52 protein-coding genes, 2 tRNA genes and 2 pseudogenes (1 of these 56 running past the window's edge) are annotated in these 57,539 nt (G+C 66.7%); 31 read left to right on the forward strand and 25 right to left on the reverse strand.

Annotated features, from left to right (window positions below):
* The first annotated feature begins 34 nt into the window (after positions 1-34).
* From rpmF to JO059_RS18535, 5 genes are all read left to right on the forward strand, one after another.
* A complete protein-coding gene (rpmF, locus tag JO059_RS18515; protein WP_067115484.1) occupies positions 35-208 on the forward strand; it encodes a 50S ribosomal protein L32 in 174 nt (57 codons plus the stop codon).
* A 204-nt stretch (positions 209-412) separates the two neighbouring features.
* Positions 413-1,099, forward strand: a complete 687-nt coding sequence (gene mprA, locus JO059_RS18520; RefSeq protein ID WP_293321337.1) for a two-component system response regulator MprA — start codon at positions 413-415, stop codon at positions 1,097-1,099.
* A 16-nt stretch (positions 1,100-1,115) separates the two neighbouring features.
* Complete coding sequence (locus JO059_RS18525) at positions 1,116-2,672, forward strand: HAMP domain-containing sensor histidine kinase (protein ID WP_293321339.1); 1,557 nt, start codon at positions 1,116-1,118, stop codon at positions 2,670-2,672.
* 74 nt (positions 2,673-2,746) lie between these two features.
* Positions 2,747-4,303 carry a trypsin-like peptidase domain-containing protein gene (locus JO059_RS18530; protein WP_293321341.1) on the forward strand — a complete coding sequence of 519 codons (1,557 nt, stop codon included), beginning with the start codon at positions 2,747-2,749 and terminating at the stop codon, positions 4,301-4,303.
* Positions 4,303-4,860 carry a MogA/MoaB family molybdenum cofactor biosynthesis protein gene (locus JO059_RS18535; RefSeq protein ID WP_293321343.1) on the forward strand — a complete coding sequence of 186 codons (558 nt, stop codon included), beginning with the start codon at positions 4,303-4,305 and terminating at the stop codon, positions 4,858-4,860. Before JO059_RS18530 ends, JO059_RS18535 begins: the two co-directional genes overlap by 1 nt.
* 24 nt (positions 4,861-4,884) lie before the next feature.
* Here the strand turns inward: JO059_RS18535 and mscL are convergent, their stop codons facing one another.
* From mscL to JO059_RS18555, 4 genes are all read right to left on the reverse strand, one after another.
* Entirely contained in the window at positions 4,885-5,346 is a 462-nt protein-coding gene (mscL, locus tag JO059_RS18540) for a large-conductance mechanosensitive channel protein MscL (protein ID WP_293321345.1), read from the reverse strand.
* A gap of 67 nt (positions 5,347-5,413) precedes the next feature.
* A complete protein-coding gene (locus JO059_RS18545; protein ID WP_293321347.1) occupies positions 5,414-6,106 on the reverse strand; it encodes an SAF domain-containing protein in 693 nt (230 codons plus the stop codon).
* Positions 6,107-6,204: 98 nt separating this feature from the next.
* Positions 6,205-6,549 carry an FmdB family zinc ribbon protein gene (locus tag JO059_RS18550; RefSeq protein WP_293321349.1) on the reverse strand — a complete coding sequence of 115 codons (345 nt, stop codon included), beginning with the start codon at positions 6,547-6,549 and terminating at the stop codon, positions 6,205-6,207.
* A gap of 73 nt (positions 6,550-6,622) precedes the next feature.
* The gene (locus JO059_RS18555) at positions 6,623-7,246 is read right to left on the reverse strand and encodes a 5-formyltetrahydrofolate cyclo-ligase (RefSeq protein WP_293321351.1); all 624 of its coding nucleotides are present in this window, start codon (positions 7,244-7,246) and stop codon (positions 6,623-6,625) included.
* Positions 7,247-7,320: 74 nt separating this feature from the next.
* On the opposite strand from JO059_RS18555, the gene JO059_RS18560 reads away from it, so the two are divergent.
* The 5 genes from JO059_RS18560 (at position 7,321) to JO059_RS18580 (ending at position 11,611) form a co-directional block, all read left to right on the forward strand.
* Positions 7,321-8,235 carry a UTP--glucose-1-phosphate uridylyltransferase gene (locus JO059_RS18560; protein ID WP_293321353.1) on the forward strand — a complete coding sequence of 305 codons (915 nt, stop codon included), beginning with the start codon at positions 7,321-7,323 and terminating at the stop codon, positions 8,233-8,235.
* A 93-nt stretch (positions 8,236-8,328) separates the two neighbouring features.
* On the forward strand, positions 8,329-9,621 hold the full coding sequence (gene glp, locus JO059_RS18565; RefSeq protein ID WP_293321355.1) for a gephyrin-like molybdotransferase Glp: 1,293 nt from the start codon (positions 8,329-8,331) through the stop codon (positions 9,619-9,621).
* 21 nt (positions 9,622-9,642) lie between these two features.
* Entirely contained in the window at positions 9,643-10,296 is a 654-nt protein-coding gene (locus JO059_RS18570; RefSeq protein ID WP_293321357.1) for a GNAT family protein, read from the forward strand.
* 151 nt (positions 10,297-10,447) lie between these two features.
* Positions 10,448-11,485, forward strand: a complete 1,038-nt coding sequence (glpR, locus tag JO059_RS18575; RefSeq protein ID WP_293321359.1) for a gephyrin-like molybdotransferase receptor GlpR — start codon at positions 10,448-10,450, stop codon at positions 11,483-11,485.
* A gap of 50 nt (positions 11,486-11,535) precedes the next feature.
* Positions 11,536-11,611 (forward strand) — tRNA-Ala (locus tag JO059_RS18580).
* Between the two features lie 630 nt (positions 11,612-12,241).
* Here the strand turns inward: JO059_RS18580 and JO059_RS18585 are convergent.
* Entirely contained in the window at positions 12,242-13,126 is an 885-nt protein-coding gene (locus tag JO059_RS18585; RefSeq protein ID WP_293321361.1) for a DUF732 domain-containing protein, read from the reverse strand.
* Positions 13,127-13,204: 78 nt separating this feature from the next.
* Between JO059_RS18585 and JO059_RS18590 the strand changes: the two are divergent.
* Positions 13,205-13,860, forward strand: a pseudogene (locus JO059_RS18590) (CoA transferase).
* 360 nt (positions 13,861-14,220) lie between these two features.
* On the opposite strand, the gene JO059_RS18595 reads toward JO059_RS18590, so the two are convergent.
* Positions 14,221-15,126: a hypothetical protein gene (locus JO059_RS18595; protein ID WP_293321363.1), complete on the reverse strand. Its 906-nt coding sequence runs from the start codon at positions 15,124-15,126 to the stop codon at positions 14,221-14,223.
* Positions 15,127-15,945: 819 nt separating this feature from the next.
* Between JO059_RS18595 and JO059_RS18600 the strand changes: the two genes are divergently transcribed.
* Positions 15,946-17,886, forward strand: a complete 1,941-nt coding sequence (locus JO059_RS18600; protein ID WP_293321365.1) for a potassium transporter Kup — start codon at positions 15,946-15,948, stop codon at positions 17,884-17,886.
* Positions 17,887-18,745: 859 nt separating this feature from the next.
* On the opposite strand, the gene JO059_RS18605 is transcribed toward JO059_RS18600, so the two are convergent.
* Complete coding sequence (locus JO059_RS18605) at positions 18,746-20,764, reverse strand: PecA family PE domain-processing aspartic protease (RefSeq protein ID WP_293321367.1); 2,019 nt, start codon at positions 20,762-20,764, stop codon at positions 18,746-18,748.
* Between the two features lie 106 nt (positions 20,765-20,870).
* Between JO059_RS18605 and JO059_RS18610 the strand changes: the two genes are divergently transcribed.
* On the forward strand, positions 20,871-21,110 hold the full coding sequence (locus JO059_RS18610) for a hypothetical protein (RefSeq protein WP_293321369.1): 240 nt from the start codon (positions 20,871-20,873) through the stop codon (positions 21,108-21,110).
* Between the two features lie 86 nt (positions 21,111-21,196).
* Here the strand turns inward: JO059_RS18610 and JO059_RS18615 are convergent, their stop codons facing one another.
* A complete protein-coding gene (locus tag JO059_RS18615; protein WP_293321371.1) occupies positions 21,197-21,577 on the reverse strand; it encodes a PE family protein in 381 nt (126 codons plus the stop codon).
* Between the two features lie 450 nt (positions 21,578-22,027).
* On the opposite strand from JO059_RS18615, the gene JO059_RS18620 reads away from it, so the two are divergent.
* The 3 genes and pseudogenes from JO059_RS18620 (at position 22,028) to JO059_RS18630 (ending at position 24,346) form a co-directional block, all read left to right on the forward strand.
* A complete protein-coding gene (locus tag JO059_RS18620; protein WP_293321373.1) occupies positions 22,028-22,399 on the forward strand; it encodes an STAS domain-containing protein in 372 nt (123 codons plus the stop codon).
* A gap of 122 nt (positions 22,400-22,521) precedes the next feature.
* Positions 22,522-22,993: pseudogene (locus JO059_RS18625) on the forward strand (GGDEF domain-containing protein).
* A gap of 234 nt (positions 22,994-23,227) precedes the next feature.
* Complete coding sequence (locus tag JO059_RS18630; RefSeq protein ID WP_293321455.1) at positions 23,228-24,346, forward strand: M20/M25/M40 family metallo-hydrolase; 1,119 nt, start codon at positions 23,228-23,230, stop codon at positions 24,344-24,346.
* Positions 24,347-24,416: 70 nt separating this feature from the next.
* Here JO059_RS18630 and JO059_RS18635 read toward each other — a convergent pair whose 3' ends face one another.
* A complete protein-coding gene (locus tag JO059_RS18635) occupies positions 24,417-25,157 on the reverse strand; it encodes a methyltransferase domain-containing protein (RefSeq protein ID WP_293321375.1) in 741 nt (246 codons plus the stop codon).
* A 200-nt stretch (positions 25,158-25,357) separates the two neighbouring features.
* Between JO059_RS18635 and JO059_RS18640 the strand changes: the two genes are divergently transcribed.
* Genes JO059_RS18640 through JO059_RS18650 form a run of 3 tightly spaced genes read left to right on the forward strand, consistent with a single transcriptional unit; the run spans position 25,358 to position 27,724 of the window.
* Positions 25,358-26,344: a GNAT family N-acetyltransferase gene (locus tag JO059_RS18640; RefSeq protein WP_293321377.1), complete on the forward strand. Its 987-nt coding sequence runs from the start codon at positions 25,358-25,360 to the stop codon at positions 26,342-26,344.
* 5 nt (positions 26,345-26,349) lie between these two features.
* A complete protein-coding gene (locus tag JO059_RS18645) occupies positions 26,350-27,039 on the forward strand; it encodes a DUF5642 family protein (RefSeq protein ID WP_366516240.1) in 690 nt (229 codons plus the stop codon).
* Between the two features lie 28 nt (positions 27,040-27,067).
* Positions 27,068-27,724 carry a DUF5642 family protein gene (locus JO059_RS18650; RefSeq protein WP_293321381.1) on the forward strand — a complete coding sequence of 219 codons (657 nt, stop codon included), beginning with the start codon at positions 27,068-27,070 and terminating at the stop codon, positions 27,722-27,724.
* A 110-nt stretch (positions 27,725-27,834) separates the two neighbouring features.
* On the opposite strand, the gene JO059_RS18655 is transcribed toward JO059_RS18650, so the two are convergent.
* A complete protein-coding gene (locus tag JO059_RS18655; protein WP_293321383.1) occupies positions 27,835-28,431 on the reverse strand; it encodes an alpha-ketoglutarate-dependent dioxygenase AlkB in 597 nt (198 codons plus the stop codon).
* Between the two features lie 89 nt (positions 28,432-28,520).
* On the opposite strand from JO059_RS18655, the gene arcA reads away from it, so the two are divergent.
* Positions 28,521-29,723 carry an arginine deiminase gene (gene arcA, locus JO059_RS18660; protein ID WP_293321457.1) on the forward strand — a complete coding sequence of 401 codons (1,203 nt, stop codon included), beginning with the start codon at positions 28,521-28,523 and terminating at the stop codon, positions 29,721-29,723.
* Between the two features lie 81 nt (positions 29,724-29,804).
* Here the strand turns inward: arcA and JO059_RS18665 are convergent, their stop codons facing one another.
* Entirely contained in the window at positions 29,805-31,373 is a 1,569-nt protein-coding gene (locus JO059_RS18665; protein ID WP_293321385.1) for a dolichyl-phosphate-mannose--protein mannosyltransferase, read from the reverse strand.
* Positions 31,374-31,397: 24 nt separating this feature from the next.
* Here JO059_RS18665 and rsmI point away from each other — a divergent pair, with 24 nt between their 5' ends.
* A complete protein-coding gene (rsmI, locus tag JO059_RS18670) occupies positions 31,398-32,237 on the forward strand; it encodes a 16S rRNA (cytidine(1402)-2'-O)-methyltransferase (protein ID WP_293321387.1) in 840 nt (279 codons plus the stop codon).
* Between the two features lie 14 nt (positions 32,238-32,251).
* Here the strand turns inward: rsmI and JO059_RS18675 are convergent, their stop codons facing one another.
* From JO059_RS18675 to JO059_RS18690, 4 genes are all read right to left on the reverse strand, one after another.
* Positions 32,252-33,505 carry a hypothetical protein gene (locus JO059_RS18675; RefSeq protein ID WP_293321389.1) on the reverse strand — a complete coding sequence of 418 codons (1,254 nt, stop codon included), beginning with the start codon at positions 33,503-33,505 and terminating at the stop codon, positions 32,252-32,254.
* Positions 33,506-33,679: 174 nt separating this feature from the next.
* A complete protein-coding gene (locus tag JO059_RS18680) occupies positions 33,680-34,933 on the reverse strand; it encodes an aminodeoxychorismate synthase component I (protein WP_293321391.1) in 1,254 nt (417 codons plus the stop codon).
* Between the two features lie 57 nt (positions 34,934-34,990).
* Positions 34,991-35,890 carry an RNA polymerase sigma-70 factor gene (locus JO059_RS18685; protein ID WP_293321393.1) on the reverse strand — a complete coding sequence of 300 codons (900 nt, stop codon included), beginning with the start codon at positions 35,888-35,890 and terminating at the stop codon, positions 34,991-34,993.
* 35 nt (positions 35,891-35,925) lie between these two features.
* Entirely contained in the window at positions 35,926-37,113 is a 1,188-nt protein-coding gene (locus JO059_RS18690; protein ID WP_293321395.1) for an FAD-dependent oxidoreductase, read from the reverse strand.
* Positions 37,114-37,390: 277 nt separating this feature from the next.
* On the opposite strand from JO059_RS18690, the gene JO059_RS18695 reads away from it, so the two are divergent.
* From JO059_RS18695 to JO059_RS18710, 4 genes are all read left to right on the forward strand, one after another.
* Positions 37,391-39,247, forward strand: a complete 1,857-nt coding sequence (locus JO059_RS18695) for a bifunctional diguanylate cyclase/phosphodiesterase (RefSeq protein ID WP_293321397.1) — start codon at positions 37,391-37,393, stop codon at positions 39,245-39,247.
* Positions 39,248-39,258: 11 nt separating this feature from the next.
* On the forward strand, positions 39,259-40,926 hold the full coding sequence (locus tag JO059_RS18700; protein ID WP_293321399.1) for a hypothetical protein: 1,668 nt from the start codon (positions 39,259-39,261) through the stop codon (positions 40,924-40,926).
* Positions 40,927-41,185: 259 nt separating this feature from the next.
* Complete coding sequence (locus JO059_RS18705; protein WP_293321401.1) at positions 41,186-41,863, forward strand: TetR/AcrR family transcriptional regulator; 678 nt, start codon at positions 41,186-41,188, stop codon at positions 41,861-41,863.
* Positions 41,864-42,004: 141 nt separating this feature from the next.
* Positions 42,005-42,742 carry a TetR/AcrR family transcriptional regulator gene (locus tag JO059_RS18710; RefSeq protein WP_293321403.1) on the forward strand — a complete coding sequence of 246 codons (738 nt, stop codon included), beginning with the start codon at positions 42,005-42,007 and terminating at the stop codon, positions 42,740-42,742.
* A gap of 14 nt (positions 42,743-42,756) precedes the next feature.
* Here JO059_RS18710 and JO059_RS18715 read toward each other — a convergent pair whose 3' ends face one another.
* Entirely contained in the window at positions 42,757-43,119 is a 363-nt protein-coding gene (locus JO059_RS18715) for a PAS domain-containing protein (protein ID WP_293321405.1), read from the reverse strand.
* 101 nt (positions 43,120-43,220) lie between these two features.
* Positions 43,221-44,783 (reverse strand): methionine--tRNA ligase, encoded by a 1,563-nt coding sequence (gene metG / locus JO059_RS18720; RefSeq protein WP_293321407.1) that lies wholly within the window; start codon positions 44,781-44,783, stop codon positions 43,221-43,223.
* Between the two features lie 31 nt (positions 44,784-44,814).
* On the opposite strand from metG, the gene JO059_RS18725 reads away from it, so the two are divergent.
* The 5 genes from JO059_RS18725 (at position 44,815) to JO059_RS18745 (ending at position 50,815) form a co-directional block, all read left to right on the forward strand.
* The gene (locus tag JO059_RS18725) at positions 44,815-45,675 is read left to right on the forward strand and encodes a TatD family hydrolase (protein WP_293321459.1); all 861 of its coding nucleotides are present in this window, start codon (positions 44,815-44,817) and stop codon (positions 45,673-45,675) included.
* 161 nt (positions 45,676-45,836) lie between these two features.
* Complete coding sequence (locus JO059_RS18730) at positions 45,837-46,964, forward strand: resuscitation-promoting factor (RefSeq protein ID WP_293321409.1); 1,128 nt, start codon at positions 45,837-45,839, stop codon at positions 46,962-46,964.
* On the forward strand, positions 46,937-47,875 hold the full coding sequence (rsmA, locus tag JO059_RS18735) for a 16S rRNA (adenine(1518)-N(6)/adenine(1519)-N(6))-dimethyltransferase RsmA (protein WP_293321411.1): 939 nt from the start codon (positions 46,937-46,939) through the stop codon (positions 47,873-47,875). Before JO059_RS18730 ends, rsmA begins: the two co-directional genes overlap by 28 nt.
* 52 nt (positions 47,876-47,927) lie before the next feature.
* Positions 47,928-48,887 (forward strand): 4-(cytidine 5'-diphospho)-2-C-methyl-D-erythritol kinase, encoded by a 960-nt coding sequence (locus tag JO059_RS18740; RefSeq protein ID WP_293321461.1) that lies wholly within the window; start codon positions 47,928-47,930, stop codon positions 48,885-48,887.
* A 293-nt stretch (positions 48,888-49,180) separates the two neighbouring features.
* Positions 49,181-50,815, forward strand: a complete 1,635-nt coding sequence (locus JO059_RS18745; RefSeq protein ID WP_293321413.1) for a fatty acyl-AMP ligase — start codon at positions 49,181-49,183, stop codon at positions 50,813-50,815.
* Between the two features lie 82 nt (positions 50,816-50,897).
* Here JO059_RS18745 and pth read toward each other — a convergent pair whose 3' ends face one another.
* The 8 genes from pth to JO059_RS18785 all read right to left on the reverse strand — a co-directional run bounded on the left by pth (position 50,898) and on the right by JO059_RS18785 (position 57,004).
* A complete protein-coding gene (gene pth, locus JO059_RS18750; RefSeq protein WP_293321415.1) occupies positions 50,898-51,473 on the reverse strand; it encodes an aminoacyl-tRNA hydrolase in 576 nt (191 codons plus the stop codon).
* Between the two features lie 12 nt (positions 51,474-51,485).
* Positions 51,486-52,148, reverse strand: coding sequence for a 50S ribosomal protein L25/general stress protein Ctc (locus tag JO059_RS18755; protein ID WP_293321417.1), 663 nt, complete (start codon positions 52,146-52,148; stop codon positions 51,486-51,488).
* A 172-nt stretch (positions 52,149-52,320) separates the two neighbouring features.
* Complete coding sequence (locus tag JO059_RS18760) at positions 52,321-53,190, reverse strand: oxidoreductase (RefSeq protein ID WP_293321419.1); 870 nt, start codon at positions 53,188-53,190, stop codon at positions 52,321-52,323.
* A 108-nt stretch (positions 53,191-53,298) separates the two neighbouring features.
* The gene (locus JO059_RS18765; RefSeq protein ID WP_293321421.1) at positions 53,299-53,952 is read right to left on the reverse strand and encodes an LpqN/LpqT family lipoprotein; all 654 of its coding nucleotides are present in this window, start codon (positions 53,950-53,952) and stop codon (positions 53,299-53,301) included.
* On the reverse strand, positions 53,949-54,194 hold the full coding sequence (locus JO059_RS18770) for an ArsC/Spx/MgsR family protein (RefSeq protein ID WP_293321423.1): 246 nt from the start codon (positions 54,192-54,194) through the stop codon (positions 53,949-53,951). The genes JO059_RS18765 and JO059_RS18770 overlap by 4 nt, the downstream gene beginning before the upstream one ends.
* Positions 54,195-55,175, reverse strand: a complete 981-nt coding sequence (locus JO059_RS18775; RefSeq protein ID WP_293321425.1) for a ribose-phosphate diphosphokinase — start codon at positions 55,173-55,175, stop codon at positions 54,195-54,197. It abuts the gene before it with no gap.
* Between the two features lie 108 nt (positions 55,176-55,283).
* On the reverse strand, positions 55,284-56,783 hold the full coding sequence (gene glmU / locus JO059_RS18780; RefSeq protein ID WP_293321427.1) for a bifunctional UDP-N-acetylglucosamine diphosphorylase/glucosamine-1-phosphate N-acetyltransferase GlmU: 1,500 nt from the start codon (positions 56,781-56,783) through the stop codon (positions 55,284-55,286).
* A gap of 149 nt (positions 56,784-56,932) precedes the next feature.
* Positions 56,933-57,004 (reverse strand) — tRNA-Gln (locus JO059_RS18785).
* A gap of 147 nt (positions 57,005-57,151) precedes the next feature.
* Here JO059_RS18785 and JO059_RS18790 point away from each other — a divergent pair.
* Positions 57,152-57,539 carry the 5' portion of a TetR/AcrR family transcriptional regulator gene (locus JO059_RS18790; RefSeq protein ID WP_293321463.1) on the forward strand. Its footprint extends 206 nt past the window's final position, so the window shows 388 of its 594 coding nt (coding positions 1-388); its start codon is at positions 57,152-57,154; its stop codon lies beyond the right edge, outside the window.

The raw sequence follows: 57,539 nt of genomic DNA on the forward strand, positions 1-57,539 counted from the left end.
CGTATCACCCCGAACCGAGGAGTTAGGCCCGACCATGGCCGTACCCAAGCGCAGGATGTCGCGCGCGAACACCAGAAGCCGACGCGCACAGTGGAAGGCCACCCGGACCGAGCTGGTCGGTGTGACCGTGGCGGGCCAGAAGCATAAGGTGCCGCGCAGGCTGCTTAAGGCGGCCCGCCTGGGCCTGATCGATCTGGACCGGCGCTAGCTCGGCTCGGCGGACGTTCGGCACGTCGCCGACGCGGTCAATGTCGATGGCGTCTTGGGGCGTCTTGGGGCTCCAGCCGGGAACCAGGGTGACGCATGTGACCGCCCGTCGACCGGCAGGTTCCCGGCGCACCGATGGAGATCTCGGCAAATACCCGGCGCGCCTCTCAGGCCGCTCTCAGGCGCTGGGACGAAACTAGTGGCCGTGCGGATACTTGTCGTCGACGACGATCGCGCGGTGCGCGAGTCGCTGCGCAGGTCGCTTTCATTCAACGGATACTCGGTCGAACTGGCTCACGACGGCGTCGAGGCGCTCGAAATGATCGCCAGCGATCGGCCGGACGCGCTCGTGCTTGATGTGATGATGCCGCGGCTGGACGGTCTCGAGGTGTGCCGACAGCTGCGCAGCACGGGCGATGACCTGCCGATTCTGGTGCTCACGGCCCGCGACTCCGTATCCGAGCGCGTGGCGGGTCTTGACGCCGGCGCCGACGACTACCTGCCTAAGCCGTTCGCCCTCGAAGAACTGTTGGCCCGAATGCGGGCGCTGCTGCGCCGCACCAAGCCGGACGATGACGCCGAGTCGGTGGCCATGAGGTTCTCGGATCTCTCCCTGGACCCCGTGACCCGGGAGGTCACTCGCGGGCAACGCTCGATCAGCTTGACGCGCACCGAGTTTGCGTTGCTGGAAATGTTGATCGCCAATCCGCGCCGGGTGCTCACGCGCAGCCGCATCCTCGAGGAGGTGTGGGGGTTCGACTTCCCCACCTCCGGCAATGCGCTCGAGGTTTACGTGGGCTATCTGCGCCGCAAGACCGAAGCCGATGGCGAGCCGCGGCTGATCCACACCGTGCGCGGAGTGGGTTACGTCCTTCGGGAGACGCCGCCGTGATGAGTTTCGTCCATCGATGATCCGGCTCCATCGGCGCCGGGCCGCGCCGCTGCGCGCCCCCAGCTCGTTGTCCCTCCGCTGGCGGGTCATGCTGCTGGCGATGTCCATGGTGGCGATGGTCGTCGTGCTAATGGCGTTCGCGGTCTACGCGGTCATCTCGGCCGCGTTGTACAGCGATATCGACAACCAACTGCAGAGCCGGGCGCAACTGCTGATCGCCAGTGGATCGTTGGCGGCCGACCCGGGCAAGGCGATCGAGGGCACCGCCTATTCGGACGTCAACGCGATGCTGGTGAACCCGGGCCACTCGATCTACACCGCCAACCAGCCGGGCCAGACGCTGCCCGTCGGCTCCACCGAGAAGGCCGTCATTCGCGGCGAGCTGTTCATGTCCCGCCGCACGGCATCAGACCAGCGAATCCTCGCCATCCACCTGCCCAACGGCAGCTCACTGTTGATATCGAAGAGCCTGAAGCCGACGGAAGCGGTGATGACGAGACTGCGCTGGGTGCTGCTCTTCGTCGGGGGCGTCGGCGTCGCGGTCGCCGCGTTCGCCGGTGGAATGGTCACGCGGGCGGGCTTGCGCCCCGTGGCCCGCCTCACCGAAGCCGCCGAGCGGGTGGCGCGCACCGACGACCTGCGGCCCATCCCGGTATTCGGCAGTGACGAACTGGCCCGGCTCACCGAGGCGTTCAACCTGATGCTGCGGGCGCTGGCCGAGTCCCGCGAGCGGCAGGCGCGCCTGGTCACCGACGCCGGACACGAATTGCGCACCCCGCTGACGTCGCTGCGCACCAACGTCGAACTGCTGATGGCCTCGATGGAGCCGGGGGCGCCGCGGCTGCCGGAGCAGGAGATGGTCGGGCTGCGCGCGGACGTGCTCGCGCAGATCGAGGAATTGTCCACGCTGGTGGGCGACTTGGTGGATCTGACCCGCGACGACGCTGGGCAGGTGGTGCACGAGGCCGTCGACGTGTCGGAGATCATCGATCGCAGCCTCGAGCGAGTCAGGCGGCGGCGCAACGACATTCACTTCGATGTCGACATTGTGCCCTGGCAGGTCTACGGCGACGGTGCCGGGCTGTCGCGCGCGGTGCTCAACCTCATGGACAATGCGGCCAAGTGGAGCCCGCCGGGCGGGCATGTCGGTATCACGATGAGGAAACTCGACCCTTCGCACGCCGAGCTGGTGGTCTCCGATCACGGCCCGGGCATTCCCCCCCACGAGCGCCGGCTGGTGTTCGAGCGGTTCTACCGGTCGACGACGGCCCGCGCGTTGCCCGGTTCGGGCCTTGGGCTGGCGATCGTCAAAAAAGTGGTGCTCAACCACGGGGGACTGCTTCGCGTCGAGGACACCGTGCCGGGAGGGCAGCCCCCGGGCACGTCGATTTATGTGCTGCTGCCCGGACGGCCGATGCCCGTCTCGACGTACCAGAAGCCCGCGGCCGACAGTAAGATCGAGGCCGAGACCGACCCTGCGGTGCCCGTCGGCGGCCAGAACCAAGCGGGGCCGAACTCTCGGGGTTCGGCGAACGTTATCTCAGTGGACTCTCAGTCCGCGCGGGCAAGGTAGTCCTGCAGTTACTGTTGGAACCGATCCGAGTCGAGCCGACTTGGGCCGAAATAGAGGAAGAGCGACGTAGCGACATGACGAACGACCCGAGGTATTCCCCACCGCCGCAGCAGCCGGGATACCACACCGGGCCTCATCAGCCTGTGGCTCCCGCCTATAACCACGGGCACCAGCACCAGCCCTACAACCAGCAGTCTGATTGGCGCTATCAGCCGTCCCAGCCGACCCCCCCGACGCAAGCGCCGCAGGCGACCCAGTACCGCCGGCCCTACGAGCCGTTCGGCGGAACCGGCCCCGTTCGGATGCCCGGGGGCACCGGGCCCGGTCCGATCCCCGGGGGCACCACCGGGATGGGCCCGATACCCGGGATGCTGCCGCCAATGGGGCCGCCACTCGCTCCGATACCCCAAAGGCGTTCCCGCGCAGGCGTTTTGGCCGCTGGAGCACTGGCGATTGCGGTGGTGTCGGCCGGCATCGGCGGCGCCGCGGCGACGGCGGTCGAGCTCGGCACACACTCGGCGGGCAACGGCGGCCGCGGCATCATCCCCGGGGCGGCTCCCAGCGTCCCGGCGGCGAACATGCCGCCGGGCAGCGTCGAACAGGTCGCCGCCAAGGTGGTGCCTAGCGTCGTCATGTTGGAGACCGATCTCGGCCGTCAGTCCGAAGAAGGCTCCGGCATCGTGCTGTCGACCGACGGACTGATCTTGACCAACAATCACGTCGTCGCGGCCGCGGCCAAGCCGGGCGCCGGTCCCGCCGGGCCCGGCTCCGCCCCCGGTGGTCCCGGTGGGCCGGGCGGTCCCGGTGCGCCGGGTGGTCCCGGTGCGCCGGGTGGTCCGGGTGGTCCCGGTGGCCCTGGCGGTCCAGCACCAAAGACCACGGTGACCTTCTCCGACGGCCGCACGGCACCATTCACGGTCGTCGGCGCCGACCCGACCAGCGATATCGCGGTGATTCGAGTGCAGGGCATTTCCGGCCTGACCCCGATCACGATGGGCTCCTCGACCGACCTGCGGGTGGGCCAGCCGGTCGTTGCGGTCGGGTCACCCCTCGGTCTGTCGGGAACGGTGACCACCGGCATCATCAGCGCATTGAACCGGCCGGTGTCCACCACCGGCGAGTCCGGTAACCAAAACACCGTGCTGGACGCGATTCAGACCGACGCCGCAATCAACCCGGGCAACTCGGGAGGCGCCCTGGTCAACATGAGTGGCCAGCTGGTGGGCGTCAACTCGGCGATCGCGACCTTGGGGGCCGATTCGCCGGACGCCCAGAGCGGGTCGATCGGTCTCGGCTTCGCGATTCCGGTCGACCAGGCCAAGCGGATCGCCGACGAATTGATCAGCACCGGCAAGGCGACGCACGCCTCGCTCGGCGTGCAGGTGACCAGTGACAAGGGCACCCCCGGCGCCAAGGTTGTCGAGGTCGTGCCGAACGGCGCGGCCGCGACGGCCGGGGTGCCCAAGAACGTCGTCGTCACCAGGGTCGACGATCGCCCGATCAGCAGCGCCGACGCGTTGGTGGCCGCCGTGCGATCGAAAGCGCCCGGGGACAAGGTTTCACTGACCTACCAGGATCCCGGCGGCGGGAGCCGCACTGTGCAGGTCACCCTCGGCAAGGCGGATCAGTGATGAGAGTTGACGAGCCCTCGGCGGCCGGGTTGTCCGAACTCGGATATACCGTTGCCCCCATGGAAACGGGTGCGGAATTGGTCCTCGGGCGTGCCCTGGTGGTGGTGGTCGATGATCGCACCGCGCACGGCGACGAGGACCACAGCGGGCCGCTGGTCACCGAGCTGCTGACCGAGGCCGGTTTCGTGGTCGACGGCGTGGTCGCCGTCGCGGCCGACGAGGTCGAGATCCGCAATGCGCTGAACACCGCCGTGATCGGCGGAGTGGACCTCGTTGTCTCGGTGGGCGGGACGGGGGTCACTCCGCGCGACGTCACCCCGGAAGCCACCCGCGACATCCTGGATCGGGAAATTTTGGGTATCGCGGAAGCCATCCGCGCCTCGGGTCTGTCCGCGGGAATCATCGATGCCGGATTGTCACGCGGGTTGGCCGGAGTCTCCGGCAGCACGTTGGTGGTCAACCTCGCCGGTTCCCGTTACGCCGTGCGCGACGGAATGGCGACCCTGAATCCGCTCGCGGCCCAGATCATCGGCCAGTTGTCGAGCCTGGAGATCTAGCCGCCCCACCACCCCGGCGACGGGTCACTGGGATTCGGCGTCCGCACGGGGTCCGTGCTCCGGCGGGGGTGTCTTGCTCGGCGCTCCGCCGTGGCGGCCCGACGAGAGGCCGTCGGTCTGGGCCAGCAGATCACGGATTTCGGTGAGGAGGACGATCTGGGCGTCTTCGGCCTGCTCGACCTCGCCGCGCTTGCGCAGCGTGGTGTAAGGAACGACGACCAGGAAGTACACCACCGCCGCGATGATCAAGAAGTTGATCGCGGCCGACAGGACATTGTTCAAGTCGATTGTCTGACCGCCGCCGATGCTGATCCGCAAGATGCCGAGGTTGGAATTCCCGTGGACGCCGATCCGGTTGATCAACGGCTTGATGACGCTGTCCGTGAACTGCGTGACCAGTGCGGTGAAGGCGGTACCGATGACCACCGCGGTGGACAGGTCGATGATGTTGCCCCGCGACAGAAACTCCTTGAACCCCTTGAACATCGGGTATGTCCTTTCTGGGACTGGACAGAGTTTGCTACCGGTCACGTGCCCAGCAGTGGTCAGGTACTCAGTGCAGGGTGAGCGTTACGGTCTGGCCCAACGCCGAGCCTGCCACGGTGTTCGCCACGCGAGCCGGCAGCGCAACCAAGACTACGCGGTCGCCATCGTCGGCCTGGAGCTTCTGTTTGGCCGACACGAGCACCACGACGGCGTCGGTTGCCACGACCCGGCTACCCGCCTGGCCGCCGGATCCCGATGCTGCCTGCGGGTCGGGGCTCGGCGCGGCCAGCACGTCGACGACGTCGCCGACCCGGACCAGGTCGATCAGTGCGCTGTCCGCCAGATGCAGCGGCACGATGCGGGCGCCGGGTCCGGCCTTCGGTCCGATGGCGGCCTCGGCCAGCCGGCTCCCGAGGAGTCGGACATCGGTGAGCACTTCCCCACGCCTCGTCGGACTGGCCAGCGTCGAACCGATGACGGCCCCCAGGTCGTTTTGCGAGCCGTCGGGAACCGTTGCGGCCAAGCGGTTTTCGATCCCAACATCTTCGAGGGTCAGGGCGGTGCCGGGACGCAGGTCGCGCACGGCCACCACAACCTCCGCGCGCTCACCCTCGGGGTTCGAACGCAGCGTGGCAATGCCGGCCAGCGCGACGAGCCCGCCCGCGGCTAATCGCCGAGCCAGCACGGTGCGGGTCCAGTCCGGTCGCAGCGATGTCGAGATCCGGCGCAGCAACGCCGCGTTCAGCGATGGTTCCCCCACGCCGCAACCGTAAGCTCCATTCGGTCGCGGCGGTCCCGGCCGGAAGTCGGGCTGTGGATAACGGGATAACGGCTACATCAAACGGCTAGGTCTAACGGCTACGTCGAGGCGGGTGCTGCAGAGGGCGTGGCGCTCTCGGTGGACTTGGCGGCCGACCCGTTCTTGTGCGTTGACCCGTTCTTCTCGCCCGAGCCGGAGCTGGACCCGGCGTCGCTTGTCGAGGACCCGTTGGCCGGCGTCTCCGGCTTTGCCGACTTCTTGCCGTCGTCGCGGCTGTCCGTGCGGTAGAAGCCGCTGCCTTTGAACACGATTCCCACGGAGTTGAAGAGCTTGCGCAGCCGACCGGAGCACTTCTCGCATGTGGTCAGCGCGTCGTCGCTGAAGCCCTGCACGACGTCGAAACGGTTGTCGCATGCGGTGCAGGCGTAGCTGTAAGTAGGCACAAAAACCTCCGGATGATTTCAGCCTTATTAGCACTCTACTTTGTCAAGTGCTAAAACCGCCACGTGAGATGTCTCATTCCCAGGGGATTTCACCCGCAACCAGGGTCAGCACTCCCCGACGCGGCGTGATGACGTGCGTCATGGGCACGTCGTGCGTCTCCGCCGGTAACTCGTCGACGAACTCCTCATCGCGCACCATCGCGAGCAAAAGCGCTCCCGGGTGCCGGCCGGTCAGCGAGCGATCGTAGAAACCTCGCCCGCGGCCGAGCCGTACACCCCAACGGTCCACCGCCAGCGCGGGGACGATCACCAGACCGGCCTCGGCGAGGGCCGACTCCGGGAGCACAGGGGCCGGCGGCTCCAGCAGTCCCCACGGGCCCGGAGTCAGGGTTCCGGGCCGGTATTCGCCCCAGCGCAGCGGCAGTGGCATGCCCTGGCTTCCCGGGCCGGCGGTCCGCGCAACCGGCAGCAGCACCCGTCGCGAGCGGCGCAGCAACACATCCAGCATCTCGATGGACCCCGCCTCGGTGCCCACGGGCGCGTAGGCGCAGACTGTGTCTACGCTGCTCAGGCGGCTCATCAACGACTCCAGGTGCTTGCTGAGCATCAGCGCCTCGTCAGCGCGCACGGCGTCGGCAACCCCGCCCCGAGCCGCGGCCAGCTGCGCCCGCAACGCGGTTTTACTCGCGTGCACCATGCGTCAACCATGACAGCACGGGTATTCGGCCTGCCATGCGGAGTCGGCTGATCCTGAGCGCTATGGTGTGAACGATGTCGCGCCCAGATCACGTCCCGATCCCCTATACGGCGATCGTCCCTGCGGCCGGTCTGGGGACGCGTTTTTTGCCGGCGACCAAGACAGTTCCCAAGGAGCTGCTGCCCGTGGTCGACACGCCGGGGATCGAGCTCGTCGCTGAGGAAGCGGCGGCGGCCGGCGCCGAGCGCTTGGTCATCGTCACCTCGGCAGGCAAGGACGGAGTCGTCGCGCATTTCGTCGAGGACCTGGTGCTCGAGGGGACGCTCGAGGCGCGTGGCAAGAAAGCGATGCTCGACAAGGTCCGTCGCGCGCCGCAGCTCATCAAGGTCGAGTCCGTCGTTCAGGAGGAGCCACTCGGACTGGGGCATGCGATCGGTTGCGTGGAGCCCACGCTGGCCGCCGACGAGGACGCCGTCATGGTGTTGCTGCCCGACGACCTGGTGCTGCCGACCGGGGTGCTGGAGACGATGGCGAAGGCACGTGCCGACTACGGCGGCACGGTGTTGTGCGCGATCGAGGTGGCTCCCGACGAGATCAGCGCCTACGGTGTCTTCGATGTGCAGCCGGGGCCCGACGGCGACAATCCCGACGTGCTCAAGGTCAACGGCATGGTCGAGAAGCCCAAGGCCGAAGACGCGCCCTCGATGTATGCCGCGGCGGGCCGCTATGTGCTGGACCGGGCAATCTTCGACGCGCTGCGCCGCATTGATCGCGGGGCCGGCGGCGAGGTGCAGCTCACCGATGCGATCGCGCTGCTGATCAAGGAGGGCCACCCGGTGCATGTGGTCGTGCATCGCGGATCTCGACACGACTTGGGAAATCCCGGCGGGTACCTGAAAGCTGCGGTTGACTTTGCGTTGGATCGTGACGACTACGGCCCGGATTTGCGGCGATGGTTGGTGGCGCGACTGGGCCTGACCGCGCAGTAGCCGGGCGATGACGCCGGGCCCGGCGAACGAAGCGGATCGGGCCTTTGGGCGGGCCGGGTGCCCGAGACGGCTGGATGGCAGAGAGGCGCGGATGTGCGTTCTGTGGAGGAGCAGCAGGCCCGGATAACGGCCGCCGCGGTGGCCCCCCGACCGATACGTGTTGCCATTGCCGAGGCGCAGGGATTGCTGTGCGCCGAGGAAGTGGTGACCGAGCGGCCGATGCCCGCTTTTGACCAGGCAGCCATCGACGGCTACGCGGTGCGCAGCGTCGATGTGCTGGGCGTCGGCGAGATCGGCATCGAGGGGCTCGGGGCAGTATCCGACGAGTCTGCCGGCGACGAGTACGGCCGGGAGGGGATCGTCCTGCCGGTGATGGGAACCATCGAAGCCGGTGCGCGCACACCCAGCCGATTGCAACCGCGGCAGGCCGCCCGGGTGCAAACCGGGGCCCCACTGCCCACGCTGGCCGACGCGGTCCTGCCGTTGCGGTGGACCGACGGCGGCGCCTCGCGTGTGCGGATTCTGCGCGGAGCGCCGTCGGGGGCCTATGTCCGACGCGCCGGCGACGATGTCCAGCCCGGTGATGTTGCCGTGCGCGCCGGAGCGATCGTCGGCGCGGCACAGGTCGGACTGCTGGCCGCCGTCGGGCGGGAACGAGTGTTGGTCCATCCGCGTCCGCGGTTGGCGGTCATGGCCGTCGGCGGCGAGCTGGTCGACATCTCGCGAACCCCGGGCAATGGGCAGGTGTACGACGTGAACTCCTACGCGCTGGCGGCGGCGGCCCGGGATGCCGGGGCGGAGGTGAACCGCATCGGCATCGTCAGCAACGACCCGAAACAGCTCCGCGAAGTTGTTGAAGGGCAGATCAATCGGGCCGAGATCGTCGTGATCGCCGGGGGCGTCGGGGGCGCGGCCGCCGAGGCGGTGCGCTCGGCGCTTGCCGAGCTCGGCGAGATGGAAGTCGTCCGGGTCGCGATGCATCCGGGCTCGGTCCAGGGCTTTGGGCAGTTGGGCCGCGAAGGAGTTCCGACTTTCCTGCTGCCGGCCAATCCGGTCAGCGCCCTGGTGGTCTTCGAAGTGATGGTCCGGCCGCTCATCCGCCTCTCGCTGGGCAAGCGTCAGCCGATGCGCCGGATGGTGCAGGCACGCGCCCTGTCGCCCATCACCTCGGTCGCCGGCCGCAAGGGGTATCTTCGCGGTCAGCTGATGCGTGACCAGGACACCGGCGAGTATTTGGTACAGGCCCTGGGCGGGGCCCCGGGGGCGTCGTCCCACTTGTTGGCGACTCTGGCGGAGGCGAATTGCCTGGTGGTGGTTCCCAGCGGTGCCGAGCAGGTTCGCACGGGAGAGATCGTCGACGTCGCCTTCCTGGCGCAGCGCGGCTGAACGGAACGACTGCACACGCCCGTGAACCTGTTGCGCTCTACTTCTCGTCATCCGGGTTGGCCCTCGGATGTCGGGCCGCTGCGGGTGCAGGCGGGGGTCGTCCGGCTGCGGGCGGTGCGCCTGCGCGACGGCGCCCAATGGAGCCGGATCCGCCTGGCCGATCGCGCGCATCTCGAGCCCTGGGAGCCCAGCGCGGACGGCGATTGGACGATGCGCCACACCGTTGCGGCCTGGCCGGCGTTGTGTTCTGGCCTGCGCGCGGAGGCCCGCCAGGGACGCATGCTGCCGTACGTCATCGAGCTCGATGGGCGTTTCTGCGGCCAGCTGACCGTTGGCAACGTCGTCCATGGCGCGTTGCGATCGGCATGGATCGGCTACTGGGTCCCGCGGTCCGCGACCGGTGGCGGGGTGGCCACCGCGGCATTGGCGCTGGGGCTGGATCACTGCTTTGGTCCGGTGATGTTGCATCGGGTGGAGGCCACCGTGCGTCCGGAGAACGCAGCTAGCCGGGCTGTGCTGGCAAAGGTCGGCTTCCGCGAAGAGGGCCTGTTGCGTCGTTACCTCGAGGTCGACAGGGCCTGGCGAGACCACTTGCTGATGGCCATCACGGTGGAAGAGGTTCAGGGATCGATGGCATCGACGCTGGTGCGCGCTGGCCACGCGAGTTGGGCTTAATCCTCGCCGAACGGTTGCAATGGCGACACGAGTGACTGTTGGTGCTTGTGAGAGGCAAATTACAGGTGTGTAATTGTGCTGGTCACATTGGCCCGGCCGCGTTGGCCACCGAGTGCCTCGCGGGCGCCGGACCAGTTAGGAGCAGGTCATCATGCCAAGCATCCCGCAGTCACTGTTGTGGATTTCGCTCGTGGTGCTCTGGCTGTTCGTACTCGTTCCGATGCTCATCAGCAAACGCGACGCCGTTCGGCGCACGAGCGACGTGGCCTTGGCGACCCGCGTGCTCAACGGCGGTGCGGGTTCCCGCCTGCTCAGGCGGGGCGGGCCGGCCGCGGGTCATCGCAGTGACCCGCACTGGAAGCCCGAGGAAGAACCGCTCGAAGACGAGCTCGTGAAGGCTGAGGAGGAGGAGCGCGACCACGGCGACAACGACGACGCCGAGCAAGGCCAACCCGCGCATCCGGTTGTGATGAAGGTGCCGGCGGACGCGCGGGACGAGCCCGACTACTTGGACGTCGACGTCGTCGAGGATGCCGCGGCGCTCCCGGCGGGTGCCGGCGGCGAGCTCGCCGGGTCCGAGGGCGGCGTCGGTGAGGATCGCCCCCTCGACGAGACCGAAACCGAAAGCGGTGCGTCGGATGCCGAGCAGGACGACCGGTACGAATACATCGAGGACTCGTCGGGCCTGGAGCCCGAAGAAGACCCCCGCGAGGACGAGGATTCGGCCGTCTTCGTCGCGCCCGGCAGGTCACGACGTCGTCGATTCGACACCAAGACCGCCGCCGCCGTCAGCGCCCGAAAATATGCCTTCCGCAAGCGGGTGCTCATGGTGATGGCGGTGATTCTGATTGGCTCGGCAACGGCCGCTTTCGAGGTGTCGCCGACCGCGTGGTGGATGTGCGGCAGCGCCACCGCCGTGACCGTGCTGTACCTGGCCTATTTGCGCCGGCAGACGCGGATCGAGGAGAGGGTGCGTCGTCGCCGGATGCAGCGGATGGCGCGCGCGCGGCTTGGGGTGGAGAACGCTTACGACCGCGAATACGACGTGGTGCCCTCGCGGTTACGGCGCCCCGGTGCGGTGGTTCTGGAGATCGATGACGAGGACCCCATCTTCGAGCACCTGGACAACGCGATGCCGATGCGGACCTTCGGTTGGCCGCGGGACCTGCCGCGCGCGGTCGGCGAATAGCGCTGGGGGTTCGGCGGTTCGCCGCACGGCTGGTAGCCTGCTAGCGATCAGGGGCTATGGCGCAGTTGGTAGCGCGACTCGTTCGCATCGAGTAGGTCAGGGGTTCGAATCCCCTTAGCTCCACCAAGTTTGGGCAGGTCAGAGCACTCTACCCGCATCAAGCTCTGGAAGCCGTCCGCAGAGCGTCCGCAGCAGCTTGGATCGCCACATCCAAACGGTCCCCAACGCCGTCCAAGTCCTCATCGAAGAGATCGGCATAGATGTCGAGCGTCATCGACGCTTTGGCGTGGCCCAGCATCCGTTGAACCGCCTTCACATTCGCTTGTGCGCTTACCGCACAAGGCTTGCGGCTGTGTGACGCAGGTCGTGTGGCGTGATGACAGCGAAGTTCTCATCCGCCGACCGGCACCTTGTGACTGCTGGCCGGAACACCCTGGCACGCCAATTGGAGTTCCGTAGAACGCCGCCGCGCTGGTCGGTGAAGACAAGATCGTCGCGGCCATCCGGTGTGGCGCCGACTCGGTATTGAACCCGGTGCACCCGGCGAGCCCGGTGCCCCCGGTGCGGATAACCCGGATGACCACCAACTGCACCGGGTTAACCGCCTGCACCGGCACCAACATCCGGGTGCGATGCCCGGTGGCGCAACCCACGCGGAACGATCCATCCCAGTCTCAGAACTAACGTTCTTGACTTCTCAAATGTCGCCTCACCGCGGGAGACCACACGCGCCGGGGCAACGGTTCGGTTCCTGTCTCAGGGTGCGAGCCCGACAAAGCCCGGCGGCATGGATGGCGCTGGCGACGGCCCCGCCGGACCGCCACCGCCGCCAGCGGTACCGCCGCCGTTGCCGCCACCGTCGGTGCTCCCACCGCCGCCACTGCCAGCAGCGTCCCCCGGCTGAGGACCAACCGCAGGAGGCTCCACCTGTCGCGGTGGAGGCGGCGGCTGTTTGGGTAGAGGCGGTGGCGCGACTGGCCGGGGTGGTGTCTGGATCTGCGCGCTCGGCGGCGGTGGTGGCGGAACCTGCGGCGGGTCGGGCTGGGTGATATCTCCGGAGGGAATCGCTGCGATCTGCCAAGCCGGCACTGTGCCATGCGCGTCACCGTCGGAGCGGTTTGCTGCGTAGCAACCCGACGCGAAAACACCGCTGTCCATCAAGTGTGGCGTCCATACCGCACCGATCCGCGTCGGTGACGTCTGGTGACCTACCCCTGCCACTGGACCAAGGATGGAGAAGCCGGCGTTGTTGGTTACATACGGATCGTAAAAATGGCTTGGGCAGTAGACTTGAATTGATGTGGCGATGAATCTGACCGCGGTCCTATGGACCCGTGCGGACATTTGGCGGTATTCCGGATTTTGCTCGAACATACCGTTCATCTCTTCGTCTACCACGGCATAGACCGAGGCGCCGCCATCGAGTTCGCTACAAATTTGATGGGCTCGGGCGACGAGAGCAGGCAAGTTATCGAGGGCGGGAATCTGATCTGCTGCGAGCTGCGCCACAAACAGATCTTGCAGATCCTGCTGGCTTGGGCTTGGGTCGGCGCTTGCCGCGCCAGCGCAAATAACTGCGGCGGTCAGCACCATCGAGGCGCTAGCCAGAGCGTGGGCAGGACTGGTGATGCCGGTGCGCACGGCACGATCCCCGTTTCTTCGGTGTCATCTGCTCGGTATCTAATTCAACCCGAGTGACGACGGGACGTCCATAGGTTGTTGGGCCGCCCTGCTCGCACCGGGTTCACCTCGTCGGCGTGGCTGAATCTTAAGGAACCCGAAGCTCTTAAGAGGGCCTACGAACTGGCCGCCGACGCGGACGTGATCGTGGAAAGCTACCGCCCCCACAAGATCGCCAACCTGGGGCTGTCGCCCGAGGAACTGGCCGCGCGCCGCCCGGCATCGTCTACGCCTCCGCGCAGTGCTACAGCTACGACGGACCGTGGGCAGAGCGCGGTGGTTTCGACATGGAAGCGTTGTGCGTCACCGGGTTCACCACCTTAGAGGGCTCCCCGGAACAGCCGAAGTTTCCGCCGACATTCGTGATGAACGATTTCGTTGCCGGCTACCTCGGCGCGGCGGGCATCCAAGCCGCTTTGATCCGCCGGGCCAAGGAGGGCGGCAGCTACCACGTGCGGGTTAACCTGGCCCGCTGCGCGATGTGGTTCAACTCCCTGGGCACCTTCGACACGGACGTCCCGGATACCGGCAAGCAACACCAACTGCTGGCCCCGGACACGATCACGGCCCAAACCCCCAACGGGAAGTACGTCCGATTGGCCCCGCCGGTGCAGTTCACCGAAACCAAGCCCTACTGGCGAGACCCGGTACTGGTGGTGCGCGGGTCAAGCAAGCCGGCATGGACAACCGTCTGAGGCTTCGCAGATCCGTGGGCTAAGCCGCGCACGGTCGGGTTGGCTCAACCAACCCAGCCGCACGGCCACTAGGAGAGCGACGTCTTCAGGCACAGACCGTCCGCAGTGCCCGCAGTAGCTTCGATTAGCCCCGGCGTCCGTCAACGGTGCTAACCTTCTGACCCGCGGTTTACCAGCCCAATCAACGCGACCAAACAGCAACAAACGCCCAAGGCCATCTGGTCCCCGGCAGCGCGCATCGCCGCGTCCAGATTCCCGGCCACATCGTCGAGGTCGTCGTCGAACAGGCGCATTTGACGCCGCGGGGTTGGTAATCGCGGGTGGGGTCCTTCAACAGCGATCCAGCGGCGAAGGGGGCAATCAGGGCGGTTCTTCGATCGTGGATGGTTGGTCGGAGTGCTGGACATAGGCCGCTTCGCGAACCGCGTCGTCGGGTTCCAGGGCCGCGCCCAAGGCGCCTCCGATCATCGCCAAGGAGCTTGTCAGCCACGCTAATTCGAAGTAATCCCGCAGCGAGACCGGATGACCGACGGCGTCGCGGAAAATTGCAGGCAGCACAAACCAGAACGCCGCGATCAACGCCAGCACATACAGTGCGGCATACAGCACGCTCACGCCAATGACGACGGTCACCGTGGTGGCAATGTTGAACAACATGACCTGCTTGCGCACTTCGCGTGAGATTGTGGGTTCCCACAGCTCAGCTCCGATGATCAAGGTGGCTGTGGTGGCGCCGACGGACACGAGCCCCGTTCCGGCGAGCCGTTCCCATCCGAATGCATCCGACAGCCGCCAAATATCCGAGGTCACCAACGCAACGATCCCGACGGCCACCGCGCCGGTCAGCGCACGCGACAATCGCAGCGACAACCGCCATGGCTGGTTCGCTGCCACCATCCCGCCCAAGAGGACCAGATTGCCCGTCAGCACGCGTGCGGTGTAAGCGAAAGCGCCATCGGCCGGATCTGTGCCCAGTTCCCGCACCCGCTCGATGAAGAACCGCCGCGACGGGCTTGCTGCAGCGTCGGCCACGGTGCTGCGTTGCTCGGGCAATCCGATCAGCCGCTCCAGCAGGCGCACAATCGTCTCGCGAATCCGCTGGCGTGTCCCCACCGCACCAACAGCGGGCACCGATATAATCGCCACGTTGTGCACGGGATTGGCGTGGGCGACGACGGGGCGTCGGTGAACGTGCAACGGAAGATCGGTCAGACAGACGACAACGTCCCAGGCGCTGTCGAGGAGCAATCGCCGCGCGGCGCTCACGATTGCAGCGTCGGTCGCCGGTGCCTGCACCAGGGGTCTCTCTACCGCCTCAACGCACCACCGGGCACCGGGTAACCGCCGCTCGAGCTCTTGACTCAAGCCCGCATCAACGAGCTCACGGGCCAGTGAGTAAGCCGCACCTGGATCCCCGACCAGACCCAGTAAGATGTGTGGGTCGTCGGCGTGTGTTGGATCTTGTGCAGGCGCCATCTGTCGATCGTCACATCCACTCGTCCACCGCGCTCGCCCGCGGACCGAAATGTGCGCGTTGACGCGCCGGGTATTCCGGGGAAGTTGCAGCGGACGCGCGCGGTCGTAGTTCGCCGTCGTTGCCGCCATCGCAAGCACTATCGCCGCACTTAGGCCCCAATGCTTGACACGCCAAAGCTGCTGCCGAGGAGACTCAGTGAAATGCGGACATTTTCTCCGTCGTGGGTGGATGGCAGGCCGCCCAGGCTGTTGAGTTGGTGCGTGCGTTACGCATTCAGTTGCTCGAGATGACGCAGCGGCTTAATTGGCTTGAACGACAGATAAATTCGCGTGAACGACGGAATATCACCGGGACGACGCTCGGGCATGTGCCATGCGGTGGTAGCGGCCGCGCTGCGACGCGACGTTCTCGAGGCACAGGCTCACATCGAACGGTTTCAGCGCTAACTTGCGTTAAGCGGATGCGGGCCCCCACGCACGTGGCCTCGCTAGAAGCTTTGTGGCCTGCGGCTGGATGGCGCTGACGCTCGAATGGTGCCGTACCGGATTCCGTCTTAGGATCGACCCGCCGCGTCGCATCTGCTACGCCCATCGGTAGAGGACTTCGCCATGCCTACGCGTGTCAGGCCCGCGTTACCGCTTCGCGCGATTTTCGGCACCGAGAAAGCCCGCTCTTCACTTGTGATCGGTGCGCTCGGCGTCGTGTTCGGAGACCTCGGGACAAGTCCCATCTATACGATCCAGACAATTTTCGATCCCAGCGACCCTCATCCCATACCGATCACGACAGCAAATGTCTATGGGGTCGTATCGGTGATCTTCTGGTCGGTGATGATCATCGTCACGCTCACCTACGTCACCCTGGTGATGCGCGCCGATAACGACGGTGAGGGCGGCATCATGGCCCTCATCACCCTGGTGCGCCGGTTGGGTGTCAACCGGAGTCGTCGCATGGTGGTTACTCTGGCCGCGCTCGGCCTCTTTGGCGCCTCGCTGTTTTTCGGCGACAGCATGATCACTCCAGCCATCTCGGTGATCTCGTCGGTGGAGGGCCTCAAGGTTGTCGAGCCGCGATTCGGTCACTGGGTCGTGCCGATCACCGCGGTGATCATCGTTATTCTCTTCGCTTTTCAGAGCCGCGGCACCGCCGCAATCGGACGCCTGTTCGGGCCGATCATGATCGTGTGGTTCGTCGCGATCGGCGCGTGCGGCGTCGAGGGCATAGCCACGCATCCGGCAATCGTCAAGGCGTTGTCACCCGTATATGCGCTGACGTTCATGGTCACCTACCCAGCCACGGCCTTTTTTTCGCTGGCCGCGGTCGTCCTGGCGGTGACGGGGGCGGAGGCGCTCTACGCGGACATGGGCCACTTCGGCCGGCCGGCAATCACCCGGGCGTGGCTGTTTGTGGTCTTGCCGGCGTGCACGCTCAGTTACTTCGGCCAGGCCGCGCTGCTGTTGGGCAACAACAACGTCACCGATGCGCCCTTCTTCCTGCTCTCACCGGGCTGGGCGCGATTGCCGATGGTGCTGCTGGCGACCGCGGCAACGGTGATCGCCTCCCAGGCGGTGATCACCGGGGCCTACTCGGTAGCGTCGCAGGCCGCTCAGCTCGGCTCCCTGCCCCGGGTGCGGGTCGTTCACACGTCCGAGTCGACGATCGGCCAGATCTACGTGCCCTGGATCAACGGTCTGCTGATGGTTGCGGTCCTCATCCTGGTGTTCGCGTTCCGCAGCTCGGCGGCACTGGCGTTCGCATACGGCATGGCGGTGACCGGGACGATCACCATTACAACCTTGCTCTTTTTCTTCGTCGCCCGCGAACGGTGGAAGACACCCGTGTGGCTGATTGTGACTGGCGCTGCAGCGTTGTTGACGATCGACCTACTGTTCCTGGCGGCCAACCTCACCAAGCTGGTGCACGGAGCCTGGCTACCCCTTCTCATCGCCGCAACGGCTTTCCTCGTGATGACGACCTGGCAGCGGGGCAGCGACCTCGTCACACAAGCGCGGGCCAAAGCGGAGGGACCGCTGCGCGAATTCGTCGATCAGCTGACCCATCATCGCCCACCGCTGGCGCGGACGGCCGGTACAGCGATTTTCCTCAACCGCGGCAAAGAGACCGCGCCGCTGGCAATGCGAGCCAACGTCGAACACAACCACGTGCTACACGAACACTGCGTGATCGTGTCGATCGAGACCGTTCCCGCGCCGCGGGTGCCGGACGAAGCACGACTAGAAGTCGATGACCTGGGTGATTTCCGAGACGGGGTTATCCACGTCAATGCGAAGTTCGGGTATATGGAACAGCCCAACGTCCCGGATGCGCTGCGGCTGCTCGACCCGCGCCAAACCGAAGGCGAAATCGCCCTCGATGACGCCTCTTATTTCCTTTCAAAGCTTGAACTGCGGGCGGGCTCTGCACCGACCATGCCGGCATGGCGCAAGCGCTTGTTCGTCGCCACCTCCTACATCGCCGCGGACGCCGCCGAGTATTTCAACCTGCCCATCGACCGCACGGTGGTCATGGGTGCGCGGATTCAGGTCTAGCGGTCGTCGCCCCGCGGGTGTCGAACCTGTACGACGGCGACAGCTGGCTCCGGATACGGTGAAAGGCCTCGAACTGACATTGACCTTCCTGCGCAGCAAACGCGCGCAAGCCGTCATGCAGCAGCGACGGGAACAATCAGCTTGGGCATGCAAGTCATGTCCCGACGCTGAGGCGGAATTCATCGGCGGTGAACGTTGAACTGCATGCGGCCGGTGGAATCATGGCTCTTGACGCCGTCAAGACCCGAAAACAAAACCGCAGGTAACGAACGGGACTGAATCGTAACGAGACGGAACGAACATGCAGGTAAGCCGGTATTTTGCCTGGTCAAGGCAGGGTTCGAATCCCCTTAGCTCCACAAAGCTTCTCAGCACGTAATCCTTCATTCTTTCGTTAGCTGTCCGGTCGCCATAGAGCGCCGGGGCCGCAGTGGGGCCGCAGCAGCGCGGATTGCTGCATCGAGGTTGGCGCCACTCGAACTTCTGGTTCAGCGAAAAGCCTGGGCCACAGCATATTTCGCCACAAAGTCTGGGGATCGACCCTTACATTCTGCGATCGAGAGATAAGGGTGGTGCAGCACTCGACTGAGGCCGGGAGCGTTGGCCGGCCGCCATCATCGGAAAGCAGGCCGCGCGAGGTCCTTTGCCACACGTACACCCCGTAAGCGGAGGTGACGTCGCCCGGGCTCGCCCATCCCTTGGGAGCGACCCGCGCGCATGGGTAACGCGCCGATGGCCAGCCCACGGGCGCGTCGAGCGCCCGACCGATCTGGGCGGAGGTCAGGACGTTCACCACGTATCAACTCGATGTCGGGGGACCCCGCCTGTCTGCGATCCCGCAGTCCGCTCGCTGGGAGCGCTAATTGTTCAGATCGAACACCGTCGTACCCGTCCCGGTCGGGCTGTAGGACATGTATATCGGGAATTGGTTGAAAACGTAGTTGCCGGTGACGAAGTTGCCCGGCGGGTTCGCTGTGGTGGGAGAGTCGACGTACGTGAGTGGATAGACGGCTTGGTCTGAGCTGACCGTCTGTGTGTACAACGTTTTGTACGTGTTTGTGGCGCTGTCGTAGGCCTCCACCGAGAAGGTGGTTCCCGCCGGCAAGGGGGCTCCGGGCTGGAGGCCGGCTAGGTTCGGAGGGAGGAGGTCTTGCGGAATGTCGCCGCCGTTGCCACCGGTGTCGATGTTGGCCTGAGGAACGGGCTGATAACCGGTGCTCTGACCGTTGTAGTTGACCGCAAGCCGAAGGTCGGGGGTCAACGGCGCGCCGGATACAGACGCGTACGGGGTCAGCGTATTGTCACCGAATCGTGCGTAATGTTGCGGCTGGTCGATAAGCACACCATGGCCCAGTCCACCGGGCAGTTGCTGAACGAACGAAGTCGGGAAGGTTACGGAATTCGGCGGTGTCGTATTCACCGTGTTGGCCCCGGTGCCCAGCACTCCCTGCCACTCGCTTTGGGGTATGGGTGCCCCATTGCCAAGGGTTTCGTTGGTGACGACACCGACGGTCATCGGCTGCGTGACGATCCCGTCTCCGAAGTTCAGCGACGCCGTGTACGCGTTGTAGGTAACGACGGTTTGGCGGGATGGGTCCCCAGCCGGGCCGAAGTCGTAGGTTAGACCGGTGGCGGTGGGGGTCCCCAAGGACGCCAGGTTGACATCCTGGACGGGAATTAGCGTGGAGGTGGAGCCGGTGTCGAGGAGGGCGAGAGATGGCGGCCCACCGTTGACCGAGACCAGCACCTCCGGTTTATTGCCATTCATGATGAGTTGAACTTGAGCTAAATCGCCCTCCGCGCCTGTGGTGCCGGCGTGACCCAGCAAACGCCCGCCTGCTCCGCCGTGGCCGCCGGGCGGAGGGGTCCCGCTACCGGCATAAACCCCGCCTTTACCGCCGCCGCCGCCGTCGCCGATTAGCTGCCCGCCGTGCCCGCCGGTGCCGCCTACCCCGAACGCGCCGCCCTGACCACCGGCGCCACCATGGCCGAACAAGAGCGCCCTACCGCCGGTACCGCCCGGCGCCCACGGACCGCCGATGCCGCCCGTGCCGCCGGGGCCCCACAACATGCCGCCGGTGCCGCCGGTACCACCGATACCGCCGATGGTCAGTTTGCTGGCGGTGGTTGTGAAGGTTCCGCCCTGACCGCCGGCGCCGCCCCTGCCTACCAGCACTGCGTTGCCGCCGGTGCCGCCGGCGCCGCCCACGCCACCCAGACCGCCGGCACCGCCTGTGCCGGAGATCCAGCCTCCGGTCCCGCCCGGACCGCCGGAGGCGCCGAATCCGCCCATTCCGCCGGTGCCGCCTGCGCCGATCAGTCCGGCGGGTCCGCCGGCACCGCCGTTGAATCCGGTGGCCGTGCTCGCGCCGCCATTACCGCCCTTGCCCCACAGAATCCCACCGGCCCCGCCGGGCGTTCCTATCCCTTGGGCGGTAGTTACGCCGTTGAAGCCCTTGCCGATCAGTGGTCGGCCCAGGAAGGTGTCGGTCGGTGTGTTGATCGCCGCCAGAAAATGCTGGCGAGTCTGCATGGGTACCGTCTTGACGATTTCTTCTCGCACGGCGCGCAGCGCACCGGAGGTCATCGTTAACGCGTTGGCGGCCTCGGCGCCCGCATAGGCGCCCATACCGGCGCCCAACGTCTGGACCAGCTGGGTGTGGAACGCCGCGGCTTGCGCGCTCAGCGCCTGATACGCCGAGGCGTGCTCGGAGAAAAGGGCCGCGACAGCCGCCGACACTTCGTCTTCGGCGGCGGCCGTGACTCCGGTCGTTGGCCCGGCCGCGGCCGCGTGGGCTGCGCTGATCTCGGACCCAAGGCTTGAAAGATCCTGAGTCGCATTGATAATCGCGTCGGGGACTGCGATCACGAAGGACACGTCAGCACTCCAATTGGTTGTAGCGAAGTCAGTGAGCGGTCGCTGCCGAATGGCGAACAAAGCGGACAGTAGCAGCGCTCGGCAAGTCCGCAAAGTTTTTTCGGCGATGTTCGATCGCTCACGCGTCGGCGTGCCGCGCGCCGCGGCAGGGGATCGCAAGACCGTAGATGAGTCAGTCTTGTGGTGGCCGCTGACCTTCTACGCCGCTGCGTCGTCGACGGTGTCCTTGACGGCGCCGATCGGACATGGCGCCCTTCTCAGCGCGGGTCATTACGCCGCCGCCAAAACCCTGCGCCGAACCACCGGCACCCATCAACAACTACAACTGACCCCTGCTCACGGGTGAGGAATTTCTGCGAGACGCCTGCGGGCTTTCGATGCGTACCGCCATCGAATTGGTGTGACGCCATCCAGCGGGCAGGTGACCGCTGATCAGATGCGCCTCGCGACGCGGTTCTCAACACCGATCAATCTGTGCTCGGCGTCCTGGTCTAGCTGCTTGATCTCGGACCCCACACCGACCTTCACAAAATATGGGTGGGTGCCTATGGACAGCGCGGCGTTAGCGGCCTCGGTCGCCGCATACGTCCCAGCCCCCGTGCTCAACCGCTGCACAAATTGGTCGTGAAACAGTCCCGCCCGCGCCATCACCGCCTGATACTGCTGCGCGTAGCCGCCGAAGACTTCGGCGATGGCTGCCGACACGTCATCCGTGGCCGCAGGCGCAACTTGTGTCGTCGACACGGTCGCCGCCGCGTTGGCCGACTTGATCGCCGAGCCGATGCCCGTTAAATCCCGTGCTGCGCCAGCCATACCCTCGAACGAACCAACCACAAAAGATGACAACTACGGCTCCTCACTGGGATGTAGAACCGGGGACAAACGTCTGGGCCGAGCACAATTCACCAATGAAACGTGCGTCTAACCACCCGCCTACGGCGATGACAGCGCAAGGTAACCAATTGACGTCGGGGGCCTAAGTTCGCCGAGCAGCTATCAGAACTTCACTCACCTTTTTGCTCTGATTCGTGTCGTCGCGGTCCGCTTCGTTGGCGTCCTCGATGAGGTACACCCCATGGGTCGGGGCGGCCATGTCGGTCACCACGGGCAGGTCGCGGCACACGTGTAGTGCTTCGAGCAGTGCGGCGTAGCCGAGCTGCGGGCTTTTGCACCCGCGGCACCACCGGCTGGAGATGAACTACCAATTCAGGCGAAAATGGGTGGAATCCGGACATCGAACTGCGAGCGATAGCGGACTGAGAAATGACACATGCCGAACAATTCCGCGAAGGCAGGTTCATGGTGACTCGGCACCGCGAAGGCGAGGCGGTGGTGTTACGTGTCAGCGGCGAGTTGGATGTAGTCACGGTTCCCACGCTGGCTACCGACATCGACATCGCGATAAATGACCAACCGGCGATCCTGGTTGTTGATCTGACCGACGTGGCCTTCGTGTCCTCGGCGGCGCTGTCACTACTCATCGAAGCTCACCGACTCGCCGAACCCACCGCCACGTCGATGCGTGTCGCGGCCGACAAAGACGCCGCCATCCGCCCGATGCGCATCACTGGCGTCGACCAGATTCTCGATCTTTATCCTTCGGTCGCCGCGGCGATTTGCGGCCCGCACGCCTGAGCGAAATCGCGCGCCGCCGTATCGCCGGGGAAAGGCTACGCCGGCGGGGTGAAGGCAAACGTTGATGTGCTCACGCGACTTTGGAGCCGGCGCGCCACATCGAGATTGCCGAAATCGAGCGGTTGAAGGCCACCGGAACCGAACGGCTGGCGGCGCTGCTCATCGACATCGATCAGTTCAAGGCGATCAACGACACCTTCGGCCATCCGGCCGGCGACGAGGTCTTGCGTGCAAGTGCGCAGCGGTTGCGGGCGTCGACCAGGGAAGTCGATGCAGTAGGACGGATCGGTGGCGACGAATTTCTGGTCCTTGTGGCCGATGCTCAACCGGATGAGGTGGCGGACATGGCCGAGCGCATTCGAGCCGCGCAGGCCGAGCCCCCCCGTCCGGTTCGGCCCACACTCCATCGCGTTCACGTGCAGCATCGGTTACGCGGTCGGCCCCGCGAGCGAGCCCATCGACATACTCCTCGAACTGGCCGATGACGCTTTGTATCGCGCCAAATCGAAGGGACGCAACCGAGTCGATCCGCCCACGATGGAACCGAGCGACCCGGACTCTCTCCATCCACGAGTCGTACGGCACGCCAAGTGAGTGGAGCCCTTCGGCGGGTAACCGCGACTCCGCTGCCGGGGGCAACATCCGTATTCTCGCTCTGCGGCGCGCGTCTTGTGCAGTGTGTCGCCCAGTCTTACGGGTGGTCGACGACTGAATTGGGTACTGATGCAGGTGTCGGCCCGCGAGGCCGGCCCATGACCATGCGCGCCGCTTCGCCCAAGGCTTCGGATGCGCCGGCGCCCGGGCGGCGCCGATGACGGAGAGGACTTGATGGCGCACCGCGATCGCGAAACCACCGACAAGCTTTTGCAGGAACTCCTGTTGACCTACGGGCCGTGCGGCCAGGAGGACGCGGTTCGTGACGTGTGTGCCCGCGAACTGGAACCCGTGGTCGACGACATGTGGATCGACGACGCCGGGAACCTGATCGGGTATGTGGCCGCGAACGGCCCCGTCGATCACACCGGCCACCGGCACCGCTGGTCCGCGACGGCGGGGCCCAGCTCCGCGACGCGGGTCATGGCGCACATGGACGAACTGTCGATGCTCGTCAAGCGGGTCGAAAACGACGGCACGCTGCTTCTGACTCAGCTCGGCACGATGTATCCGGGAAATTTCGGGCTCGGCCCGGTGGCGGTGCTCGGCGAACATGAGACCCTCACCGCGGTGCTGACCCTGGGCTCCGAGCACACCACCAAGGAGAGCCCGCGCATCTGGCAGACGAAACCGGACGGCGGCGACCAGGCGCTGGATTGGCCGCACGTCTACGTTTTCACCGGGCGCACCGCGGACGAGCTTTCCACCGCGGGCGTGCGCCCGGGCACGCGGGTGTGCATCGACCGGAGCAAGCGGACGTTGGTCGGGTTCGGAGACTACATCGGGTGTTACTTCCTCGACGACCGCGCCGCGGTGACGGCGCTGTTGCGCGCCGCGCGGATCCTGCACGAGAACGGTGAAAGCCCGGCTGAGGACGTCTATTTCGTGCTCACCACCAGCGAGGAGATCGGGGGCGTCGGCGGCTCCTACGCCAGCGCCGCCCTGCCCGGCAGACTCACCCTTGCCCTCGAGGTCGGCCCCACCGAACAGGAGTACGGGACCACCGTCGGCGGCGGTCCCATCGTCGGCTACAGCGACGCCATCTGTGTCTACGACAAGGACGTCGCGGACCGGCTGATGAGGATTGCCACCGACCGGGGACTTTCGCCCCAGGCCGCCGTGCTGGGCGCCTTCGAATCCGACGCCTCACACGCCAAGGCCAGCGGGGTGACTCCCTGTGCGGGATTGCTCTGCTTGCCCACGCTCAGCACGCACGGCTTCGAAGTGATCGCACGCGACGCGATCGATGACATGGCGGAGATCGTTGTGGACTTCGTCCGGCACCCCAGCTGACGCTACCGACATCGTCGGAGCCTCAGAAACCCCTGGCACGCAACGCATTAGGCTGAATGACGCCTCGAGATCAGCCAGGCTTGCCGGCGGCGACGAACTGCAACACGCGCTGCGTCTGTTGTTCGATGTCGACCAGACCGGCCGACGAAAACAACTCCACAAACGTGTGCCGATCGAACATCTTGAGTCCAATCAGCTGAGCGCCACCGGTCAGCACGCGTCGAAGCGGACCCGATTCGCCCGCATAACTGGTGAGGATCGCGATCCGGCCGCCGCGCCGCAGGACGCGCACCATCTCGCGCGCCACCCGGAAAGGCTCGGGCACCAGATACAGCGCCCCGAAGCAGCAGACGGCGTCGAAGGTTTCGTCGGCGAATGGCAAGGTGCGAGCGTCGCCGCGGACATAACAGGTGTGTGGTCCGGCGTTGTCCAGCACGGCGCGCGTGAGCATCGGCTCGGAGATGTCGAAACCCACCGCGAGGCCACCGGGCGCCAGCTGTTTCGCCAGTGGGGCAGTGAAATTGCCGGGACCGCAGGCGACATCGAGCAACCGTTGAGCAGTGTTCAGACGCAGCGCCGACGCCGCGCGCCGCTGTTCGGCCCGTGCGGTGACGCCGCTTGCGGCGTAGAAGGACGTCGGACGCCACAACCGCTCGTACACGGTGGCGACGATGGGGCTGTTCATGGCGCGCTGCGCGAATGTCGGGACCGGCGAACTGGTCGATTCGCCCAGCACGTCGAGGAATCCGTGGCGCAGCACGGCGGTCTGGTCGAGCAGATCTCGGGTCAGTTCGACGGGGTCCTGGTTCATGGGGCTGCAATTCTGGCGGCAATCACTGAGCAGCGTGCGCTGCAGTCGCAACTTTCAGGGTAGTGGCCTCAGGTGGGTTGTCGGACCGTGGTGCGCCCGCTTGCCTCGGCCGGAACATAGCTCATAACCTGGGCACGTCCGACTGCACAGGAGCGTCCGGCCTGGCGCAGTAGGTGCAATACGATCGGCGGGGCATCGCAGTGGCCGAACTGACCGGCGCGCGCGCAGAAGAGCTCGCGACGATGGATGTCTTCGAGGGCTGCAGCATCGAGGACCTGGTGCCTTTGGCGGCCCGTCTCCACCCGCTGCGCGCCGTCGCCGGCCAGACCCTGATGCAGCAGGGCGAGCAGGCGGTGTCCTTCCTGCTCATCTCATCGGGTACGGCCGAAGTCAAGCACGTCGCGCGCGACGGGACGGTCGCGCTCGGGCAGGTGGCTGCCGGGACGATCGTGGGAGAAATCGCACTCCTGCGAGACGCGCCGCGGATCGCGACCGTGACGGCGGCCGAATCGCTCGCGGGCTGGATCGGCGACACCGACGCCTTCGCCCGGTTGGTGCACGTCCCCGGCGTCCTGCCGCGCCTGCTGCGCACCGTCCGGCAGCGTTTGGCCGGGTTCATCGAGCCCATCCCGATAAGGGTCCGCGACGGAACACGCCTGACGCTGCGTCCTGTCCTTCCGGGCGATGACGAGCGGACCATGCACGGTCACATCAGATTCTCCAGCGAGACGCTTTATCGGCGCTTCATGACGGCTCGCCTTCCCAGTCCCGCGCTGCTGCACTACCTCTCGGAGGTCGATTACGTCGATCACTTCGTCTGGGTGGCGACCGACGGGACGGACCCGGTGGCCGACGCACGGTTCGTCCGTGACCAGAGCGATCCGAGACTTGCCGAAATCGCGTTCACCGTCGCCGATGCCTATCAGGGGCGGGGAATCGGCAGCTTTCTGATCGGCGCGCTGTCGATAGCCGCCCAGGTGGACGGAGTCGAAAGATTCTCCGCGCGAATGCTTTCCGAGAATGTGCCGATGCGCGCGATCATGGACCACTACGGTGCGGTCTGGCAGCGCGAGGACATCGGCGTCATCACCACCGTCATCGACGTGCCGCGCCGCCAGGTTTTCGGTCGTGAGACGGCCGATCGGATCAAGCGCGTCGCCCGGCAGGTCATCGAAGCGGTGGGGTAAAGGGCATGCGTCCGTTGCTGATTGGCACGGTGGCAATTTCCGTGTTCACACTGGTGATCGCTTCATGCGCGCACTCTCGCGCGCCCGCGCCTTCGGCGACGCCCACGAAATCACCAGCGGTTGCCCACACTGTGGTCAATCCCGCAAGCATCAAGCGGGTCGTCGGCGACCTGCCGCCCCACTACGAGGTGAGCACAAACATTCCCGCCATTGCCTCACCCCCGGTGATCTGGGGCGTGAAACCCGATGGAACGACCAAACCGCCGCAATGCGCCGCGCTCGCCGATCCCGGTAGCGGACGTGACCACACCGCTCAGGGCGTGTCCGGGTCCGGCGCCGGCGGCATCGTCGACGCGGTGGTGGTGACTTTGCCGGGCCCGGTGGAACTCGACCGCAACGACTTTGCCGGATGCGGTCGGTGGACCATGACCGACGCGCACACCACGGCCGTCGTTCGACTCATCGACGCCCCGCATATCGACGGAGCCGAAACCCTCGGCATGGTGGTCGACACCAAGTCGTCCGTCGAATCGGGTACCGAAATCGATTCGCGCGTATACACTTTCACGGCCTACCTGGGAAGCTACTACGCGTTCACCACCCTGACCGCCGACCCCGGTTCGGCACTGCCCGGGCTGCCGCCGCAATTCGCCGCCGATCTGCTGGTCAAAACGGTCTCCGCGTTGCGCAGTTGAGCCCCCGCTCTTGGGTAGATTGGCCACGATGTTGAAGGTGTTGCTCGCTAGCGCATCCGTGTGCGTGCTCGCCGGCTGCTCGGCTGGGACGGATCCCGCTTCGGCGAAGGCCGACATCAACAAGGTCGCCGAGGTTAAGTCGAGCTTCGGGCCGGAGTTCAACGTGACCGACGTCTCCGAAAGGGCGATCGACCCCCAACTGCTATCGGCCCACAAGCTGCCGGACGGCCTCACCTTCGACCCCGCCAACTGCGCCAAAATTGCCATGGGGCCGGAAATGCCGCCCGATTTGCAGGGCAATATGGCGGCGGTGTCCGCCGAGGGCAAGGGCAACCGGTTTGTGGTCATCGCCGTGGAGACCTCGAAAGCCCTGCCGGTCAACGACCCGGGCAAGGACTGCAGCAGGGTGGGATTCACGGGTGCCCAGCTGCGGGGCGGCATCGAGGTCATCGATGCGCCGCACATCGACGGCGCCCGCACGAACGGCGTGCACCGGGTCCTGCAGGCGGTGGTGGCCGGCGGACCCCGCACCGGCGAGCTCTACGACTATTCGGCGCAATTCGGCGATTACCAGGTGATCGTCATCGCCAATCCGCTGGTGATCCCGGGCCAGCCGGTCACCGCGGTCGACATCCAGCGTGCCCGCGACCTACTAGTCAAGGCCGTGGCGGCGGTCCGGAGCTAGCGCGACGACGGCGAGCGCCGGGACGGCGCGAGTAAGGAGTCGCGCCATCAGACCTAGCGCGACGACGGCGAGCGCGGGGACGGCGCGAGTAAGGAGTCGCGCCATCAGGGCTAGCGCACGTCGCGGGGCCGGAACTGGATGCTGACGCGCGGACCCGTGGGAGCCGACGTCTTCGGGACCGAGTGCTCCCACGTCCGTTGGCACGATCCGCCCATCACCAGCAGATCGCCGTGTGCCTGCGGCAGCCGCAACGAGGACCCGCCGCCACGCGGTCGCAGCGCAAAGGTTCTGGTGGCGCCGAGGCTGACGATCGCCACCATGGTGTCCTGCGAGCTACTGCGACCGATGGTGTCGCCGTGCCAAGCGACGCTGTCGGACCCGTCGCGATAACAGCACAATCCCACCGTCGTGAAGGGCTCCCCGAGTTCGCCGGCGTAGATGTCGTTGAGCCGTCGGCGCAGCCGCGCCAGCATCGGATGCGGCGGATCTTCGACCGTCAGGTCGTGAAAGCTGACCAGCCTCGGGACGTCGACCACGCGGTCGTACATGTGCCGGCGCTCGGCCCGCCAGGGCACCGTCGAGAGCAGCGCGTCGAGCAGGCCGTCGGCGTCGGTCAGCCAGCCGGCGCGGATCTCGATGAACGCGCCGTCACCGAGTTCCCTGCGCTCGGTGTGCTCGAAGAGTGATCCCTGCACCGCGATCCCCACGCCCGCAGTTTATCGCACAACAGTTCGATGAGGAGGGGACCGGCCGGTCGAGCGGCTACCGTTTAGTTGTGGGCTTTAATGGAGGCTCAGTGGAGTTGGGCACCAATTCCGAGGTGGGCGCGCTGCGTATCGCCATCCTGCACCGCCCCGGCGACGAACTGGCTCGACTGAATCCGCGCAACAACGACCAACTCTTGTTCGACGGGTTGCCGTGGGTCGCGCGTGCTCAGGAGGAGCACGACGAGTTCGCGGAGCTGCTGCGCTCCCGCGGCGTCGAGGTGCTGCTGCTGTCCGACCTGCTGACCGAATCGCTGCGCCACAGCGGGGCCGCCCGCATGCAGGGGGTCGCGTCCGCGGTCGACGCGCGTCGCCTCGGAATGCCGCTGGCGCAAGAGGTCTCGGCCTACCTGCGCGGTCTGGACCCGGTCAGACTGGCCAACGTCCTGATGGCCGGCATGACGTTCAACGAGCTGCCGTCGGCCACCCGCACAGCCGGGTCGTTGGTGCTTCGCATGCACCACGGCGGAGATTTCGTCATCGACCCATTGCCCAATCTGGTCTTCACCCGTGACTCGTCGGTATGGATCGGGCCGCGGGTGGTGATCCCTACCCTGGCGCTGCGGGCCCGGGTACGCGAGGCGTCGTTGACCGATCTCATTTATGCCCATCACCCGCGGTTCACCGGCGTGCGGCGCGCATACGAGTCGCGCACCGCTCCAGTCGAGGGTGGGGACGTGCTTTTGCTCGCGCCGGGCGTGATTGCGGTCGGCGTGGGGGAGCGGACGACGCCGGCGGGTGCGGAGGCGCTGGCGCGCAGCCTTTTCGATGACGGCCTTGCCGACACGCTGCTCGCCGTGCCGATCGCCCAGCGGCGCGCTCAGATGCATCTCGACACGGTGTGCACGATGGTCGATACCGATTCCTTGGTGATGTACGCGAACATCGTCGACACGCTCTCCGCGTTCACGATCCGGCGCACGCCCGATGGCGTGGACATCGGCGACGAGGCCCCGTTTCTCGAGGCCGCGGCAGCCGCGATGGGGGTCGACAAGCTGCGGGTGATCGACACGGGCTCCGACCCCGACATCGCCGAACGCGAGCAGTGGGACGACGGCAACAACACGTTGGCCCTCGCGCCCGGCGTCGTCGTCGCCTATGAGCGCAACGTGCAGACCAACGCCCGCCTGCGAGAGGCGGGCATCGAAGTGCTGACCATCGACGGGTCGGAACTGGGCACCGGCCGCGGCGGCCCCCGTTGCATGACCTGTCCCGTCGCCCGCGACGCCCTCTAGCGCTGTCCACCGAGATTCCCGCCATGGTCATGGTCGACGCGCGATGCACAGCCTTGACGGCAATCTCGATGGGCCCCGGTGCTACCGCCAGCTCGGCAACCAGATCTCCATGTTCCAGGTCTGTTGGGAGATTGCCAGACCGGTGAGCACCGGGACCAGCCACGCGAAGTTCGTCACCACCAACGCGACGTAAAAGCTCACGGCGATCAACCCCAGCGTGCGTCGCTCGGAACCTTGATGCTTGCGGGCATGCAGAATGTCGCCGCAGATCAGCGCGATGGCCATGACCAGGAACGGCGCCATCGTCGCCGCGTAGAAGAAGTACATCTGCCGGTCGATGTCGGCGAACCAGGGCAGCCAGCCGGCGCAGTAGCCGGTCAAGACCGCGGCGTAGCGCCAGTCGCGCCGAACCAGCGTCCGCCATAAGGCGTACAGCAGGACCGGCACGGCCAGCCACCACATGGCGGGGGTGCCCACCAGCATCTCGGCCCTGACGCACGACTGTGCGCCGCAACCGGGAACGTTCTGTTGGTCGATGGCGTACAGCACCGGCCGCAAGGACATCGGCCAGCTCCACGGTTTGGATTCCCACGGGTGGTAGTTGCCGGCCGAATTCGTCAGGCCCGCATGGAATTCGAAGGCCTTCGCCGTGTAGTGCCACAGCGACCTGATGGCGTCGGGGAGCGGCACAACTGAGTGGGGACCAATCGACTGGCCCACCTCGTGGCGGTCGATCGCCGTCTCGGAGGCGAACCACGGCGCATAGCTGGCCAGGTAGACCGCAAACGGGATGAGCACCAGCGCATACCCGGTGGGGACCACGTCACGGCGCAAAACTCCCCGCCAAGGGCTTCTCACCTGGTACTGACGCCGTGCCGCCACGTCGAACGCCAGCGACATCGCGCCGAAGAACACCACGAAGTACAGTCCCGACCACTTTGTGCCGCACGCCAACCCGAGAAGAACGCCCGACAAGAAGCGCCACCAGCGAACACCCAGGCGCGGACCCCACACGGTTTCGGCGCTGCGGCCCTCCATCAGAGCGACGTGCATGCGGCGGCGCACCTCGTCCCGGTCGACGATCAGCGCGCCGAACGCCGCGACCACGAAGAAGGTGAGCAGGCCGTCGAGCAAGGCGGTGCGCGCGGTGACAAAGCTCACGCCGTCGCAGATGACCAAGACCCCGGCGATGGCGCCGACCAGGGTCGACCGGCTGACCCGCCGGATTATCCGCATCACCAGCACCACCATCACCACGCCGAGCAATGCGCCGGTGAACCGCCAGCCCACCCCGTTGTAACCGAAGAGCGCCTCGCCGATGGCGATCAGTTGCTTGCCGACCGGCGGATGCACGACGAGGCCGTAGCCGGGGTTGTCTTCCACCCCATGGTTGTGCAGCACCTGCCAGGCCTGGGGTGCGTAGTGCTTCTCGTCGAAGACGGGCGTGCCCGCGTCGGTGGGCGAGCCCAGGTAGAAGAACCGGGTCACCGCTGCCAGCACCGCGATCACTCCGGTTGCGACCCACCCGCGGACGTGGTCGGTCGGACCGAAATCCGCGACCGGAACCAGCGGTCCGGGGCTCACGACGGGGACGACGCGCTCGACGCGGTTTTCCGGTTCGACGGAGCTCTCGCGGGGCGGGGCGGTCATCACGTCGATCGTAGGCTGTCCGTCATGACCTCTGGTCGCCTACTGCTTGGCGCGACCCCGCTGGGGCAGCCGTCGGACGCCTCTCCGCGCCTGATCGACGCGCTGTCTCGGGCCGATGTCGTGGCGGCGGAGGACACCCGTCGGCTGCGCATCCTGGCCAAGGCGCTCGACGCACCCATCAACGGCCGAGTGGTCAGCCTGTACGACCGAGTCGAGGCCGCGCGCGTGCCCTCCCTGGTCGATGCGATCGGGGCCGGCGCGACGGTGCTGCTGGTCAGCGACGCGGGCATGCCGTTGATCAGCGACCCCGGCTACCGGTTGGTCGCGGCCTGCGTCGATGCCGGCGTTTCGGTGTCGTGTCTGCCCGGGCCGTCCGCCGTGACGACCGCGCTGGCGGTGTCCGGTCTGCCGTCGGACAGGTTCTGCTTCGAGGGGTTCGCTCCGCGCAAGAAATCGGCACGCCGAACATGGTTGGGCTCCCTGGTCGACGAGGCTCGCACGTGCGTGTTCTTCGAATCACCGCGCCGGTTGCCCGCGTGCCTGCGCGACGCGGTGGAGCAGCTCGGGGGTGCCCGCCGGGCGGTGGTCTGCCGGGAGCTGACCAAGGTGCACGAGGAGGTCGTGCGCGGGTCGCTCGAGGAGCTGGCGACGTGGGCGGCCGACGGTGTGCTCGGCGAGATCACCGTCGTGCTCGAGGGCGCGACCCCGCGCACCGATATGGCATCGCTGCTGGCCCAGGTCGACGAGCTGGTCGCGGCGGGGGTGCGGGTCAAGGACGCGTGCAGCGAGGTCGCCGCGACCCATCCGGATGTGCGCTCGCGCCAGCTGTACGACGCGATTCTGCGATCACGCCAGAGCGATTAGGCGCCCTTCATTCGTCAGGGTATGCACAACCCGATTGGACCGAGGTGCGGGCCGATGCACCGCGGCTTGAGTAAGGTCAGCGGACCCGGCAGGTGCGGCAGGGCTTGCCCGGGGTGCGCGAACCATCCCGGCAACTTGGGTGCCCCCGGCAGGGCCTGCCGCGGGTGCGCGAACCATCCCGGTGCGGCCGGCAGCGCTTGCGCGGGGTGCGCCAGCCATCCCGGTGCGGCGGGTGGCGGTGGCAAACCAGCCCGTAGAGCCGCCAGATTGGGAGGTGCCGCCGGCAGCCTCGACAAAGCCGCTGGGCCCGGCAACCTCGGCAAAGATGCGCCCGGCGCCGCCGCTGCCACGGGAGCCCGCAGCAAACCCGCTGTCGGTGAGGCCGCTGAGACCGGCAGGCCAGGCAGCGAGGATGCCGATGGAGGGCTCACCGTCGGGATGTTTGCCGTCACCGTCGGAATCGTTGTGGCCGCCGCCGCCGGAATGGTCGTCGTCGCACCCGGGATGGCCGCCACCGCTGCGGGAACCGCCGCCGCGGTGGCTGCAGGGCGCAGCTGGGAACTCAATTTGGTAAGGCCGGGGATCGAGGGGGCAGTGATCCCGGGAATCGAGCTGAGATTGCCACTAGAGATCTGGTTGAGACCGGGGACCTGGGAGACAATCCCGTTAATGGCGGTAGTCCCGGGGAGGTTGCCGAAGTTCAGTCCCGGTGCTTTGACGTTGTTCGGCAACAAGCCCGCGGCCTGCAGGTAGAAAAGCGAAAGAGAGGTACTTGACGCAACGCCGGCAACACCTCCCGCCAGCCCAACGAGGGAGGTTGGCACCCCGATGACGGTGCCCCAGACCGACTGGACCGCCTGCGCGTCGGCCGGTATGGAAGTCAGGCCGGCCATGCCCGGCACCGAGCCGGCCAACGGGTCACCGTCAGGTGCGGGCACTCCGCCAAGACCGGGGCTTCCGGGGGCCGAGCCGCCCGGCGAAGCTGCCCCCGCGGGCGCCATGTGGGCGCCCGATGATCCCGAGTTCTGCGCAGGTGCGACCATGTTGGCCGCGGGCGAAGACGGTGTACGCTGCGCCGCGGGCGCCGCTGAAGCCGGCCCCCCCGGCGGCGACTGCGGCATGAGGACCGACCCCGCGTTGGCGCATCCGTTGACGCATGTGCCTCCGCCCGGGGACGGCGGCGCATTGCTGACCGAGGTCAGCGGCGTGACCGCCAGCGTCCCGCCCACCAGGGCAGACGCCGCGGCGCCGAGTAGAGCGACTCTCATGACCTAAACCTCTCCAGACCTCTCCGACCCTGCGACCCTACGACCCTTCGACCCTGCGACCCTGCGACTGTCCAGCCGTCGGCTCGCTATCGGCGCGATGTCTGAATCTTATGCGCAGCCGGCCGCGGGCGGGCGTTATCCCCAACATTCATATCCGGCGCACCGGCATGTCAGCTAACCGACCGACGCGGCGGCCGCGACGCGCGGCGAGCGGACGATCGGGGCCGCCTTGTGGAGGCACTCCTCCCATTCGGCGTCGGGATCGGAGTCAGCGGTGATTCCGCCGCCGACGCCCAGCACGGCGCTGCCGCCGGCGGGAAACTCGACCGTGCGGATCGCGACGTTCAGCTCACAGCCCGCGACGGGTGATGCCAAACCAATCGTGCCGCAATACACTCCACGACGGCTGGCCTCCCATTGTGAAATAAGTTGGCGTGCACGATGTTTGGGCGTTCCGGTGACTGAGGCGGGCGGGAAGGCGGCGTCCAGCAGCGCCGAGGCGGGCAGCTCGACGGGGACCTGCGCCGACACCGTGGACACCAGGTGCCATACGCCCGGCGCGGGCCGCACGACCAAGAGCTCCGGCACGGTGACGGTGCCGACGGTCGCCACCCGGCCGAGGTCGTTGCGAACCAGGTCCACGATCATGATGTTCTCGGCTACTTCTTTGGCCGACGACCGCAGCGCGGACGGCCAGGCATCCAGCGGCAAGGTGCCCTTGATCGGGCTGGACGTCACGACCGTTCCGCGGCGCCGCAGGAAGAGTTCCGGAGACAGCGACGCCACCGCTCCCCACGGGCCTTCGAGATAGGCCGCCCGGGCCGGAGACGTGCGTGCGACGCCGTCGATGAAGAAGTCCAAGGGGGCGCCGCTGAGGGTCCCGCTGAACTGTGTGCACACGCATGCTTGGTAGACCTCGCCGGCGCCGATCGCCTCCAGGCACGCTAGTACCCCGTCACGGTGAGCCGCGCGGTCGGCGGGACCCCAGGCGATGTCGCAAGCGCGTGCAACTGGCGGCGCCTCGGCGAGCGCGGCCGCCAACCAGCCCGGCATGGGCGCACCCGAGAGGCTGTCATACCACCACCGGCCCTCGCGGTCTTGCCGCAGGACGCAGTCCGTCCAACCGCCCGCGGCTTCCGGAATCCGGTTCGGGCGCCCGTCGGCAGCGGGATCGGGATAGCACCGATAGCCGAGCCAGCCACCGCCGACGACTCGGCTGCTCGGCGCCTGCGGCCCCGGGGGGATTGCGAACGCATCGTTTGCGTCCACGGGCTGCACCGAGAGGCTCGGGGCGATGATCGCGAGCGCCCCGAACCACTCGCCGGTCAGTGCGGCGGGCGGCGGCAATCCAAGGCGTGCGGTGGCGTTGCCGACGGCGCCCAGCACGCAAGGTGCGGCCCCGAGGTCACCCAGCCGGTCGATCCGCACCGCCCTAGCTTGACAGAGTTCGTACTGCCGTGTTCCTGGCGTACGCGGTCCGTACGTCTAGCCGCGGCTGATGGGCCGGGCAGTCGCCAGGGCCGCCAGCTTGTCGGGGTTGCGCATCACGTAGAAGTTGGTGATCTTGTCGTCCGCGATCTCCAGCGTGATCACCCCCTCGAGCTGTTCGCCGAGGTACAGCAGCACCGCCGGAGCGCTGTTGCAGGTCACCATTTCGACGCGCAGAGCGGCCCCGGCTCTGCGGACCAGCCCGGTGATTGCCCTGGCGACGCGCTCGGCGCCCACAACGGGTCTGCGGGCGGCGCTCACGAAGCCGCCGCTGTCGGCCGTCCAGGTGGCGTCCGGGGCCAGCATCGTCATCAGCGCCTCCACGTCGCCGGTGGCCGCCGTGGCCAAGAACTGAGCGGTGATTTCCGCGTTGCGTTCCGGGTTGACCGCGTCGAAACGCTTACGCCGCGCCCGTACGTGTTCGCGGGCCCGGTGCGCAATCTGCCGCACGGTCGCCGCCGGTTTGCCCACCGCCTCCGCGATTTCGCCGTAGTCGAAACCGAACACCTCTCTGAGCACGAAAACCGCCCGTTCGTCGGGACCGAGTGTTTCGAGCAGAACCAGCATCGCCATCGAAACCGATTCGGCTAGAACGACATCCGACGACGGGTCGCGATCGTCGAGCAGCAGCGGCTCGGGCAGCCATGGCCCCACGTACTCCTCGCGGCGGCGGGCGTCCGCCCGCAGCGCGTTGAGCGCCTGGCGGGTGACCAGCTGCGCCAGATACGACTTCGTGTCGCGCACGCCCGCCAAGTCGACGGCGGCCCACCGCAGATAGCTGTCCTGCAACACGTCATCGGCCTCGGTTGCCGAGCCGAGGATTTCGTACGCGATGGTGAACAGCAACGGCCGCAGCAGCGTGAACCGCTCGGCGTGCTCCCAGTCGTCCGACGTCATCCGTCCCGGGGTCCGTCCTGGGTTCTGTCCTGGGGTCATGGCAGCGCGACCTGCTGGTCGATCGGCGACTGCGCTGGCCGTGCGCCCCCTTTGAGCCAGAAGTACGAACCGGGCTTGGCCGCCTCTCGCCGGATGCTCCATAGCGTGCCCTTGCAGACCGCTTCCTTGATGGCAGCCGCGAACCGGCCCCCGATGGCGACATTGACGGGGGTGTCATCGGTGCGGGCGAGCTGAAGGGCGGCGTGCGAGCGGCCCAGGCTGATGCACTGTCCGACGAAAGCCTGGTTCAGCGCGGCGGGCTCTCTGCCAGCGATGCGGCTGAGCACCGTGTTGGCGGCCTGGGCGCCCAGCGGGCCGGCCGCTTGGCAGCTCATCCGCAACGGGTGTCCCGACGGTGCGGCGGCGTCGCCCGCTGCGACGATGCGCTGGTCGTCGATGCTGGTCAGCGTTTCGTCGGTGAGCAGCCGCCCCAGGTCGTCGGTGCGAAGCCCGCTGCGCGCGGCCAGATCCGGCACACCGAACCCCGCCGTCCATATCGTCGCCGCGCTCGGCAGGACGGCGCCGTCACTGAGCACCACCGCGTCCCAGCGCACCTCGGTGGCGGCGACCGATTGCAACACGTCGACTTCAAGGCTGCGCAGTTGCTTGGCCACCGAACGCCGGCCGCGTTCGCTCAGCGACGGGCCAAGGATTCCGCCGCAGACCAGGCTGACCCGACGTCCCTGCTCGGCGAGCTCGGAAGCGGTTTCGATACCCGTCAGCCCGCCACCGACCACGGTGATGGGCGCGGACGACGGCAAGTCCGCGAGCGCATAGCGCAGCCGTTGCGCGCTCTCGAAATCCGCTATCTCATAGGCGAATTCGGCCGCGCCGGGCACGGTCAGCGGCGTGCCGCCGGTACTACCGACGGCATAGATGAGGTAGTCGTAGTCCAGCTCCGCGCCCGTTTGCAGCACCACCGCGCGGCGGGAGGTCTCGATGCGTTCGACGGTGTCGACGATCAGCCGGATGCCATCCGCGAGCAGCGTGCCGTAGTCAGCCGTCGCGCCGGCGGTGTCGGCGACCAGCTGGTGCAGGCGGATCCGCTCGACGAAGGCCGGACGCGGATTGATCAGGCTGACGTCGACGTCGACGCGCTGCCGCAAACGGTTGGCGGCCAGGGTTCCGGCGTATCCGCCGCCGGCGACGACGACATGAGTTCTCGGGGTGGCCATCTCCGTCATAGCTGTCTCCTAATCTCACGGGGTTTGTGCCCCTGAGACACCGCAGGAGGGCCCGGCGTGACAGCCGGCGCGGCCATTGTGAGCCGTTTCACTGCGGACCGACGATGGCGCCCAGTATGTGGCGTGGCGCGAGGGCCGCTCATGTTACGCTTCATTAACCGTTCGTGCTGTTCCCGAGCGGATGTCGCAACCTATGAGGCCTCGTCAACCCGCGACCGCATGCATTGCGAGAAGGTCAACCACCAGCCGGGAAATGCGCCCCATACCGGAGGAGCCCGTGCCGCGCAGCCTCGTCACCTCCGTCGCCACTCAGCTGATGCGGGCCACCGCTTCCACCGCGACCCAGGTGAGTGAACAGGTGCTCGCGCAACTGGTCGAGAAGTTCGATTTGGACGCCGCTTTCCTGCGCCACCACGACCACAGCATGCGGGCCTCGGTTTTGGTTGCCGAGTGGCCGCCGCGCACCGACGTTCCGGACCCCGATCCCATGGCCGTCGTGCACTTCACCAGCGCCGACCCCGTCCTGGCCCAGTGCGAACACGGCAAGAAACCGGTCGTGATTCAGCCGGAGCCGACCAATCGCGCTTTGCAGCGCTGGTTCGGGGGCACCAAGCCGGCCCCCGCGTCCGCGGTTGCCGCCGCTCCACTCGTCTCGGGCGAGACGACCACCGGGGTGCTGGGGATGGTCAAGCACGGCGCACGGAAGTGGAAACAGGACGAGATCAATACGCTGGAAGCCGTCGCCGCTCTCTTCGCACAGCTGCAGGGCCGCATCGCGGCCGAGGAAAAACTTCGTTACCTTGCCGAGCACGACGATCTGACCGGCCTCTACAACCGCCGGGCGCTGGTCGCGCACCTTGCCGAACGGCTCGCCGCGGGAAGCCCGGGACCCGTCGCGGTCCTGTATCTCGACCTGGATCGGCTCAAGCCCATCAACGATTACCTGGGCCATACGGCGGGTGACTGGTTCATCAGGGTTTTCGCGCAACGCATTCGGACCTGCGTGGGCGATCAGAGCATGATCGCGCGGCTAGGGGGCGACGAGTTCGTCGTCATTCCTGACACGCCGATGTCAACGGCGACGGCGGAGTCGTTCGCTCGCCGACTGGGGGCGATGCTGCGCGAGCGGTTGGCCATCGGCGGCCACATGATTACCCGCACCGTCAGCATCGGCCTCGCAGTGGGCATCCCGGGGCGGGACAACAGCACCGATCTATTGCGCCGCGCCGACGAGGCCGTGCTGACGGCCAAGCGCGGCGGCGGGAACCAAGTTGCGTTGTCCACCGACGACATGGCGTTGCAAAGCGCCTTCCGCAACGACATCGAGCTGCACCTGCAGGGTGATATCGACAACGAAGCGTTGCTGCTGCACTATCTGCCCGAGGTCGACCTGAGGACCGGTGCCATCGTGGCGGCCGAGGCACTGGTCCGCTGGCGGCATCCGATCTGGGGTCTGCTGTTGCCGGATTCCTTTATCGGGGTAGCCGAATCGAGTAACCTGGCCGGAACACTGGGCCGGTGGGTGATGCGAACCGCATGCGCCGAATTCAGCCGGTGGCGCGCAAAAGGGGTGGGGCAGAGCGCCATCTTGCGCATCAACGTATCGCCCGTGCAGCTCATCACGCGCGGTTTCGTTCGCAGCGTCGCCGAAACCATCGAGGAGTTCGGCATCGACGGCGGCTCGGTATGCCTGGAGATCACCGAGCGGGCCGTGGTTCATGACATCGAGACGACGCGCAAAACCCTCGCGGACCTCAAGGAGGTCGGGGTTCAGATCGCCATCGATGACTTCGGCACGGGCTATGCCGTGCTGTCACACCTGAAGTCCCTGCCCGTCGACATGCTCAAGATCGATACCGGATTCGTGCGCGACTTGGGCAACAGCGCCGGCGACCTGGCCATCGTCCGGGCGATCATCGGGCTTGCTGAGGCCTTCGGCCTCCAACTGGTCGCCGAGGGAGTCGAGACACCGGCTGCTGCAATGACTTTGATGCAGCACGGCTGCTACCGTGCGCAGGGATTCTTGTTGTCCCGGCCCGTCCCGGGCAGTGTGATGGAAGCGTTGCTGGCCGCGCGCTGGTTGCCGATGGAGTTCCTTGCCGATCGCGACGCCCTATCGTTAGGCGCGATCTAACCCCGGTGACGATGTTTCGCTTATCGAAAAGGGGTGTGTGCCCCTTGGTGTCGACTCTGTTGTGCGTGGCGCTGGTGTCAAACGGATGTGGTGGCCATGCCAACTCGGGGCCGCTGTCCGCCATGGTCTTCCCGGCCATACCACCTGCGGTTCAGGAGATCTCCAACCCGCTGCGGGGCCAGTACGAGAAGCTGTTGAATCCCCTTTTCCCGCAGGGCAATCCGGCCCAACAGCGTTATGCGGCATGGCCGGCGTCATATGACGCCAGCATGCGTGTCTCGTGGCGACAGTTGCAGCCCACCGATCCTCGAACCCTGCCGCCCAACGCTCCCGACGATCGCAAATTCGATTTCAGCTTGATCGATGACGCTCTGACGAAACTCGGGAACCGCAACATGCGGTTGATCCTCGGCGTGTATGCCTACAAGTCCTGCTGCAACGATTCCTATCCAGACAACAGGGATATCGCGATTCCCGAGTGGATGCGGCCTGCTGCCACCGACTTTCCTGCGCAGCCGAACAGCCCCACGCCCGGGGTCACGCACGTGGTGCCGAACTGGAACGACCCAGGTTACCTCGAAGCGTTCGGGCAACTGCTCGCCGCGCTCGGTCGTCGATACGACGGCGACGAACGGCTCAGCGTTTTTGAGTTCTCGGGCTACGGCGATTTTGGTGAGAACTCCCTCGCCTATTTGCGTGACGCGTTGGGCGCTCCGGGCGCGGCGGCCGACGACAGCCGGCAGGCTTTGGGGTACTACAGCCAGTTCCGAGATCAAAGCATCACCGCGGCCTCCATCCGGCAGCTCGTCGCGGCGAATGTAAGTGCTTTCCCCCATACGCAATTGGTGGTCGCACCGCAGAACCCGGAGATCGTCCGCGTGCTGTTCGCCGACGACGTGACCAAGAAGCTTTCCGCGCCGGTGGGCATCCGGTCGGACTGTCTTGGCGTGCGTAGCCCGTTGCCGGAATGGGCCGAATCCAGCTCTTCTCATTACGTGCAGATCAACGACGTGGTCGTCAACGCGATCAAACAGCGACTGGCCTCGGCACCGGTGATCACCGAATGGTGCCGGCTGCCAGATGGGGCCGATCGCCGGTCCTACTACGAAAAGGCCCTGCATGATGTTGTCAGGTACCACGTTTCGATGACGTCGAGCGGCGACTTCCCGGATCGCGACTCGACGTCGGCGATGGATTCCACGCTGTATCTCTTGTGGGCACAAACCAATACCTCTGCCGGCTACCGGTATTCGGTCGAAGCGCGTCAGGATTCGCAGTCGCTGCGGGACAAGGTGGCGACCATCTCCGTCGTGTGGACCAACTACGGCTCAGCGGCGGCTACCGAGCAATGGTCCGCAGGATACAAGCTGGTGGACTTCTCGGGGGCGGTGATTCGGAGCCTTCCGGCGACGTTGGACCTCAAGACGCTCGTGCACGACGACTCAAGCCAGTCACGTGAGGAGGCGGTCCCGGCCTCGGCGACAGACTCGGTTCGCATTGACCTGACGGGCTTGGTCCCGGGCCACTACACCCTGCGCGCTTCGGTGGACTGGCAACAGCACAAGCCGGGCGCGTCGCACGTGGTGAACTATGCCCCGATGGCGTTGGCCCGCGACGGGCGCGACGACGGCGGGCTGTATTCCATTGCCACCCTCGACGTGCCGCGGGACTCGACGTGAATGAAGGGTCATACCGACGGCAAGCCGGGAAATCGCGATGGGTTCGGCCGAGCGACAGATTTTCTCATTTGCCGTCCCGACCTGCGGCGTTGACCGGCGCGCGTCGCCGACATGCTGCTAACCTCATAGGCGCGCCAGATGGCCGCCCGAGTCATGTCGTCGAGCGCTGGCTCTGGAACGCTGACGAACCGAGGTGTGTTGCGCTGCCGAACAAAAGCACTGTGAACGCGCAGGCGCCCGAGCCCGCTGACGAGGCCCGATGACGACCCACCCGCCCGACGGACGCGCGGACGTCACGCGGCGCCATATCCTGCGGGCCGCCTGCAATCAGTTCGCTCGTCGGGCCTACCACGACGTCGGACTCGACGACATCCTCACGGAAGCGGAGCTGACGAAGGGCGCGATGTACTTCCACTTCCGTTCGAAGCGTGCGTTGGCGGTCGCGATCATCGAACGCGAGATCGCCGCGGGCAGCGTCGCGGTGGACGAATTGCTCGCGCGCGGGCTCTCCGGCTTGGAAACGCTTATCGACTATTCCTATCTGGTCGCTGTCGGGGACATCAAGACCGACGGTATCCGGGCAGGACTGAACCTGCTCGAGTCGGTCGGTCGCTCGGAAGGGCTGCAGAAGCGGCTGTTGGATCACTGGGTCAAAGCCCTGGCCACAGTGGTCGAGCAGGCCATCGCCGAAGGCGACATCAGCCCCCAGTGCGAACCGCACGATGTGGCACGCTTGATGGTGTCCTTGCACATGGGGCTGCGGCAAACCAGTAATTTGGACGAACCGGAGCGGTTCCTCTGCGATCTCGAAAACTGCTGGGTTCTGCTGCTGAACGGCATCTTGGAACACGACCGCACGGGGTATTTCCGCCAATTTCTCAGGCGGCGTTCGGCACTCGCCATCGCAGGCGGCGCTGCGGGAGCGGGCTCCGACTGATATGACCGGCAGGTCGCACGCCCACGACGGCGCGGCGCGCTGTTAGGCTTGTCACGCTGGCTGGTCCACCGGCCGGACGATACGAAGACGCCGAAAACCGGAGTCTAAGCACATCGACGGAACTCCGGAGGTGTAGACACCATGGCGCGCCAGGTTCGATCAGAAGCCACCCGCCGGAAAATCCTCGACGCTGCCATCGACGTGTTCAGCGAAGTCGGTTACGCGGCAGCCGGGTGGAACACGATCATCGAGCGGACCGGAATGACCAAGGGCGCGCTCTACCACCACTTCGACTCGAAGGAGTCCCTGGCGTCGGCGATCATCGAGGAGGGTTCCGACGCGATCTTGGACGCGTTCCGCAACGTGTGCGGATCCTCCTCGCCGGCGCTGGAGAACATGATCCACGGAACGTTCAGGATCCTCGATGTGCTCAGCTCCGACAAAACGGCCCGCGGTGCGGTGCAATTGACCGCCGCGTTGAACGGATTCAACCGAGCGGCCGCGAACTTTTGTGCGACCTTGATCGAGCTCATGGCGTCCCAGGCCCGGCGCGCAGGCGCTGAAGGGGACGTGCGCGCGGATCTCGACCCCGTAGTCGTCAGTGAGTCGATCGTGGCCGCAGTGTTCGGAACTCTATTGCTGCGCAACGCGATAGCGGCCGAGGGCCTCGCGGAGCTCCGTGACGGTGGCCGGGCCAGGGGCGTCAACGGGGGTTCTTCCGGCGCCACGAGTCAACACTGGGAACTCGTGCTGGGCGGGATCGGGACGGAGGGGTCGCTGCCCTATTTCCGCGAGTTTCTTGCGCGCGAGGCACTGCGCCATTCCCCTCCCGCCGCGCCGTCTGCCGGCGATGATGTGCCGATGCCGAAGGTCGTCTAGCACGAGGGCACGCTTTAAGGCTCTTCCTCCCACAACTGCTTGGTCAGATCCTGGAAGGCCGCGAGGGCGAATTGATCGTCCGCGCGCATGACCGCGGACTTGCTCATCAAGGCCCGCACGACCGAGCCGTCCTTGTGAGCCAACTCGACCACCATGTTCGCGAGGGCGTGAACGACCGAGAGCAGCGATTCCGACTCCGGAGCCTGATGGAAGATCTCCTGGAACCGCAGGGACATGACCTCTTCGGGCTCGAACCCCAACATGTCGGCGAATGCGGAGTTGGTAAACAAGATGCTGCCGTCCTGCCCGATGGCCAGCACCGGAACCGGAATCCGCTCGAGGACGACCAGTGCGGGCAACTGCTTGAGGGTCGTCATCGGCGATTGGCTGTGAGTGTTACGTCGTCGCTCCACAGGGGCGATTATCGCCCACGAGTGGATGGTTCAGAAGCTTTTGTCGAGCGCGCCCAGATCGCGGCTCAAAGCGTCTCACTCTCGGCAGCAGGAGCCTGGTATCGCGGGAAAACCCCGGTGGGCGCCGGCAGCGGCGTACCGGGGCAAAGCCGCGCGGTGACGGCGGCGAACGTGCGCTCGGACTCGGGCTGCCCGAGTAGATCGAGCAGTTTGCCGGCCGACTCGGGCATGACCGGCTGCACCAGCAGCGCCGCGACGCGGACCACCTCGCAGGTGGTGTAAAGCACGGTGCGAAACCTCTCCTGGTCGGGCTGCGCCTCGCTCTTGCGCAACACCCATGGTTGCTGGGCGGAGAAGTATTTGTTCGCCTCCCCAAGCATCAACCAGATCGCCTCGAGCGCCAAATGCATTGCCTGAGCGTCGAAATGCGCGCGCACGCGGGCCATCAGGGCGTCGGCCGCAGATAACAGTTCGTTGTCGGCCGCGGTGAAGTCGCCGGGTTCGGGCACCACCCCGCCGAGGTTCTTGGCGACCATCGACAGCGAGCGTTGGGCCAGGTTCCCCAGTTCGTTGGCCAGGTCGGTGTTGATCCGGGTGATGATCGCCTCTTCGCTGTAGCTGCCGTCCTGGCCGAACGGGACTTCCCGCAGCAGGAAGTAGCGCACCTGATCGAGGCCGAACGTGTCGACCAGAGCATCCGGGGCCACGACGTTGCCCACCGACTTACTCATCTTCTCGCCTCGGTTGAGCAGAAACCCGTGCGCGAAAACCCTGCGCGGCAGCTCGATTCCCGCGGACATCAAAAACGCCGGCCAGTAGACCGCATGGAACCTGATGATGTCCTTGCCGATCATGTGCAGATCGGCGGGCCAGTAGCGGCGGAACAACTCCGAACCGGTATCGGGGTAGCCCGCCCCGGTCAGGTAGTTGGTCAGCGCGTCGACCCACACGTACATGACGTGGTCGGGATGGTCGGGCACCTGCACACCCCAGTCGAACGACGTCCGCGAGATCGACAGGTCGCGCAGGCCGCCGGAGACGAAGCTGACCACTTCGTTGCGCCGTACTTCGGGGGCGATGAAGTCCGGATTGGCGGCGTAGTGGGCGAGCAACTTGTCGGAATACGCCGATAGCCGGAAGAAGTAGGTCTGCTCCTCGGTCCAGGTCACCGGCGTTCCCGTTTCGACGGCGATCCGGGTGCCGTCGACCTCCGCGGTCTCCGACTCGACGAAGAACCGCTCATCCCGCACGGAGTACCAACCTGAATAGGTGTCCAGATAGATGTCGCCCGCGGCCGACATCCTTCGCCAGATCTCTTTGGACGCCTCATGGTGGTCGGCGTCGGTGGTCCGGATGAACCGGTCGAAGGAGATGTTCAGCCGCTGCTGCAGGCGTTGGAACACGTCGGAATTGCGGCGGGCCAGATCGGCAGTGGGCAACCCTTCGGCGGCGGCCGCCTGTGCGACCTTGAGGCCGTGCTCGTCGGTGCCGGTCAGGAAGCGCACGTCAAAGCCGTCGAGCCGCTTGAACCGCGCGATGGCGTCGGTGGCGATGTACTCGTACGCGTGCCCCAGGTGCGGCGCGGCGTTGGGGTAGGTGATCGCGGTGGTGACGTAGTACGGCCTCATCGGGACTCACCCTATTGGGTGGCCCTATTGTCTGGCCGTGACCTCCAATCATTCCGGTGAACGAGGTGAACGAGGGGCGCCGCCCGCACCCGAGCCGCTCGCCCCCCTGGTCGATGCCCATACCCACCTCGACGCGTGCGGCGCCCACGATGCCAAAGGCGTGCAGGCCATCGTTGACCGTGCCGCGGCGGTGGGGGTGCGCGCGGTGGTCACCATCGCCGACGACCTGGAGTCGGCGCGCTGGGTGACCAGGGCCGCCGACTGGGATCCGCGCGTGTTCGCCGCCGTGGCGCTGCACCCGACCCGCGCGAACGCGCTCGACGACGCCGCGCGCGGCGAGCTCGAACGACTCGCGGCACACCATCGGGTGGTGGCCGTCGGCGAAACCGGAATGGATCTGTATTGGCCCGGCCGTTTGGCGGGCTGCGCGCAGCCGGACGCGCAGCGGGAAGCCTTCGCATGGCATATCGACTTGGCCAAGCGGTGCAGAAAGCCCCTGATGATCCACAATCGCGAGGCCGACGCCGGGGTGCTCGACGTGCTGGCGGCCGAGGGCGCGCCCGACGTCGTGATCTTCCACTGCTTTTCGTCGGACAGCGCGATGGCCCGCCGTTGCGTCGACGCCGGCTGGCTGCTCAGCCTCTCCGGGACGGTGAGCTTCCGCAACGCGCGAGCCCTGCGCGAAGCCGTTCCGCTGATCCCGCGGGAGCAGCTGCTGGTGGAGACCGATGCGCCCTTTTTGACGCCGCACCCGTACCGGGGCGCAGCCAACGAACCGTATTGCCTTCCCTACACCGTGCGTGCGCTTGCCGAGCTGCTGGATCTTGACCCCCAAGATTTGGCGCGGATCACCACCAGCAATGCGCGCCGGGTCTATGGACTGCCTGCTTGACGCCGCTTCCAGCCCGTCCGTCCGCCGATACCGTGCTCTGGAGTTGCTCAACTTTGGCCGGTTCGTTACCGTCTTGTGATCGAACGCCGGGCCCGCGGGCCCATTTGTCATTTTCTGCTGAATGGTTCGTTGGTGCTTGCTGAGGTCGGGGTAGCGACGCGTTGGATGTCTTGACAAAACTTCATCAAACCTCGTCACCGATGTTGCGGATGGTCGTCGTAGGGCTGCTCTTGGTCGTGGGGTTCGCCGGCGGGCTTGCGGTATCAGCCTGCAAAACGGTGACGTTGACGGTCGATGGAATCGCGATGCGGGTGACGACGATGAAATCGCGGGTGATCGACGTCGTCCAGGAGAATGGCTTCGCCGTCGGCGACCGTGATGACCTGTACCCGGCACCCGGCGTGCAGGTTCGCGACGCAGCCAACATCGTGTTGCGGCGCAGCCGCCCGTTGCAGATCTCGCTCGACGGTCGGGACACGAAGCAAGTGTGGACGACGGCATCCACCGTGGACGAGGCGCTGGCCCAGCTCGCGATGACCGACATCGCCCCGGCCGCGGCATCACGCGGCAGCCGCGTTCCGCTGGCCGGCATGGCGCTGCCGGTCGTGAGCGCCAAGACCGTCAACATCAACGACGGCGGCGCGGTGCGCACCGTGCATGCGGCGGCGCCGAACGTCGCGGGGCTGCTCAGCGCCGCCGGTGCGCCGCTCCTCGAGGGCGACCAGGCGGCGCCCGGGGCGGCGTCCCCGATCGTCGACGGGATGGAAATCCAGGTGACTCGTAACCGAATCCAGCGGGTCACCGAGCGAGTACCGCTGCCGCCGAACTCGCGCCGGATCGAGGATCCGGACCTGAACGTCAGCCGCCAGGTCGTCGAGGATCCGGGAAGCCCGGGCACCCAGGACGTGACGTTCGCGGTGGCCACGGTCAACGGTGTGGAGACGGGCCGGATACCTGTTGCGAACACGGTGATCGTTCCGGCCCGCGAAGCCGTGGTGCGAGTGGGGACCAAGCCCGGCACCGATGTGCCGCCGGTGACCAACGGGTCCATCTGGGATGCCATTGCGGGCTGCGAGGCCGGCGGGAACTGGGCTATCAACACCGGAAATGGGTATTACGGCGGGGTGCAGTTCGATCAGGGCACGTGGGAACGCAACGGCGGGCTGCGGTTTGCCCCGCGCGCCGACCTCGCCACTCGCGAAGAGCAGATCACCGTGGCCGAGGTGACGCGGGAGCGTCAGGGCTGGGGCGCCTGGCCGGTATGCAGCGGCAGAGCAGGTGCAAACTGACCATTCGGCTGCTCGGACGCACCGAGATCAGGCGGCTGGCCCAAGACCTGGAATTCCGGCCACGAAAAGCGCTGGGCCAAAATTTCGTTCACGACGCCAACACCGTGCGCCGCGTGGTTTCGACCGCGGGGATCGGCCGGACCGATCATGTGTTGGAGGTGGGTCCGGGTCTGGGATCGCTCACGCTGGCACTGCTCGACCGCGGCGCAACCGTCACCGCCGTCGAAATCGACCCCGTGCTGGCCGGCCGGCTGCCGCAGACCGTCGCGGAGCACTCGCACAGCGAAATCCAGCGGTTGACGGTGCTCAACCGCGACGTCCTGACCCTCGGCTGTGACGAGCTCGCCGCCGGGCCGACAGCTCCCACCGCTGTGGTCGCGAACCTGCCCTATAACGTGGCGGTTCCGGCGCTGTTGCACCTGCTGGCCCGGTTTCCGTCCATTCGGGTCTTGACGGTGATGGTGCAGGCCGAAGTCGCCGAACGGCTGGCCGCCGAGCCGGGCGGCAAGGAGTACGGGGTCCCCAGCGTCAAAATCCGTTTCTTCGGGCGGGTTCGTCGTTGTGGCGCGGTGTCGCCGACGGTCTTCTGGCCGATTCCGCGGGTGTATTCCGGGTTGATTCGCATCGATCGGTACCCGACGTCGCCGTGGCCGACCGACGAAGCCTTCCGGCGCCAAGTGTTCGAACTCGTGGACATCGCGTTCGCCCAGCGCCGCAAGACGGCGCGCAATGCTTTCGCCGAGTGGGCGGGTTCGGGTAACGAGTCGGCGAATCGCTTGCTGGCCGCCAGCATCGATCCGGCGCGGCGCGGCGAGACGCTGTCCATCGACGACTTCGTGCGCCTGTTGCGGCGTTCCGGCACCTTCGACGACACGCTGCCTCGTGTTTCGGGGCACGCTTCGGCCAGTTGAGGGGCCAGTTGAGAGTCCAGTTGAGCATCGCAGCGATAATCTGCTGCGGTGACTGACCATGGCTGACGGCAACACCGCCGCGCAGTGGGTGCCCACCGGCTCGGTCACCGTCCGCGTTCCGGGGAAGGTCAACCTGTACCTTGCGGTCGGTGAACGCCGCGAGGACGGCTATCACGAGTTGACGACGGTGTTTCAGGCCGTTTCGCTGGTCGACGAGGTGACGGTCCGCAACGCCGATGTGCTGTCGCTCGAGGTCGTCGGGGAGGGTGCCGACAAGCTGCCCACTGACGAGCGCAACCTCGCCTGGCAGGCGGCCGAGCTGATGGCCGACCACGTCGGCCGGGCGCCCGACGTCTCGATCATGATCGACAAGTCCATTCCGGTGGCCGGCGGCATGGCCGGCGGCAGCGCAGACGCGGCGGCCGTGCTGGTCGCCATCAACTCGCTCTGGGAGCTCAATGTGCCGCGCCGCGATCTGCGGATGCTCGCCGCGCGGCTGGGCAGCGATGTGCCGTTCGCGCTGCACGGTGGCACTGCCCTGGGAACCGGTCGCGGCGAGGAGCTCGCAACCGTCTTGTCCCGCAACAGCTTCCACTGGGTGCTGGCCTTCGCCGACAGCGAGCTGCTCACCCCGGCAGTCTTCGCCGAGCTGGACCAGCTCCGGGACGACGGCGATCCGCCGCGCCTGGCCGAGCCGGGGCCCGTGCTGGCGGCCCTGGCCGCGGGCGACCCCGAGCAGCTGGCGCCGCTGCTGGGCAACGAACTGCAGGCGGCAGCCGTCAGTCTCGATCCCACGCTGCGGCGTGCGCTGCAGGCCGGCGTTGAGGCCGGTGCCCTGGCCGGCATCGTGTCGGGCTCCGGCCCGACGTGCGCCTTCCTATGCACGTCGGCGGGCGCGGCCGTCGACCTTGGCACCCAGCTGTCGGGTGCCGGGGTCTGCCGCACCGTCAGGGTGGCCAGCGGGCCGGTGCCGGGTGCGCGCGTGGTGCCGGCGCCGATGGACCCCCCATGATCAAAAAGCTGCACCTCACTGCCCATCAAGACGTGTGGAATCCCACTCGAACCGCGCGTGAGTTTGGCAGTTCTTTAAGAGGAGCTTAAGATGGCTCGCGGTGACGAGCAGCGGTAAGCAAGACCAATCGAATTCGTCGTCCGCCGGGGAGCCCGGCGGACTCATAGCTCATCGCGTTTTCGAGACCGAACCGCTGCCCAACTGTGCTCGCGCGGCTACTGCGAAGCGGCAGTCGGCGGGCGGACGATGAGATTCCGGGCCTTCGGGAAATCGCCGCAACCGAGGAGGTTTTTGTGAGCAGGTTTACCGAGAAGATGTACCGCAATGCCCGAACGACCACCACGGGCATGGTCACCGGTGAACCACACGAACCCGTCCGTCACACCTGGGGCGAGGTCCACCAGCGCGCGCGCCGCATCGCGGGTGGCCTGGCCGCCGCGGGCATCGGCCTCGGCGACGCGGTCGGCGTGCTGGCCGGCTTCCCGGTGGAGATCGCCCCGACAGCCCAGGGGCTGTGGATGCGCGGGGCCAGCCTCACCATGCTGCATCAGCCGACACCGCGCACCGACCTGGCCGTATGGGCCGAGGACACCATGACCGTCATCGGCATGATCGAGGCCAAGGCTGTCGTCGTCTCCGAGCCTTTCCTGGTGGCCGTCCCGGTGCTCGAGGAGAAGGGCATCAAGGTGCTCACCGTCGCCGAGCTGCTGGCGTCGGACCCGATCGATCCCGTGGAAGTCGGCGAGGATGACCTGGCGCTGATGCAGCTCACGTCCGGATCTACCGGGTCGCCCAAAGCGGTGCAGATCACCCATCGCAACATCTACTCCAACGCCGAGGCGATGTTCATCGGCGCCCAGTACGACGTCGACAAGGACGTCATGGTCAGCTGGCTGCCCTGTTTCCACGACATGGGCATGGTGGGCTTCCTCACCATCCCGATGTACTTCGGCGCCGAGCTGGTCAAGGTCACGCCGATGGACTTCCTGCGTGACACCCTGCTGTGGGCCAAGCTGATCGACAAGTACAAGGGCACGATGACCGCGGCGCCGAACTTCGCCTACGCGCTGCTGGCCAAGCGGTTGCGCCGCAATGCCAAGCCCGGCGACTTCGACCTGTCGACCCTGCGCTTCGCGCTGTCCGGCGCCGAGCCCGTCGAACCCGCCGACGTCGAGGACCTGCTCGACGCGGGCAAGCCGTTCGGCCTGAAGCCGTCGGCAATCCTGCCGGCCTATGGGATGGCCGAGACGACGCTGGCGGTGTCGTTCTCGGAGTGCAACGCCGGTCTGGTCGTCGACGAGGTCGACGCCGACCTGCTGGCCGCCCTGCGCCGGGCCGTGCCAGCCACCAAGGGCAACACCCGCAGGCTGGCCACGCTGGGTCCCCTGCTCAAGGACCTCGAGGCCCGGATCATCGACGAGAACGGCAACGTGATGCCCCCGCGCGGGGTGGGGGTCATCGAGTTGCGCGGCGAATCTCTGACGCCCGGCTACCTGACCATGGGCGGTTTCATTCCGGCCCAGGACGAGCACGGCTGGTATGACACCGGCGACCTCGGTTACATCACCGAGGAGGGCCACATCGTGGTGTGCGGCCGCGTCAAGGACGTCATCATCATGGCGGGCCGCAACATCTATCCCACCGACATCGAGCGGGCCGCGAGCCGCGTCGAGGGGGTGCGGCCCGGCTGCGCCGTCGCGGTGCGCCTGGACGCCGGTCACTCTCGCGAGACGTTCGCCGTCGCCGTCGAGTCCAACGCGTGGCAGGACCCGGCCGAGGTGCGTCGCATCGAGCACCAGGTCGCTCACGAGGTGGTGGCCGAGGTCGACGTGCGGCCGCGCAACGTCGTCGTGCTGGGCCCGGGCACCATCCCGAAGACGCCGTCAGGCAAGCTGCGGCGGTCCACCTCGGTGACCCTGGTCAGCTAGTTCCTGCGAGTCTTCTTGCGAGCAGTCGCAAAAACCCCGTCCCGACGCCGTGTCGAGGGGCTTTTGTGTCTGCTCGGCATCGTTACCAGGCGTGGACGCGGTTTTGCGCCGGCTCCAACCCCAGCTCTATGAGTAATTCCGTGGCGTCCGCAGCCTGCTCGCAGATCGTGGGCACCTCGGCGCGCTCGGCCGCGGTGAAGTTCTCCAGCACGAACGCCGCCGGGTCCTTACGTCCGGGCGGGCGGCCGATGCCGATGCGCACCCGCTGAAAGTCCTTGGTGCCCAAGGCCGCGGCCACCGAGCGCACCCCGTTGTGGCCGCCCTCGCCGCCGCCCAGCTTGAGCCGGATGCGACCGAAGTCGAGGTCGAGTTCGTCGTGCACGACGATGATGTCGGCCGGCGGCACGGAATAGAACTTCGCCAGCGGCCCCACCTGGCGGCCGGACTCGTTCATGTAGCAACGCGGCTTGGCGAGTACCACCGAGCGGCCGGCCAGCCGGCCGGTGACGACTTCAGCGCCGGAACGCTTGTGCGCCTTGAACTTTGAGCCAAGCCGCGCTGCTAGCAGGTCGGCGACCATGAAGCCGAGGTTGTGCCGGGTGCGGGCGTAGTTGTCTCCAGGGTTGCCCAGGCCGACCAGCAGAAGCGGTTCGGCCACGTCCCGAACCGCCTACTCGGACTCGTCGGTGGTGGCCCCGGACTCTGTGGTTTCGCCGGCCTCTTCTGCGGCTTCCGCCCTCTCGGGTACCTCGCCGGCGCCCTCTTCCGCAAGCTCCTCGGCGGTCGGCGCGTTGACCACGTTGACCACCAGCATCTCCGGGTCGGAAATCAGGTTGACGCCGGTCGGCAGGGCTATCTGGCCGGCCGTGAATTGGGTGCCCGGTTCGGCGTCCTGGACCGACACCGCCAACTGCTCGGGAATTGACAGCGCCTCGGCCTCGATTTCGATGGTGTTGGTCTCCTGGGTGATCAGGGTGCCGGAGGCGGCCTCGCCCTCGACGACCACGTTGACCTCCACGACGACCTTCTCGCCGCGGCGCACCACCAGCAGGTCGGCGTGCTGGATCGTGCGGCGGATCGGATGAATGTCGAGGGCCTTGGTCAGCGCCAGCTGTTCTTTGCCGGCGATGTCCAGGGTGAGCACCGCGTTGGTACCTGAGTGCCGCAGGACCGCCGCGAAGTCGTGCCCCGGCAGTTCGAGGTGCTGGGGGTCGGCGCCGTGGCCGTAGAGGACGGCGGGAATCCTGCCGGCGCGCCTAGCTCGCCGCGACGCGCCCTTGCCGGTCTCGCTTCGGACCGTGGCCGTCAATTGATTGACTGCGGATTTTGCCATGTCATCGCTCCTGTGTGCTTCGGTTCCGGGGCACGGCCAGGGTCGCGACAGTGAGTCGGTCTCCGTCGATAACGGTGCTCTGGCTAGCCGCACCCTCGCCGTGACGCTCGGTCAGGGTAGCGCATGCGCACCTGAGAGCGGAAATTCGCTGCGGCGGGGATTTCGCGGGCGGTCAAAGGGGGAACTTGGTGCCGGTGAGCTGCTCGGACAAGTCCCACAGCGCGCTGGCCGCGGCAGCGTCGCGCGCCCGGCGGCTGCGCCCGATCGGCTGCGTGCGGCCGAAATAGCCGAATCGCGGGCCGACGAAGGTGTCGCCCGGTAAGTCCTGCGACGCCGCGTACAGGGTTTGGCGGGCGCCGTAGTCGGCGTCGGTGGCGACTATCCGGGTGGCGACGGACACCACCGCGTCGCTGAATTTGCGCCCGGAGGCGCCCTGCAGGTTGGTGTGCGAGTATCCGGGATGGGCCGCCAGCGCGCGCACCAGGGAGCCGACCGAATCGAGCCGTCGTTGCAGCTCGCTGGTGAACAGCAGGTTGGCCAGCTTCGATTGGCTGTATGCCAGCCAGGCCGAGTATCGCCGCGACCTCCAGTTCAGGTCGTCGAAGTCGATGCGGCCGGGCCAGTGGGCCATCGACGATACCGTGACGACCCGGTCGGCGAGCTTGGGCAGCAACAGGTTGGTCAGCGCGAAGTGACCGAGGTGGTTGGTGCCGATCTGGCTCTCGAACCCGTCGGCGGTCAGCGCGAAGGGCACCGCCATGATGCCGGCGTTGTTGATCAGCACGTCGACCTCGTCGACGCCATCCGCAAACTCGCGTACCGACGCCAGGTCTTGCAGGTCGAGCCGACGTACCTCGACGTCACCCGTCATCTGCTGGGCGGCGGCCTCGCCCTTGGCCGTGTTGCGGACGGCCATGACTATCCGGGCGCCCTTGCGGGCCAACTCGCGGGCCGTCACCGCGCCCAGGCCGCTGTTGGCACCCGTGATGATCACGGTGCGCCCGGCGAACGACGGCAGATCTGCGGCGGTCCAGGTGGTCATGGCTGATCACCTTAGTGGGCGGCACGAATTACTTTGCGGCGAGCAGACGCAGAATCGCATCAAACGGGCACTCGGAGTGCGATTCTGTGTCTGCTCGCCGGCAAAGGTTTACTTTGCCGCGACGACGAACCCGTGCATGATCGCCTCGATATCGTTCGACTGCGCGACGGCCTGGTCGGCCAGGCTGGTGATCGTCAGCTGAACCAGGTATCGCTGGTTGGCGGGCGGGGATCCGGTGGCGATGACGATCCGGTTGAAGCTGTGCAGCCGCGTCCCGTCGAGGTCGTAGCTGCACTGGATCATCGACGACGGAAAACCGTTGTAGTTCGCCGACGAGGCATCCAGTTGCTTGAAGTGTTCGAACAGCTGGGCATCATCGTTGCCGTGCTTGATGACTTGGGCGGGGTCAAAGTCGCCGCGCAGCTGGAAAACCACCAGCCGTGCAGTGGGATACTTTCCGCCCTTGGAGATCATCACCGTCTGGGGCGCAATGTTCGGATTGGTGAACAGCGACCAACCCGGTGGCGTGGGTATCGATACGGTCAGGTCGTGCAGGTCGCCCGGCGCAACCTGCTGGCCGTTGACGCCGATGCTCTGCAGGTACTGCGACAGGGGGACCGGCTTGCCGGAAGTAGTCGTGGTCGTGGTCGTGGTCGAACTCGTCGACCAGATGGACTGGTAGTCAGGACTTTTCGGCCCGCACGCGGCCACCAGGAGCAGCGCCGTCGCCGCCGCTGCGGCGGCGGCCGGCAGACGAGTCACAGAATCTCGCGGACCGCGTCGATCGGCCGGGCCAACCGGGTCCCCTTCGGTGTGACCACGAAAGGTCGTTCAATCAGGATGGGGTGTTCCGCCATGGCGTCGAGCAACTCGTCATCGCTCGCGTCGGCGAGGTTGAGTTCGTCGTAGACTATGTTGGGCTCAATACCGTTGTCGCGCAACAACTCCAGCGTCTTGCGCGAGGTGCTGCATTTGGGGTTGTGGAAGATGACGGTATCGGCCATCTACGCGTCTCCGTCGAAGAGTCCTGTGACCGAGCCGTTTTCGAACACGGCGCGAATGGTGCTGGCCAGCAGCGGCGCGATGGACAAGACCGTCAGCTGCGGGAAACGCTTCTCGTCGCCGATCGGGAGGGTGTTGGTGACGATCACCTCGCGGGCGCCGGAAGCCGCCAACCGCTCGGCCGCAGGGTCCGACAGCACGCCATGGGTCGCCGCGATGATCACGTCGCTGGCACCGTCGGCACGCAGCAGCTGCACCGCGCCCGCGATGGTGCCGCCGGTGTCGATCATGTCGTCGATCAGCACGCAGCACCGTCCGGTGACTTCACCGACGACGCGGTTCGACACCACCTGGTTGGGCACACGGGGGTCCCGGGTCTTGTGGATGAAGGCCAGCGGTACGCCGCCCAACGCGTCGGCCCACTTCTCGGCGATACGCACCCGGCCCGAGTCGGGGGAGACCACCACCATGTTGCCGTCGGGGTAGTTGTCCCTGATGTAACCCGTGAGCAGGTTCTGCCCGCGCATGTGGTCGACGGGCCCGTCGAAGAAACCCTGGATCTGGTCGGTGTGCAGGTCGACGGTCACGATCCGGTCGGCCCCCGCCGTCTTGAGCAGATCGGCGACCAGCCGTGCCGAGATCGGTTCGCGGCCGCGGTGCTTCTTGTCCTGGCGGGCGTAGGGGTAGAACGGCATGACCGCGGTGATCCGCTTGGCGCTGCCCCGCTTGAGCGCGTCGATCATGATCAGCTGTTCCATCAGCCAGTCGTTCACCGGCGCCGGATGCGATTGCAGGACGAAGGCGTCACAGCCGCGGACCGACTCGTGGAAGCGCACGAAGATCTCGCCGTTGGCGAAGTCTCGCGCCGTCTGCGCGGTGACGTGGACGTCGAGTTCCTTGGCAACCTGCTCGGCCAGCTCGGGGTGCGCGCGGCCGGAGAAGAGCATCAGGTTTTTGCGATTATCGGTCCAGTCATGGCTCACGGAGCTGCCCTCGCCGTATCGGGGTCGAGATCGGGATCAAAGGATTGGCAGGTCTCATCGTACGTAGCAAATGGTACGGAAAAGCCGTCGGGTTGCCAGAAAACGAACTCACCGTGTCTCGTCGGCGTCCGGCATCCGCTCGGCTTGCTCGGGCGCCCGCTCGGCCGCCTGGTCGGCCGCCCTGGTCGCCGCTTCGGCGGCCGCGCTGCCCGGCCGGTTGCGCTGCACCCAGCCTTCGATGTTGCGTTGCTGCCCCGCCGACACCGCGAGTGCCCCCGGCGGGACGTCTTCGCGCACCACGGTGCCGGCGCCCGTATAGGCCCCGTCGCCCACGGTCACCGGCGCCACGAACATGGTGTCCGACCCGGTGCGCACGTGCGAGCCGATGGTCGTGCGCCACTTGGATTCGCCGTCGTAGTTGACGAATACGCTGGACGCGCCGATATTGCTGTGCTCGCCGATATCGGCGTCACCGACATAGGTCAGATGCGGAACTTTGCTGCCGGCGCCGATGCTGGAGTTCTTCGTCTCGACGAACGCACCCAGCTTGCCGTCGGCCCCCAGCACGGTGCCGGGCCGCAGGTACGTGAACGGTCCCACGGTGGCGCCCGGGCCGATCGACGACGAACTGCCGTGTGTGCGCACCACGGATGCGCCGTCGCCGACGGTGACGTCGGTCAGGGTGGTGTCCGGACCGATGACGCAACGGCCGCCGACCTGAGTGCGGCCCAGCAGCTGGGTCCCCGGATGGATCACGGTGTCGCGGCCGATGGTCACGTCGACGTCGATCCAGGTGCTGGCCGGATCGACGATAGTCACACCCGACATCTGGTGAGCGGCGACGATCCGGCGATTGAGCTCGGCGCCCAGCTCGGCCAGCTGGACGCGGTTGTTGACGCCGGCCACCAGCGCGCTGTCGTCGACGTGCCGAGCCTGCACGGACTGGCCATCCCCGCGAAGGATCGCGATGACGTCGGTCAGGTACAGCTCATGCTGGGCGTTGTCGGAGCTCAGCCTGCTCAGCGCCGAGCGCAACGCCGCGATGTCGAAGGCATAGACGCCGGTGTTGACCTCCCGGATCTCGCGTTGCGAGGGTGTGGCGTCGGCATGTTCGACGATCGCCGTGACCTCGTTGTCCTGAGTGCGCAGGATGCGGCCGTAGCCGCCGGGATCGCTCAGCGTCGTGGTCAGCACGGTGACCGCGGGCGACTGCGTCCGGTGACTCTCGATCAGATCGGCCAGGGTGTCCGAGTCCAGCAGCGGGGTATCGCCGGCGGTGACGACCACGATGCCGGCGTAGTCGTCGGGCAGCGCCGACAGCCCGCACAGGACGGCGTGGCCGGTGCCCAGCGGTCGGTCCTGCAGCGCGACGTCGATAGTGCGTCCCAGGGTGTCCGCAAGCTCGGCGACCAGCGGCGTGATCCGCTCGTGCTGGTGGCCCAGCACGACGACCAGGTGCCCGGGCGCCACCTTAGCTATGGCATGCACCGAATGCGACAGCATGCTGCGGCCGGCGAGGGTGTGCAGGACCTTCGGGGTGTCTGACCGCATCCGGGTGCCGGGGCCGGCCGCCAGAACCAGGGCCGCGGTGTCACCATCAGACGACATCGGACCTCCTTCTGCGCGAGCTGGGGGCACCTCCCGCTTGCGGGGGAGCGTGGTTGTACGCCGACACGCCGTCAAGCGTGTCATTTGACGCCCCCTCGCGGCAAAGAACCAGGCCCTTTTCTCAGGCCCTCTCGAAGCCCCTGTTCGTGCTCCGTCGCCAGGACTCGAACCTGAACTCTCAGAACCAAAATCTGATGTGCTGCCGATTACACCACGACGGATTGCGTGCCCACGGTGACTCTAGACGGTCGGCGGGCCGGTCGCGGTGCCCGTGAACCGATACGCTCATTGATGTGGCCGTTCTGGACCCTCATATACAGAAAGAGCCGGATAAGGCGGATAAAGAGGTGCGCCCGCCGCGCGCCCGCATGACCGGCACCGAGCGCCGGCAACAGCTCATCGGCATCGCCCGCTCGCTGTTTGCCGAACGCGGTTACGAAGGCACCTCAATCGAGGAGATCGCCCTGCGGGCCAACGTGTCCAAGCCGGTCGTCTACGAGCACTTCGGCGGCAAGGAGGGTTTGTACGCCGTCGTTGTCGACCGGGAGATGTCGGCGCTGTTGGACGGCATCACCTCGTCGCTGACCAATAACCGGTCACGGGTGCGCGTCGAACTCGTCGCGCTAGCGCTGCTCACCTACGTCGAGGAGCGCACCGACGGCTTCCGCATCATGATCCGCGACTCGCCGGCCGCGATCAGCTCCGGGACCTACTCCAGCTTGCTCAATGACGCCGTCAGCCAGGTCAGCTCGATCC

The sequence above is a fragment of the Mycobacterium sp. genome (assembly GCF_019247615.1).
Lineage (GTDB): Bacteria > Actinomycetota > Actinomycetes > Mycobacteriales > Mycobacteriaceae > Mycobacterium.

Excerpts from the sequence above, each read along its gene's own strand:
- JO059_RS18650 (WP_293321381.1), top strand. The coding sequence starts at position 27,068 with ATGTTGAAGGTGTTGCTCGCTAGCGCATCCGTGTGCGTGCTCGCCGGC.
- rsmA (WP_293321411.1), top strand. The coding sequence starts at position 46,937 with ATGCAGCGGCAGAGCAGGTGCAAACTGACCATTCGGCTGCTCGGACGC.
- JO059_RS18560 (WP_293321353.1), top strand. The coding sequence starts at position 7,321 with ATGTCGCGCCCAGATCACGTCCCGATCCCCTATACGGCGATCGTCCCT.
- JO059_RS18600 (WP_293321365.1), top strand. The coding sequence starts at position 15,946 with ATGCCTACGCGTGTCAGGCCCGCGTTACCGCTTCGCGCGATTTTCGGC.
- JO059_RS18630 (WP_293321455.1), top strand. The coding sequence starts at position 23,228 with ATGGCGCACCGCGATCGCGAAACCACCGACAAGCTTTTGCAGGAACTC.
- glmU (WP_293321427.1), bottom strand. The coding sequence starts at position 56,783 with ATGTCGTCTGATGGTGACACCGCGGCCCTGGTTCTGGCGGCCGGCCCC.
- JO059_RS18645 (WP_366516240.1), top strand. The coding sequence starts at position 26,350 with ATGCGTCCGTTGCTGATTGGCACGGTGGCAATTTCCGTGTTCACACTG.
- JO059_RS18635 (WP_293321375.1), bottom strand. The coding sequence starts at position 25,157 with ATGAACCAGGACCCCGTCGAACTGACCCGAGATCTGCTCGACCAGACC.
- glpR (WP_293321359.1), top strand. The coding sequence starts at position 10,448 with ATGCCAAGCATCCCGCAGTCACTGTTGTGGATTTCGCTCGTGGTGCTC.
- rsmI (WP_293321387.1), top strand. The coding sequence starts at position 31,398 with ATGACCTCTGGTCGCCTACTGCTTGGCGCGACCCCGCTGGGGCAGCCG.
- JO059_RS18530 (WP_293321341.1), top strand. The coding sequence starts at position 2,747 with ATGACGAACGACCCGAGGTATTCCCCACCGCCGCAGCAGCCGGGATAC.
- rpmF (WP_067115484.1), top strand. The coding sequence starts at position 35 with ATGGCCGTACCCAAGCGCAGGATGTCGCGCGCGAACACCAGAAGCCGA.
- JO059_RS18700 (WP_293321399.1), top strand. The coding sequence starts at position 39,259 with ATGTTTCGCTTATCGAAAAGGGGTGTGTGCCCCTTGGTGTCGACTCTG.
- JO059_RS18610 (WP_293321369.1), top strand. The coding sequence starts at position 20,871 with ATGTTCGATCGCTCACGCGTCGGCGTGCCGCGCGCCGCGGCAGGGGAT.
- mscL (WP_293321345.1), bottom strand. The coding sequence starts at position 5,346 with ATGTTCAAGGGGTTCAAGGAGTTTCTGTCGCGGGGCAACATCATCGAC.
- JO059_RS18715 (WP_293321405.1), bottom strand. The coding sequence starts at position 43,119 with ATGACGACCCTCAAGCAGTTGCCCGCACTGGTCGTCCTCGAGCGGATT.
- JO059_RS18665 (WP_293321385.1), bottom strand. The coding sequence starts at position 31,373 with ATGACCGCCCCGCCCCGCGAGAGCTCCGTCGAACCGGAAAACCGCGTC.
- JO059_RS18685 (WP_293321393.1), bottom strand. The coding sequence starts at position 35,890 with ATGACGTCGGACGACTGGGAGCACGCCGAGCGGTTCACGCTGCTGCGG.
- JO059_RS18555 (WP_293321351.1), bottom strand. The coding sequence starts at position 7,246 with ATGGTGCACGCGAGTAAAACCGCGTTGCGGGCGCAGCTGGCCGCGGCT.
- JO059_RS18705 (WP_293321401.1), top strand. The coding sequence starts at position 41,186 with ATGACGACCCACCCGCCCGACGGACGCGCGGACGTCACGCGGCGCCAT.
- JO059_RS18770 (WP_293321423.1), bottom strand. The coding sequence starts at position 54,194 with ATGGCCGATACCGTCATCTTCCACAACCCCAAATGCAGCACCTCGCGC.
- JO059_RS18535 (WP_293321343.1), top strand. The coding sequence starts at position 4,303 with ATGAGAGTTGACGAGCCCTCGGCGGCCGGGTTGTCCGAACTCGGATAT.
- JO059_RS18620 (WP_293321373.1), top strand. The coding sequence starts at position 22,028 with ATGACACATGCCGAACAATTCCGCGAAGGCAGGTTCATGGTGACTCGG.
- JO059_RS18710 (WP_293321403.1), top strand. The coding sequence starts at position 42,005 with ATGGCGCGCCAGGTTCGATCAGAAGCCACCCGCCGGAAAATCCTCGAC.
- JO059_RS18760 (WP_293321419.1), bottom strand. The coding sequence starts at position 53,190 with ATGACCACCTGGACCGCCGCAGATCTGCCGTCGTTCGCCGGGCGCACC.
- JO059_RS18690 (WP_293321395.1), bottom strand. The coding sequence starts at position 37,113 with ATGACGGAGATGGCCACCCCGAGAACTCATGTCGTCGTCGCCGGCGGC.
- metG (WP_293321407.1), bottom strand. The coding sequence starts at position 44,783 with ATGAGGCCGTACTACGTCACCACCGCGATCACCTACCCCAACGCCGCG.
- JO059_RS18525 (WP_293321339.1), top strand. The coding sequence starts at position 1,116 with ATGATCCGGCTCCATCGGCGCCGGGCCGCGCCGCTGCGCGCCCCCAGC.
- JO059_RS18615 (WP_293321371.1), bottom strand. The coding sequence starts at position 21,577 with ATGGCTGGCGCAGCACGGGATTTAACGGGCATCGGCTCGGCGATCAAG.
- JO059_RS18675 (WP_293321389.1), bottom strand. The coding sequence starts at position 33,505 with ATGAGAGTCGCTCTACTCGGCGCCGCGGCGTCTGCCCTGGTGGGCGGG.
- JO059_RS18755 (WP_293321417.1), bottom strand. The coding sequence starts at position 52,148 with ATGGCAAAATCCGCAGTCAATCAATTGACGGCCACGGTCCGAAGCGAG.